Origin of the sequence: Acinetobacter sp. YH12241 (assembly GCF_013417535.1) — a bacterium.
Taxonomy (GTDB): Bacteria; Pseudomonadota; Gammaproteobacteria; order Pseudomonadales; family Moraxellaceae; genus Acinetobacter.
Genome location: NZ_VPDQ01000007.1, coordinates 1 through 57,671 on the forward strand (window position 1 = coordinate 1; position 57,671 = coordinate 57,671).

At 43.3% G+C, this 57,671-nt stretch carries 52 protein-coding genes, 2 rRNA genes and 1 pseudogene (1 of these 55 running past the window's edge); 47 read left to right on the top strand and 8 right to left on the bottom strand.

The features are described from left to right. From FTV18_RS05770 to FTV18_RS05815, 10 genes are all read left to right on the top strand, one after another. A 23S ribosomal RNA gene (locus FTV18_RS05770) occupies positions 1 to 96 on the top strand; the annotation flags it as partial. A 202-nt stretch (positions 97 to 298) separates the two neighbouring features. Then, positions 299 to 413: ribosomal RNA gene (rrf, locus tag FTV18_RS05775) — 5S ribosomal RNA — on the top strand. A 269-nt stretch (positions 414 to 682) separates the two neighbouring features. Further along, positions 683 to 2,128, top strand: coding sequence for an RNA polymerase factor sigma-54 (locus tag FTV18_RS05780; protein WP_125279334.1), 1,446 nt, complete (start codon positions 683 to 685; stop codon positions 2,126 to 2,128). 185 nt (positions 2,129 to 2,313) lie between these two features. Next, the gene (hpf, locus tag FTV18_RS05785) at positions 2,314 to 2,646 is read left to right on the top strand and encodes a ribosome hibernation-promoting factor, HPF/YfiA family (RefSeq protein ID WP_004783414.1); all 333 of its coding nucleotides are present in this window, start codon (positions 2,314 to 2,316) and stop codon (positions 2,644 to 2,646) included. Positions 2,647 to 2,781: 135 nt separating this feature from the next. Next, on the top strand, positions 2,782 to 3,033 hold the full coding sequence (gene ibaG / locus FTV18_RS05790) for a BolA family iron metabolism protein IbaG (protein WP_004783413.1): 252 nt from the start codon (positions 2,782 to 2,784) through the stop codon (positions 3,031 to 3,033). A 7-nt stretch (positions 3,034 to 3,040) separates the two neighbouring features. Next, a complete protein-coding gene (gene murA, locus FTV18_RS05795) occupies positions 3,041 to 4,297 on the top strand; it encodes a UDP-N-acetylglucosamine 1-carboxyvinyltransferase (protein ID WP_159124271.1) in 1,257 nt (418 codons plus the stop codon). Beyond that, entirely contained in the window at positions 4,297 to 4,998 is a 702-nt protein-coding gene (hisG, locus tag FTV18_RS05800) for an ATP phosphoribosyltransferase (RefSeq protein ID WP_005234128.1), read from the top strand. Before murA ends, hisG begins: the two co-directional genes overlap by 1 nt. Positions 4,999 to 5,185: 187 nt before the next feature. Next, positions 5,186 to 6,487 carry a histidinol dehydrogenase gene (hisD, locus tag FTV18_RS05805; RefSeq protein WP_166139574.1) on the top strand — a complete coding sequence of 434 codons (1,302 nt, stop codon included), beginning with the start codon at positions 5,186 to 5,188 and terminating at the stop codon, positions 6,485 to 6,487. Positions 6,488 to 6,605: 118 nt separating this feature from the next. Then, positions 6,606 to 7,697, top strand: coding sequence for a histidinol-phosphate transaminase (hisC, locus tag FTV18_RS05810; protein WP_180017120.1), 1,092 nt, complete (start codon positions 6,606 to 6,608; stop codon positions 7,695 to 7,697). A gap of 185 nt (positions 7,698 to 7,882) precedes the next feature. Continuing rightward, a protein-coding gene (locus FTV18_RS05815) for an IS3 family transposase (RefSeq protein ID WP_180017118.1) occupies positions 7,883 to 9,105 on the top strand; the annotation gives its coding sequence in 2 pieces (ribosomal slippage) (positions 7,883 to 8,219 and positions 8,219 to 9,105; 1,224 coding nt in all). Positions 9,106 to 9,137: 32 nt separating this feature from the next. Here the strand turns inward: FTV18_RS05815 and FTV18_RS05820 are convergent. Then, the gene (locus tag FTV18_RS05820; protein ID WP_180017116.1) at positions 9,138 to 10,475 is read right to left on the bottom strand and encodes an anthranilate synthase component I family protein; all 1,338 of its coding nucleotides are present in this window, start codon (positions 10,473 to 10,475) and stop codon (positions 9,138 to 9,140) included. A gap of 261 nt (positions 10,476 to 10,736) precedes the next feature. Between FTV18_RS05820 and FTV18_RS05825 the strand changes: the two genes are divergently transcribed. From FTV18_RS05825 to FTV18_RS05850, 6 genes are all read left to right on the top strand, one after another. Continuing rightward, complete coding sequence (locus tag FTV18_RS05825; RefSeq protein WP_180012441.1) at positions 10,737 to 11,867, top strand: DUF6160 family protein; 1,131 nt, start codon at positions 10,737 to 10,739, stop codon at positions 11,865 to 11,867. A gap of 190 nt (positions 11,868 to 12,057) precedes the next feature. Next, entirely contained in the window at positions 12,058 to 12,891 is an 834-nt protein-coding gene (locus FTV18_RS05830) for a C39 family peptidase (RefSeq protein ID WP_005234137.1), read from the top strand. A 38-nt stretch (positions 12,892 to 12,929) separates the two neighbouring features. Further along, positions 12,930 to 14,183 (top strand): hypothetical protein, encoded by a 1,254-nt coding sequence (locus FTV18_RS05835; RefSeq protein ID WP_180017114.1) that lies wholly within the window; start codon positions 12,930 to 12,932, stop codon positions 14,181 to 14,183. A gap of 12 nt (positions 14,184 to 14,195) precedes the next feature. After that, positions 14,196 to 15,860 carry an OmpP1/FadL family transporter gene (locus FTV18_RS05840; protein WP_180017112.1) on the top strand — a complete coding sequence of 555 codons (1,665 nt, stop codon included), beginning with the start codon at positions 14,196 to 14,198 and terminating at the stop codon, positions 15,858 to 15,860. A 7-nt stretch (positions 15,861 to 15,867) separates the two neighbouring features. After that, on the top strand, positions 15,868 to 17,097 hold the full coding sequence (gene filE, locus FTV18_RS05845; RefSeq protein ID WP_180017110.1) for a putative pilus assembly protein FilE: 1,230 nt from the start codon (positions 15,868 to 15,870) through the stop codon (positions 17,095 to 17,097). A 21-nt stretch (positions 17,098 to 17,118) separates the two neighbouring features. Continuing rightward, positions 17,119 to 19,053 (top strand): hypothetical protein, encoded by a 1,935-nt coding sequence (locus FTV18_RS05850; protein ID WP_180017108.1) that lies wholly within the window; start codon positions 17,119 to 17,121, stop codon positions 19,051 to 19,053. 46 nt (positions 19,054 to 19,099) lie between these two features. Here the strand turns inward: FTV18_RS05850 and FTV18_RS05855 are convergent, their stop codons facing one another. Continuing rightward, positions 19,100 to 19,648, bottom strand: coding sequence for an NUDIX hydrolase (locus tag FTV18_RS05855; protein ID WP_166136775.1), 549 nt, complete (start codon positions 19,646 to 19,648; stop codon positions 19,100 to 19,102). Positions 19,649 to 19,771: 123 nt separating this feature from the next. Here FTV18_RS05855 and FTV18_RS05860 point away from each other — a divergent pair, with 123 nt between their 5' ends. The 13 genes and pseudogenes from FTV18_RS05860 (at position 19,772) to FTV18_RS05920 (ending at position 31,293) form a co-directional block, all read left to right on the top strand. Continuing rightward, positions 19,772 to 20,386: a CoA pyrophosphatase gene (locus tag FTV18_RS05860; protein ID WP_034705731.1), complete on the top strand. Its 615-nt coding sequence runs from the start codon at positions 19,772 to 19,774 to the stop codon at positions 20,384 to 20,386. A 14-nt stretch (positions 20,387 to 20,400) separates the two neighbouring features. Beyond that, the gene (locus tag FTV18_RS05865; RefSeq protein WP_180017106.1) at positions 20,401 to 20,931 is read left to right on the top strand and encodes a gamma carbonic anhydrase family protein; all 531 of its coding nucleotides are present in this window, start codon (positions 20,401 to 20,403) and stop codon (positions 20,929 to 20,931) included. A gap of 140 nt (positions 20,932 to 21,071) precedes the next feature. Continuing rightward, a complete protein-coding gene (tsaB, locus tag FTV18_RS05870) occupies positions 21,072 to 21,737 on the top strand; it encodes a tRNA (adenosine(37)-N6)-threonylcarbamoyltransferase complex dimerization subunit type 1 TsaB (RefSeq protein ID WP_180017104.1) in 666 nt (221 codons plus the stop codon). Between the two features lie 16 nt (positions 21,738 to 21,753). Further along, positions 21,754 to 22,578, top strand: a complete 825-nt coding sequence (locus FTV18_RS05875) for an undecaprenyl-diphosphate phosphatase (protein ID WP_034705726.1) — start codon at positions 21,754 to 21,756, stop codon at positions 22,576 to 22,578. Continuing rightward, positions 22,572 to 23,390: a class I SAM-dependent methyltransferase gene (locus FTV18_RS05880; RefSeq protein WP_180017102.1), complete on the top strand. Its 819-nt coding sequence runs from the start codon at positions 22,572 to 22,574 to the stop codon at positions 23,388 to 23,390. The genes FTV18_RS05875 and FTV18_RS05880 overlap by 7 nt, the downstream gene beginning before the upstream one ends. 124 nt (positions 23,391 to 23,514) lie before the next feature. Continuing rightward, positions 23,515 to 24,915: a C13 family peptidase gene (locus FTV18_RS05885; RefSeq protein ID WP_166136755.1), complete on the top strand. Its 1,401-nt coding sequence runs from the start codon at positions 23,515 to 23,517 to the stop codon at positions 24,913 to 24,915. 39 nt (positions 24,916 to 24,954) lie between these two features. Further along, positions 24,955 to 25,791 carry an S-formylglutathione hydrolase gene (fghA, locus tag FTV18_RS05890; protein WP_159124257.1) on the top strand — a complete coding sequence of 279 codons (837 nt, stop codon included), beginning with the start codon at positions 24,955 to 24,957 and terminating at the stop codon, positions 25,789 to 25,791. A 160-nt stretch (positions 25,792 to 25,951) separates the two neighbouring features. Beyond that, positions 25,952 to 26,999 (top strand): annotated as a pseudogene (locus tag FTV18_RS05895) (YjgN family protein). An 11-nt stretch (positions 27,000 to 27,010) separates the two neighbouring features. Then, a complete protein-coding gene (locus FTV18_RS05900) occupies positions 27,011 to 28,150 on the top strand; it encodes a M48 family metallopeptidase (RefSeq protein ID WP_180017100.1) in 1,140 nt (379 codons plus the stop codon). A gap of 251 nt (positions 28,151 to 28,401) precedes the next feature. Beyond that, positions 28,402 to 29,088 (top strand): ribulose-phosphate 3-epimerase, encoded by a 687-nt coding sequence (gene rpe / locus FTV18_RS05905; protein WP_034170624.1) that lies wholly within the window; start codon positions 28,402 to 28,404, stop codon positions 29,086 to 29,088. A 627-nt stretch (positions 29,089 to 29,715) separates the two neighbouring features. Continuing rightward, positions 29,716 to 30,033 carry a quaternary ammonium compound efflux SMR transporter SugE gene (sugE, locus tag FTV18_RS05910; protein WP_180017098.1) on the top strand — a complete coding sequence of 106 codons (318 nt, stop codon included), beginning with the start codon at positions 29,716 to 29,718 and terminating at the stop codon, positions 30,031 to 30,033. Between the two features lie 69 nt (positions 30,034 to 30,102). Then, positions 30,103 to 30,585 carry a methylated-DNA--[protein]-cysteine S-methyltransferase gene (locus tag FTV18_RS05915; protein WP_180017096.1) on the top strand — a complete coding sequence of 161 codons (483 nt, stop codon included), beginning with the start codon at positions 30,103 to 30,105 and terminating at the stop codon, positions 30,583 to 30,585. Between the two features lie 33 nt (positions 30,586 to 30,618). Continuing rightward, positions 30,619 to 31,293, top strand: coding sequence for a nuclease-related domain-containing protein (locus FTV18_RS05920; RefSeq protein ID WP_180003071.1), 675 nt, complete (start codon positions 30,619 to 30,621; stop codon positions 31,291 to 31,293). Between the two features lie 19 nt (positions 31,294 to 31,312). Here FTV18_RS05920 and FTV18_RS05925 read toward each other — a convergent pair whose 3' ends face one another. From FTV18_RS05925 to paaZ, 3 genes are all read right to left on the bottom strand, one after another. After that, entirely contained in the window at positions 31,313 to 32,248 is a 936-nt protein-coding gene (locus tag FTV18_RS05925; RefSeq protein WP_180017094.1) for a tRNA-dihydrouridine synthase, read from the bottom strand. Between the two features lie 198 nt (positions 32,249 to 32,446). Then, on the bottom strand, positions 32,447 to 33,886 hold the full coding sequence (locus tag FTV18_RS05930) for an MFS transporter (protein WP_180017092.1): 1,440 nt from the start codon (positions 33,884 to 33,886) through the stop codon (positions 32,447 to 32,449). Positions 33,887 to 34,092: 206 nt separating this feature from the next. Continuing rightward, a complete protein-coding gene (gene paaZ / locus FTV18_RS05935) occupies positions 34,093 to 36,204 on the bottom strand; it encodes a phenylacetic acid degradation bifunctional protein PaaZ (RefSeq protein ID WP_180017090.1) in 2,112 nt (703 codons plus the stop codon). A 262-nt stretch (positions 36,205 to 36,466) separates the two neighbouring features. Here paaZ and paaA point away from each other — a divergent pair, with 262 nt between their 5' ends. The 11 genes from paaA to FTV18_RS05990 all read left to right on the top strand — a co-directional run bounded on the left by paaA (position 36,467) and on the right by FTV18_RS05990 (position 46,577). After that, positions 36,467 to 37,411 (top strand): 1,2-phenylacetyl-CoA epoxidase subunit PaaA, encoded by a 945-nt coding sequence (gene paaA / locus FTV18_RS05940; protein WP_180017088.1) that lies wholly within the window; start codon positions 36,467 to 36,469, stop codon positions 37,409 to 37,411. Between the two features lie 28 nt (positions 37,412 to 37,439). Continuing rightward, positions 37,440 to 37,727: a 1,2-phenylacetyl-CoA epoxidase subunit PaaB gene (gene paaB, locus FTV18_RS05945; protein WP_004783374.1), complete on the top strand. Its 288-nt coding sequence runs from the start codon at positions 37,440 to 37,442 to the stop codon at positions 37,725 to 37,727. A 16-nt stretch (positions 37,728 to 37,743) separates the two neighbouring features. Beyond that, positions 37,744 to 38,499, top strand: coding sequence for a 1,2-phenylacetyl-CoA epoxidase subunit PaaC (paaC, locus tag FTV18_RS05950; protein ID WP_180017086.1), 756 nt, complete (start codon positions 37,744 to 37,746; stop codon positions 38,497 to 38,499). Positions 38,500 to 38,527: 28 nt separating this feature from the next. Next, on the top strand, positions 38,528 to 39,028 hold the full coding sequence (gene paaD / locus FTV18_RS05955) for a 1,2-phenylacetyl-CoA epoxidase subunit PaaD (RefSeq protein WP_180003062.1): 501 nt from the start codon (positions 38,528 to 38,530) through the stop codon (positions 39,026 to 39,028). A gap of 65 nt (positions 39,029 to 39,093) precedes the next feature. Next, positions 39,094 to 40,152, top strand: coding sequence for a 1,2-phenylacetyl-CoA epoxidase subunit PaaE (gene paaE / locus FTV18_RS05960; RefSeq protein ID WP_180017084.1), 1,059 nt, complete (start codon positions 39,094 to 39,096; stop codon positions 40,150 to 40,152). A 64-nt stretch (positions 40,153 to 40,216) separates the two neighbouring features. Next, positions 40,217 to 41,008, top strand: a complete 792-nt coding sequence (paaG, locus tag FTV18_RS05965; RefSeq protein ID WP_034701548.1) for a 2-(1,2-epoxy-1,2-dihydrophenyl)acetyl-CoA isomerase PaaG — start codon at positions 40,217 to 40,219, stop codon at positions 41,006 to 41,008. 442 nt (positions 41,009 to 41,450) lie between these two features. Continuing rightward, on the top strand, positions 41,451 to 42,662 hold the full coding sequence (gene pcaF, locus FTV18_RS05970) for a 3-oxoadipyl-CoA thiolase (RefSeq protein ID WP_180017082.1): 1,212 nt from the start codon (positions 41,451 to 41,453) through the stop codon (positions 42,660 to 42,662). A gap of 58 nt (positions 42,663 to 42,720) precedes the next feature. After that, complete coding sequence (paaK, locus tag FTV18_RS05975) at positions 42,721 to 44,013, top strand: phenylacetate--CoA ligase PaaK (protein WP_180017080.1); 1,293 nt, start codon at positions 42,721 to 42,723, stop codon at positions 44,011 to 44,013. Positions 44,014 to 44,073: 60 nt separating this feature from the next. After that, positions 44,074 to 45,015, top strand: a complete 942-nt coding sequence (paaX, locus tag FTV18_RS05980) for a phenylacetic acid degradation operon negative regulatory protein PaaX (protein ID WP_180017078.1) — start codon at positions 44,074 to 44,076, stop codon at positions 45,013 to 45,015. A 42-nt stretch (positions 45,016 to 45,057) separates the two neighbouring features. Beyond that, complete coding sequence (locus FTV18_RS05985; RefSeq protein WP_180017076.1) at positions 45,058 to 45,657, top strand: gamma carbonic anhydrase family protein; 600 nt, start codon at positions 45,058 to 45,060, stop codon at positions 45,655 to 45,657. A 140-nt stretch (positions 45,658 to 45,797) separates the two neighbouring features. Further along, positions 45,798 to 46,577, top strand: coding sequence for a class I SAM-dependent methyltransferase (locus FTV18_RS05990; protein ID WP_180017074.1), 780 nt, complete (start codon positions 45,798 to 45,800; stop codon positions 46,575 to 46,577). 51 nt (positions 46,578 to 46,628) lie between these two features. Here FTV18_RS05990 and FTV18_RS05995 read toward each other — a convergent pair whose 3' ends face one another. Further along, positions 46,629 to 47,438, bottom strand: a complete 810-nt coding sequence (locus FTV18_RS05995; RefSeq protein ID WP_004783358.1) for an inner membrane protein YpjD — start codon at positions 47,436 to 47,438, stop codon at positions 46,629 to 46,631. A 138-nt stretch (positions 47,439 to 47,576) separates the two neighbouring features. Here FTV18_RS05995 and ffh point away from each other — a divergent pair, with 138 nt between their 5' ends. The 3 genes from ffh (at position 47,577) to FTV18_RS06010 (ending at position 50,457) form a co-directional block, all read left to right on the top strand. Next, positions 47,577 to 48,983, top strand: a complete 1,407-nt coding sequence (gene ffh, locus FTV18_RS06000) for a signal recognition particle protein (RefSeq protein WP_004783356.1) — start codon at positions 47,577 to 47,579, stop codon at positions 48,981 to 48,983. Positions 48,984 to 49,142: 159 nt separating this feature from the next. Next, entirely contained in the window at positions 49,143 to 49,718 is a 576-nt protein-coding gene (locus tag FTV18_RS06005) for an alpha/beta hydrolase (protein WP_159123528.1), read from the top strand. 133 nt (positions 49,719 to 49,851) lie between these two features. Further along, positions 49,852 to 50,457 carry an alpha/beta hydrolase gene (locus FTV18_RS06010; protein ID WP_180017072.1) on the top strand — a complete coding sequence of 202 codons (606 nt, stop codon included), beginning with the start codon at positions 49,852 to 49,854 and terminating at the stop codon, positions 50,455 to 50,457. Here the strand turns inward: FTV18_RS06010 and FTV18_RS06015 are convergent. Further along, complete coding sequence (locus tag FTV18_RS06015; RefSeq protein ID WP_180017069.1) at positions 50,411 to 51,151, bottom strand: type III pantothenate kinase; 741 nt, start codon at positions 51,149 to 51,151, stop codon at positions 50,411 to 50,413. The two genes, FTV18_RS06010 and FTV18_RS06015, sit on opposite strands and share 47 nt — an antisense overlap. Positions 51,152 to 51,165: 14 nt before the next feature. Further along, a complete protein-coding gene (locus tag FTV18_RS06020; protein WP_180017067.1) occupies positions 51,166 to 51,921 on the bottom strand; it encodes a biotin--[acetyl-CoA-carboxylase] ligase in 756 nt (251 codons plus the stop codon). Positions 51,922 to 51,948: 27 nt separating this feature from the next. On the opposite strand from FTV18_RS06020, the gene FTV18_RS06025 reads away from it, so the two are divergent. From FTV18_RS06025 to FTV18_RS06040, 4 genes are all read left to right on the top strand, one after another. Further along, positions 51,949 to 52,752 carry a sulfite exporter TauE/SafE family protein gene (locus FTV18_RS06025; RefSeq protein WP_004783347.1) on the top strand — a complete coding sequence of 268 codons (804 nt, stop codon included), beginning with the start codon at positions 51,949 to 51,951 and terminating at the stop codon, positions 52,750 to 52,752. A gap of 194 nt (positions 52,753 to 52,946) precedes the next feature. Continuing rightward, a complete protein-coding gene (locus FTV18_RS06030) occupies positions 52,947 to 53,642 on the top strand; it encodes a GntR family transcriptional regulator (RefSeq protein ID WP_004783346.1) in 696 nt (231 codons plus the stop codon). A gap of 11 nt (positions 53,643 to 53,653) precedes the next feature. Next, complete coding sequence (gene smc, locus FTV18_RS06035; RefSeq protein WP_180017124.1) at positions 53,654 to 57,106, top strand: chromosome segregation protein SMC; 3,453 nt, start codon at positions 53,654 to 53,656, stop codon at positions 57,104 to 57,106. Position 57,107: 1 nt separating this feature from the next. Further along, on the top strand, positions 57,108 to 57,671 hold the 5' portion of the coding sequence (locus FTV18_RS06040) for a cell division protein ZipA C-terminal FtsZ-binding domain-containing protein (RefSeq protein ID WP_180017065.1). 432 nt of this gene lie beyond the right edge of the window; 564 of the gene's 996 nt are visible here — the first part of the coding sequence; the start codon lies at positions 57,108 to 57,110; the stop codon falls past the right edge of the window.

Sequence of the window (57,671 nt, forward strand, 5' to 3'; positions counted from 1 at the left end):
AAGAGCCGTTGAAGACTACGACGTTGATAGGTTGGATGTGGAAGTGCAGTGATGTATGAAGCTGACCAATACTAATTGCTCGTGAGGCTTGACTATACAACACCCAAGCAGTTGTATATAAAGCATCAATTGATTTCATATTGATCTAACGATCAGACGAAGCCTTGATTTAGTTAAGCTAATCGAACAAACTACAGCAACTCAGATACATCTGTTAATGCATTCTATTTGAAGAAAGCTAGGCAAACGAAGCGCAAGCAACGTAAATAAGACCATAGCGAGTAAGCATACCAGTTGTGCTGGCGACCATAGCAAGAGTGAACCACCTGATCCCTTCCCGAACTCAGAAGTGAAACCTCTTAGCGCTGATGGTAGTGTGGGGTCTCCCATGTGAGAGTAAGTCATCGCCAGCTCATTATTCCTAAAAGCCCTCTGCTCACGCAGGGGGCTTTTTTTTATGCCTGGAATTTAAGAAAATTAAGCCAAATTATATTAATTTACAAATCAGTTGAATACTGTTTAATAAAAATAAGTGATTAATAATGCTTAAAAAATTATATAAAAATGACGTTACAGTTCATGAAATCATTATGGTTTTGTGTGTTTTTTTATCAAACTATGTTATAAAAGTTAAAGCGGCATGAAAATTGCTTATAAAACGAGATTTTTATTAGGGGGTCATATGAAATTATCAGTGGGATTACGAATTGCCAACTCGCTGTCATTAACTCCACAGTTACAACAAGCAATCCGCTTATTACAATTATCCAGTCTGGAACTAGAGCAAGAAATCCAGCTACAACTTGATAGTAATCCTTTGTTAGAAAAAGTTGAAGAGCAAATCAGTGTTGAAAGTCTTTCTACTGTTGATGCGAGTCAAAAGGATTTAACCAATGAGCTCAATGCAGACCATCTTCCGGACGATCTCCCTGTAGATACCGACTGGGATGATGTCTATACTCATCAACCGACAAGTCTAGGTGCAGCAGAGTTTGAAGAGCGCGAAGACAATCGTCAAAGCCAGCAAAGCTTACAAGAATATATGCTCGAGCAGATTAATCTGCTACACTTTTCTCGCATTGATCAGCTGATTGCCTACTGCATTATTGATTCTCTAGATGAAAAGGGTTTTCTGGATGCAGAAATTTCTGAAATTACTGCATCAGTACAGCATCTTTTATCTTCCATGGATTATGAGGAAGAAATCGAAGAGGATGAAGTACTCGTTGTTCTCAAGCATATTCAGCGTCTTGATCCGATTGGGGTGGGTTCCAGAAACCTAGCTGAGTGTTTATTGATTCAGTTGGATAGCCTGCCAGTTAATACCCCTTGTCGTAATGATGCGGTTAAATTGCTGCAACATTATGAGCTGCTGATTACCAATGAATTACCAAAACTCATTAAGCAAACTGGCTTAAATCAGGAACAATTGCGCTGTGCAGTTGATTTGCTGAAAACTCTTAAGCCATATCCTGGACTAGAGTTTGAAAGTAAGGAATCTGATTATCAGATCCCGGATGTCGTGGTAATGAAAAAGAATGACTGCTGGCAGGTGACGTTAAACCCTGATGTGATGCCTAAGTTGAGACTAAATTCTTTTTATACCAATATGATTCGTCGTGCTGATCAGAGCGAAGATAATCAATATTTGCGTAATCAGATGCTGGAAGCGAAAAACTTTATTAAAAGCATCGATGAACGTCATAAAACTTTATTGAAAGTAGCCACCTGTATTGTTGAACATCAGAAAAGTTTTTTAGAAATTGGCCCTGAAGGTATGAAGCCTCTGGTTTTACGTGATATTGCTGAAGAAGTGGAACTACATGAATCAACTGTATCTCGTGTAACGACTAACAAATATATGCTGACCCCACGTGGATTATTCGAACTGAAATACTTCTTCTCGAGTCATGTGGGAACGACTTCGGGTGGTGAGGCTTCATCTACTGCAATCCGTGCCAAAATTAAGAAAATGATTGCTGAAGAAAATGCACGTAAGCCTTTATCTGACAATGCAATTGCCAATCTTTTGAAAGAAGAGGGGATTGATGTGGCACGACGTACGGTCGCGAAATATCGTGAATCGTTACATATTCCTTCCTCTTCTGAGCGAAAAGTCTTGATCTAGTTTTTGAAATTTGATTATTCTAGAGATTCATTATGACATCGTAATGAATCTTTTTTTCTTTTGAGGAATGGTAAAAATGATCTGAATAAATGCTTTAAATCACGATTTTGCTTGAGCAAGTTATTGTATTCTTTTCATTTTTAACTGTGACTCTTCTGATCCTAACGAAGGTGAGGGATAGAACTATGCAAATAACAATTCGTGGACATCATTTATCAATTACGCCAGCGATTGAAGAAACTATAAAAACGAAATTTTCACAGATGACCAAACATCTGGATCAGGTGAACAGCATGCAGGTTAAGCTTTCCAAAGATCATCAGATTGATAAGCGCTCAAAAAGAGGCAGTAGTAACCATATCGCAGAAGCGATTGTCCGTTTACCGGGTATTGAGTTTTTTGCCCATGCTAATGCTGATGACATGTATACCTCAATTAAAATTTTGACGGAAAAATTAAAAAAACAGATTGACCGATATCGCGAAATGCAGCTGAATCATCAAAGTTTAGCCATTTAAGCGACCAAATGGGGAAAAAGAGGTTTTTAAAAGCCTCTTTTTTTATATATATAATGTATGTGACTAATGAATTATTTTTTACATTTATAGTAAAATGACTCGTTTTACACCCTTAGTCCTATAAGAGGTCTTGTGATGAATAATGAACAGCTCGCTGAAATTTTAAAAGCCGCTTTTCCTGAGGCGGATGTTGCTGTGAGTGGTCAGGGCGGAAAATTCGATCTCCGTATTGTGGATGATCAGTTTGAAGGTAAACGTCCGGTTGCACGTCAACAAGCTGTTTATGCTCCTCTCAATTCCCATATTGCCAGTGGTGCAGTGCATGCTGTGACCATTCGTGCATTGACCAAAGAAGAATGGCGTAAAGCAAGCTTATTTGGAGCTTAATCAATTAATGGATAAATTCTTAATTCAGGGCGGTATTAAGCTCGACGGTGAAGTGCGTATTTCTGGTGCAAAAAATGCAGCGCTTCCATTATTAGCAGCAATGATTCTTGCTGATACGCCAATCACACTTAAAAATGTTCCAAATCTAAAAGATGTAAATACCTTGGTAAAGCTGATCGCAGGTCTTGGGATCACGATTAGTTATGAAGGCGATACAGTTATTGCAGATACCTCTACTTTGGATAACCAGTTTGCACCTTATGAACTCGTAAAAACCATGCGTGCTTCTATTTTGGTGCTTGGTCCTCTATTGGCGCGCTACGGTAGTGCAAAAGTATCCCTGCCAGGTGGATGTGCGATTGGTTCTCGTCCAGTCGATCAGCATTTGAAAGCACTAGAAGCTTTAGGTGCCGAGATTGAGGTTGAGGCCGGCTATGTCCATGCTAAAGTCGATGGTCGTCTGAAAGGCGGTGAAGTTGTCTTTGATATGGTGACTGTGGGTGGTACTGAAAATATTCTGATGGCTGCAGTATTGGCGGATGGTGTGACCACGATTCGTAATGCGGCGCGCGAACCTGAAATTACTGATCTTGCTCAAATGCTGATTAAGATGGGTGCGAAAATTGAAGGTCTAGATACCGATACCCTAGTGGTTACCGGTGTAGAAAGCCTGCATGGCTGTGAATATGCAGTAGTGGCCGACCGTATTGAAACTGGTTCTTATCTGGCTGCTGCAGCTATTACAGGTGGTCGTGTTAAAACCACACATACAGATCCAGCTTTAATGGAAGCTGTACTGGATAAGTTTGAAGAAATGGGTGCAGAAGTCACTCGTGGTGATGACTGGATTGAACTGGATATGATGGGCAAACGTCCGAAAGCGGTGAGCTTCCGTACCTTGCCACATCCAGATTTCCCAACAGATATGCAAGCCCAATTGATGGCAGTCAATGCTATTGGTCGTGGATTTGCCACAATTTCTGAAACGATTTTTGAAAACCGTTTTATGCATGTTCCTGAATTGGCCCGTATGGGAGCCAATATTCAGGTCGAAGGTAATGATGCTGTCGTAACGGGTGTAGAAAAACTTTCTGCAGCACCTGTGATGGCAACAGATTTACGTGCTTCATTCTCTTTAGTTCTTGCAGCACTTGCAGCCGAAGGAGAAACATTGATTGACCGTATTTATCATATTGACCGCGGTTATGAAGATGTCGAAGCAAAGTTACAAGGTTTAGGTGCCCAAATTAAGCGAGTAAGTTAATGAGTGATATGAGAAACGATGATCCAAACTTTGACGTAATGGGCAATTTTGATCATGGTTTAACGTTAGCATTAAGCAAGGGCCGTATCTTAAAAGAAACTTTACCTCTGCTTGAAACAGCAGGGATTAACCTGCTGGAAGATCCGGATAAATCACGTAAGCTGATTTTTCCAACCACGCATAAACAGGTACGTATCCTGATTTTACGTGCCTCTGATGTGCCGACTTATGTTGAGAATGGTGCGGCAGATATCGGTGTAGCAGGTAAAGATGTGTTGATGGAACATGGCGCGCAAAATGTCTATGAACCATTAGATCTTAAAATTGCCAACTGCAAATTGATGACAGCAGGTAAAGTCGGCATGGAGCGTCCGAAAGGCCGTTTAAAAATTGCGACTAAATACGTGAATCTGACCCGTCAATACTACGCGAGCCTCGGTGAACAGGTTGATGTGATCAAGCTTTATGGTTCAATGGAACTTGCACCATTGGTGGGTTTAGGTGATTACATTGTTGACGTGGTCGATACAGGCAATACACTGCGTGCCAATGGTCTTGAGCCACTTGAAGAAATCTGCAAAGTCTCTTCACGTCTGATTGTGAACAAAGCCAGCTTTAAACGTAAGCAAGCATTGCTGAATCCAATTCTTGCCCAGCTTGAGCAAGCAGTGGAAGCACGCGAACAGGCGAAAAAAGCTTAAATTTAAGCTTGATCAAAGACCGCCCACTTTGGGCGGTTTTTTATTGCTGATTATAAATATAAGAAGCTCAATGCTTTCATCAATTTTATCAAAAGCTATTTCCAATAAAACTCATAGCACAAGTCTGTTCTAGCTACCGACAAAGTCTTTGAAAACAGGTAAACTAAAGCCTTCGAATTCAAACCTTATGGGTAAATTGATGCGACGTTTATCGACACAAGATCAAAACTTCAAGCAAGCGTTTGCTGACTTGTTGGCTTTTGAAACCGTGAATGATCCTGAACTTTTAAAAACTGTAGACCAAATTATTGCTGACGTACGTCAGCATGGTGATGCTCATGTTCTTAAATTGACTCAGCAGTTCGATCGACATCCAGCGCATCAATTTTCAGATTTAGAACTGACTCAAGAGCAACTTAAAGCAGCTTTCGAAGGCTTAACGACTGAAGTGCGTGAAGCCTTAGAATTGGCTGCAAACCGTATTCGCGAATTCCATCAGGCACAAAAACAGGATGGTTGGACGTATGTCGATGCTCTAGGTAATACCTTGGGTCAGAAAGTGACGCCATTGGATCGCGTAGGGATCTATGTTCCAGGGGGCTTGGCTTCATATCCATCTTCGGTGTTAATGAATGCTGTTCCTGCACATGTGGCAGGTGTAGGTGAAATTGTTATGGTGGTGCCTGCTCCAAATGGTGAACTGAATCCATTGGTCTTGGCTGCTGCCTATCTGGCTGGCGTACACCGTGTATTTACCATTGGTGGCGCACAAGCGGTTGCTGCATTGGCCTATGGTACAGAAACCATTCCACGTGTCGATAAAATCACTGGTCCAGGTAACCGTTTTGTGGCTGCGGCAAAACGTGCAGTATTTGGTCAGGTCGGTATCGACATGATTGCTGGTCCTTCAGAAATTCTGGTCTATGCAGAAGGGCAGAACAATGCCAAATGGTTAGCGATGGATTTGTTATCTCAAGCTGAGCATGACACTGTTGCTCAAGCTGTATTTATTACGCCTGATGAACAGCTTCTCAATGAAGTAGAACAAGCAATTGAAGAGCATTTGCTAGCTCTACCAAAAGCAGAAATTGCCCGCACTTCAATTGCCAATCGTGGTGCATTAGTGCTTGTGAAAGATCGTGCTGAAGGTATTGAGCTGATTAACCAAGTAGCACCTGAACATTTAATGCTGTGTTTGGATGAAGCTCAAGAAATGGCTGAAGAGATTCGCCATGCCGGTGCGATCTTCATGGGACGTTATACGCCTGAAGCGATTGGTGACTATTGTGCAGGTCCAAACCATGTATTACCGACATCGGGTACAGCACGTTTCTCATCACCACTGGGTGTGTATGATTTCCAGAAACGTTCAAGCCTGATTATGTGTTCTGAAGATGGTGTGAAAACCCTTGCGAAAACTGCAGATGTTCTGGCACAGCAGGAAAATCTGGATGCGCATGCCCGTTCAGCACGCTACCGTTATCAGTAATTAAATACTTATATTGAATAAAAGATATTTCTTTCCCTTCGGGAGAGGTTAGGTAAGGGGAATTATTTAACCTCTCCCTAACCTTCTCCGAAAAGGAGAGGGAATTTGAGAATAGAAAATGTCGAATATCACCATAGAGCAAATGCGTTTTTGGAGCCCTGAAGTCCGTGAGCTAGAGCCTTACGTTCCAGGCGAACAGCCCAAAATTCAAAACCTTTTAAAATTAAATACCAATGAAAATCCGTATCCACCATCACCGAAAGTCGTGGAAGCGGTGCAAAAAGTTTTAGCCAATGGCGCAGATGTTTTACGCCTTTATCCAGATCCCGATGCATCTGAATTGAAACATGCCATAGCTAAACAACAAAATGTGGCTGCTGAAAATGTCTTTGTCGGTAACGGTTCTGATGAAGTTCTAGCACATATCTTTAAAGCCTTTTTTATTCAGGAACAGCCACTGCTTTATCCAGATATTACCTATAGTTTCTATCCGGTTTATAGCCAGTTCTTTAGTGTCAAAACCAAAATCTTGCCACTGAATGAAAATTTTGAAATTGTGGTAGATGATTATAAACAGCCAAATGGCGGTATTATCATCACCAATCCAAATGCGCCAACCAGTATTGCGCTTAGTTTGTCTGCCATTGAAGAAATCCTGCAGGCGAATCCTGATTCAGTGGTCGTCATTGATGAAGCCTATGTAGATTTTGGTGCTGAATCAGCAGTGAGTTTGATTGATAAATACGAGAATCTAGTAGTCTGTCAAACGACTTCAAAATCCCGCTCTTTAGCAGGCTTACGTGTCGGTTTTGCGATTGCCCAACCACATCTGATTGCAGCGCTTGAAGCGGTAAAAAACAGCTTTAACTCTTATCCAATGGATCGTTTTGCCATTGCGGCTGCGGTCGCTTCATTCGAAGATCAGGAATACTTTGAAGCACAAAATGCCAAAGTAATTGCCAGTCGTGAAAAACTGGTTAATCAGTTGAATGAGCTTGGTTTCAAAGTCTTGCCATCAAGTGCGAACTTTATTTTTGCTTCACTACCATCAAAAGATGCAGGTGAGTTAGCAGCTGAATTACGGGAACGCGGCATTATCGTACGTTACTTTAATAAACCTCGTATCAATCAATTTTTACGTATTACCATTGGTACAGATGAGCAAAATCAGCGTTTAGTAGATACATTGAAGAATGATATTTTAGCTTAATTAAATCCACCCTAACCCTCCTTTGATAAAGGAGGGAACCTTTTTCTTTTTAAAGAGAGAGAATCCCCTCTTTTATAAAGAGGGGTTAGGGGAGATTTATAAAAAAGCGGCTCAACCGAGTCGCTTTTTTATTTATTTAGGTTGTCCCGTCCTGAAATAAGTTTACACCTTAAGAGACTTATTTTATGGAACATGCACAAGAACAACGAGTTAAACGCACACAACGTGATTATAGCTTCGCCTTTAAAATGATGGTTGTACATGAAGTAGAAAAAGGGCAAATTACTTATAAACAAGCTCAGGCAAAATATGGTATTCAAGGAAGATCAACTGTGCTGGTATGGTTACGCAAGCACGGACAACAGGACTGGACTTCGAATATGCCGACTTCTTCTAAACGCCAATTAACCCCCCAACAACGAATCCGCCAATTAGAAAAGCAGTTAGCCGCAGAAAAGCTTAAAACTGAATTTATTCAGGATGTGATTTATCACATTGATAAAGAATGTGGGACTGATCTTGGAAAAAAGTATACCGAGCACGTTTCAAAGATTGGCAAAGCCAAAGAAGACTAAGCGTTTCAAGTTATTGTCAGTGGTTGGGAATCACCCGACAAGCTTATTATCAAGCAGAAAAACGTGCTCAAATGACTGCACAAGCAACTGAACAAATACTTGAGTTGGTTATGGAATATCGTTGTCTCATGCCAAGTATCGGAACACGTAAGCTGTATTGGCTTATTAAAGGCAAATTGTTGCAGCGTGGTTTAAAGTGTGGACGGGATCAGTTATTTAAAATATTGAAAGAGCATAATTTATTGATTCACCCCAAGCGTCGCTATACAAAAACTACGGATAGCAAGCATTGGATGAAGAAGCATCCAAATTTATTAAAGGATTATTCAGCAGTGCAAGCCAACGAAGTCTTTGTTAGTGATATTACTTATGTTGAGAGTGCTGAAGGCGTACATTATTTATCCTTAGTGACAGATGCTTATACCCGTCAGATTAAAGGTTATAAGTTATCGAATGATATGCGTGCGGAGAATGTTGTGCAGGCTCTACATATGGCGATGCAGCATGTGACGGATCGAGCGACAAGGATGATTCATTATTCAGACAGAGGCTCTCAGTATTGCTCTGAACTATATCAATCGGCATTACGCCATTATGGGGTATGTCCTTCTATGACAGATGGAGGAGACTGTTACCAGAATGCATTAGCAGAGCGGATTAATGGAATATTAAAGCAGGAGTTTTTAATTACACGATGTCAAACCATGAAGGAGTTAGATCACTTAATTGCGGAATCTATTATGATTTATAATTGCTATAGACCACATTTAAGTTTAAATATGAACACCCCGAATCAGACGTATGAGCAAACTAAAACCGAGCTAATTGCTTAACTCGGTTTGAAGTGGAATACTGTCAATCTATTTCAGGACAAGACAGGTTTATACCAGGTATTGAGTAAACCCAGCATGGCCTCGACTTTATCAAAACACTCCTGATATTCCGCATCACAATCCGAAGAAATCGTAATTCCACCACCGGCCCAAAGCGAAACCTCATCCTGATATTTCTGAATGGAGCGAATCAGAATATTCCAGCTTCCTGTTCCATCGAAATTAAAATAACCTAATGAACCACAATACGCTCCACGTGGAGCACCTTCTAACTCTTCAATAATTTGCATGGCGCGAATCTTTGGTGCACCGGTAATTGATCCGCCTGGAAGTGCATACAGCAATACATTAAAAGGATGCACACCTTCTTTTAATGTCGCTTCGACTTCGCTGACCATATGATGTACTTGGTTAAATGACTCAATATTGAATAACTTAGGTGTCTTGACTGAACCTGTTTCTGCATAAACACTGAGGTCATTGCGTAGTAAATCTACAATCATGACATTTTCAGCCTGATCCTTCTTTGAGTCTTTTAAGCGTTGTTTGGATTGTTCATCAAGCACCGGATCGGCAAAACGTGGCATGGTACCTTTAATCGGTTTAGTGACAATTTTTCGATGTGCTTCAAAGTCAATAAACAGTTCAGGTGAACAGCTCAATAATTCAAAATCACCAATACGAAGATAGCCCGCATATGGCGCATTGGTTAATGTCCAGAAAGCATGTGCAGTTTCTAATAATGAACCTTCAGCCAGTGCTGTAAATTCCTGGGTCAAGTTAATCTGGTAACAATCACCGGCTAGAATATAATCCTGAATATCCTGGAATGTCTGTGCATAGCGAGATTTGTCCCAACGTGGGCTGCAAAGGGTTTTTAATTGAAACTTAGGCGCTATGGAGGCTTGATTTAATAGAGTTTGAAGATGATTGAAAATATCTGCTGCTTGCGGATCATGACTATAAAATACCCATTGATCAGCTTCGAACTTGATATAAGAATCAAATTGACCGATAAATAAGCCAGGTTGAGCTCGCTCCGGGTATTGGATGTGCTGTTGAGCAGCGTAATCATAGCCAATAAACCCAACATAACCCCCAGAAAATTCATTCGCTTGAATATCTGGAGTTTGCTCAAGCTCTAAGATGAGTTCAGCTATATCAGCCTGATATTGCTCGATATCTACTCTCTTAAATGACTGAATTTGTTCATCCTGCACCATAAAATATTTCTGTGCACAGCAGGCAATAAAAGGCTGCCCATTATTATTTAAATATATCAGGTGATCTAAGGGGCTTAATGCATGCAATAGATCTTTAAGCTGAAGAGATGCAAAACTTAAAGGACAATAGTAAGGAGCTTCGTTCATTCAGTAGCGCATATTCCGATATGAGCCGGTATTTTATATCAAGAATAGGAAAAAATATTTCTAAATCATCAAATACCGTTTGTCGGTAAGCTCAATATTGCGACCAACGACAGTTGATCAAAATATGACTCGACGTTAAGTTAAGTGGGCGAGCAAAATTACTCAAGGAAAGATGCTTTGCGTTGTCAGAAAATAAAAAACACAACGTCGGCACTGAGTGATTCACAACCAAAAAAAATAGTACTCTTGGGAGAGTAAACAATGAAAAAATTCACAAAATTGGCTTTAGCTGCTTCAGTTGCTTTTAGTGCAAACGCAATGGCGATGCAAGCAATGGATGATGCATCTCTAAGTGAAACAACTGGTCAAGACGGTCTTAGTATTGGTATTGGTATCTCTAAAATTGAAATTGAAAAGTTATTTATTCATGACAATGATGGTTTGGGTATAAGTGCATCAATTAACATGAATGGCTTAGTATTAGATGCAAATAATGCTATTGCTTATACAAGGGGTACATTACCAACGAATCAAGGTGGTGCTGTAGTTAATATCCCAACACAAACAGCTACATATGATTCTGTTCGTAAAGCTGTTAATTTAGGTGGTACAGGTGGAGCTGCTGCGATTACTATCTATGGTAATGGTATCGCTGGTGATGCAAACGAAAGTCATGGTATTGTGATTGGTGCAAACTATGATAATAATGGCGCTTATCTTTTAACATCACGTAACCTTGCAGATTTAACTATTGACTCTGATGCGGGGGCTGGCAATCCATTCATCAATATTGGTGCCCAAGTTTCAGGTTTAGATATTAAAATTGGTAAAATTGGTATTCAAGCCAGTGGAACTGATGATCCTACCGCACTGCGTCGTGGTGGTACAGGTGTAGTTAATGATATTTTAACTGGATTGTCTGTTAAAACTGGCCCAATGTCTGCCAATATCCAATTGGGTGCAGCACCACAAGGCGCAATGGTTAAATTGAATGCAAACATGATCGGTGGCTTAACCATCCAAAATCTTGGTATTTTGGATAACTCGACTAAGCAAGGTGACGGTGACGGTTCAGATGCTGCAAACCGTGCAGCAGGTGTGATCCATCTTGATACAATTAAAGTCACAGATGCAAACTCTGCTAATTTAACGCTGAACCAAGACATCAGTGTATTTGGGGCAACAGGCGCTGGCGATAACGAGAAAGGTTATGTACAAATCCTGAGCACAAGTGGTGCGCATGATATGAAAGTACAAGGTATTCGCTTAGGTAGTGCAGATGCAAAATCCATTGGTGATATAGAAGTTCAAGGCATGCAAACTTACTATACTCCAGCTGGACAGCAAGGTGTTTACCATCCAGGTGCAGTGATTACTATTCGCGGTCACTAAATTTCATTGTAAAAAAGCGCGTGTTTACACGCGCTTTTTTTTATGACTACCACATCTATCTAAAAAAATAAAAAAAGACTGTATTTTTTTGAAAAAGAAGGTATCTTTCTAGTTACAGGGAAGTAGAGTGAAGACTCTATAAAAAGAAAAATTAGGCACATCATGCCAATGATAAGAAAAGTAAAAGAATATGTTAGAGATTGCATTGGGCTCGGCATTGATGTATTACGCTGCCAAAGAAGCTCTGGATATTAAAAAACAGCCACCAGGCGCTGTTCACTATACTGAAGTTCTTGATTCAAGAAATGATTCTTTCGTACGTATGCACCGCGAACATGTGGAAGTCAAACCTGCACTGTTAGACCAGTTTCAGGGGATTGTGCGTCAGGCTTACGATTATAGTTGTGGTTCAGCAGCACTTACGACTTTATTAAATGGCTATGTGGGTACTCGGCTGGATGAGCAGCAAGTCATGAATGGCCTAATGAAATTTGGTGAAACGGATAAAATCATCGAACGTCGTAGCTTTTCCCTTCTTGATATGAAGCGTTTTGTTGCTGCCTTAGGCCTGGAAAGTGGTGGCTATCGCGGAGAATTTGAAGATCTGGTTAAACAGGGACAACCCGCCATTGTTCCTATTTCCTATGCAGGATTTAAACATTTTGTCGTGTACAAAGCTTATAAAAATGGACGGGTGTATGTTGCCGATCCAGCACTGGGTAATATCAGTTTTGATGAACAGCGATTTAAGGAAGTTTGGGAAAACAATACTTTATATTTAATTAATGTTCCTGAACAATATCGAAAAAACTTTTTGGCATTAAAAGATTCGGATATGCGTCATGTCGAAGATGCAACCATTAACCGTTATGCTTTAGTTGATATGCAGTATCCACAGTTCTATATGGATAAAATTGCCGATAAAGCATCGACTATTCGTATGGATCGTAACCGTAATGTAGATTCAGAAAAATTTGGGGAATATCAATATAATTTTCTCAGACTTTATTACAAGAATAAATAAAACGAAAAGATGGCTATAGAAAAATTAAAAATGGTGAAATGGATATGAACAGTAAATGGATGAACAAGACATTCTTGGCGCTCAGCATTCAGATGGTTATGGGAGTGGCATGGGCTGCGGATGAGCCTGAACTGGGTGAGTATGAAACGGTTGAGGAAGAAGTAGTCGAAACTGCTGCATCCATTGATATTCAGCCTGAACCAGCAGCAACTCAAGCTGTAGAAGAACCTGAACTTGGGGGGTATGAAACAGTTCAGGAGGAAGCTGTAGCAGAGCCTGAACTGGGAGGATATGAAACCGTTCAGGAAGAAGCTGTTGTTGAAACAGCTGCACCTGTTGAAGCTCCAGCCGCTCAAGCAGTAGATGCATCTCAAGCCTTACAGAAAAAAGAAGGAGATGCTACTCAGGAAGCAAGTCTAGAAGAAGTATTTACTTCAAATGAGCGTCAATACTCACTTATTAAACAAGGCGAAATTTCATCCTATTACGATATTGATTATACCTATTATCGAGATACACAACTCGATATGGAAATGGCACAGGGCCAGTTGTATCAGCTCCGTGTTCAGGAAAATGCAACACATAGCCTGACCAATACTTTCACTTTTCAGTACGGGGTGAAAGATAACCTGACCTTAACAGCTTCCTTACCTTTGGTGGCTAAAACAGATTTATTAAAAGATACCTCTACAGCAGGATTAGGGGATATTAGTCTAGGTGCACGTTGGGAGCCATTCCCTTTAAAAGCAGGTCGTTTACCACTTATTTTATTTGCTAATTTATCGACTAAAACAGGTGATAGTCCATATGAAATTAATGCAGCAAAAGATCTGGCTGCAGGTAAGGGATATTACTCAGCCGGTGTGGGGGCGAGTACACGTAAATATATTGACCCAGTGGTGCTGTTTGCCTCAGTTTCTGCAAATTATGGGTTTAAAGAATCGGGCTTAGATCAGCGTCGCGGTACACGCATTATTGAAGAGTTTGAACCAGGGATTAGTGGTGGTTTTGCTTTCGGTTTTGCTTATTCATTTAACTATGACGTTTCCATGACCATGTCTTATCAGCAAAGCTTTAATACTGGTGCAGAATTTAAGTATCACACGGGTGAAAGCTATTCAGCCGCTGATCAGACTAGCTCGACTTTTGCGATTTCTTTAGGAGTGCGTGTATCCCCAGAAACCATTGTAAATGGTACGGTCGGATTAGGGCTGACCGAAGATGCACCAGATGTTTCACTGGGACTTTCATTCCCACTTGATATTTTAGGTTTCGGTAAGAAATTCAGTTAATAGGGGTGTCGTATGAAAAACATTCGACTTAGCCCGTTATTAACAGGAATTATTCTTGCGGGCTGTTCAAGTTATACCTTTGCACAATTAGGGACCAACCTTTCTGTTGACCTGCGTGCATTGTCTATGGGGAACGCAGTTACTGCAGATCCGCCAGGAGTGAATGCAATTCACTTTAACCCGGCTGCATTGGCTAAAATTGAAGGCTTACAAACCGAACAGCAAATTATTGTTGCGAACTTTGATATTCAGCGTGAATTTACGGTTCCTGCTGGATATAACGTTTTTGGTTATTCAGATGATCCAATGGTCTGTAATGATGGACCTGAAGTGTCTTCTGATTTATGTACAGATTTTAAGGGCCCAGTGAAGGGTGATGTAGAGTATGTCAGTCTCTACGTACCAATTTTGAAAAAAATGGTGGATTTGGGTGAAGGCCTCCCGATGGCAGCACCTACCATGGGGGTCTCTTATAAACCACCAGGCTCTAAAGCAACTTATGCAACTGCCGTTTATGCACCGCTAGTTGCAGGTTTTGGTCATGAAGATGGTAATCCTGCCAATTTTATGGGACAACAGGTTGCTCTGGAGCGGATTACATATTTATCTCCATCAATTGGTTATGAAGTCAACGACCAGCTTTCGATTGGTGCTTCAATCGGGATGTCTTATCAAGCCATTGCCATGAAAACAGATTTACGTTTTCCCAATGAGCTGATTGGCATGTTGCGTATGATTGATGAAGTCGTATGTACACCATTTAAAGAAAATTCTGACATCATTACTGACATCTTGTTGCTCGGGATCTGTAATGCTGATGAAGGAATGAACCCATTTGGTAAATTTGGCCAAATGCAACTTTCATTAGAACAAAATTTAAGTCCAAGCTATAACCTGGGTGTTCTATGGGAGCCTACTGAAGATTTCAGTTTTGGTATGGTTTACCAGAGTGCTGCCAAAATGCGCTTAAAAGGTAAATATCATATCGATAATGCCAAAGCACCACAGGAAATGATTAAAGGTCTGATGACCTCCCCAACTGGCCAGATTTTAGCTGCAATTCTTGGTTTTCCAAATTATATCCCTTCAAGTGAATCGGGTCTGGTTTCCATGGATTTCGAATACCCAGCTCACTTTCAGGCGGGGATCAAATATAAGGTAATGCCAGATCTACAAGTCAATTTTGATATTGGCTGGACAGATTATGCTGCTTGGGACCAATTCAAGTTTGAGTTCGACCGTACCCTGTCTGCCTTGAAGATTGCCAAACTGTTATCTGCCAATGTAACGGATTCTTCACTTGCATTACCGCTTAGGTTTGAGTCGCCATGGAACTTCGGGATCGGAGTAGAGTATTCAGCAACTGACCGACTGAAACTTCGTGCTGGCTATGAACCACGTACCAGTGCCATTCCAAAAGATAAACGCAATACTATGGTACCGATTAATGATGCACAGCTATTTGGTTTAGGAGTGGGCTACCGTTTTGACGCAGATACGGATCTGGATCTATCTATTGGTTTCTTACGCAGTAAAGATAATATTCCAGCAAATACCAGTAGCCTAGCGAACCAGACCGGGGTAAATAACCTGTTACTGAATCCATATGCAGGCTTGAATGTCAAAACAGATACCAAGATCACAATTTTAGGTTTGAACTATCGCACGCGTTGGTAAGGAAGAAATGATCAGAACAGGGAACTTAGGGATAAAAATGGTACTGGCATTAAGTCTGGTACCATGGTCTTTTTATACAAATGCCAGAGAGTTTATTACGATCATTGGGCCCGATGGGCGACCATTAGTTGTGCCACGTCAAAATAATGAGCAGAAAGAAACAACAAAAAACCAAGCGGCCACTACTCCGAAAAAATTGACTACGCCCGTTACATCTACTGCACAGGATCTGAAAAAATCCGAGCCAAAGGCGGTGGAAAAAAGTGTGACAACAGGTGAGCAAAAAAATAATATGGTTGTACAACCAGTACAACCAGTACAACCAGTACAACCAGTACAACCAGTACAACCAGTACAACCAGTACAACCAGTACAACCAGTACAACCAGTACAACCAGTACAACCAGTACAACCAGTACAACCAGTACAACCAACTAAACACGTTGAGTCTAGATTACCGCAGCACTTACCACCAGTGACACAGCTTCAAACCCCTGAACCTGTCATTCAGGCAGTACCTGATCCTGTTCAAAAACAGGGTTTCAGTCAGGTTGAAGGGGTGGAATATGTGGATAGTGAATATCTGGAAAATAAAGAATTTAATCTGGAAGGTAAAAAACGTTTCTATAGTATGCCTGAAGGGATAGTTGATAAAAATATTGGGTCAACACGTGTACAGACGATTGAGCGTGAAAAAGGAGTTGGACAGTCGATTATAAAATCCTTGTTTCAACAACCTGTCGTAGATTCTGGTCCTATTGTACTGGCTCAAACCTACTATCGTATTTCTCAGCCTGAATCTGTAGAAAGCTTAGGTAAGCAGTGTTTTAAAGATAAAAAAGTTAAGAATGCGAAAGAGATTAGTGCAGGTAAATCCATTAATCTGTGGCCACGGGCACCGCTGAAATCAGATGAGTTTGATTATGAAATTGTGAAGCTAAAATCTGATATTAAAAATATTCAGATTCAGTCTTATGCTTCCCGTCAGAATAATCCTGCTTATTACTGGCCATTTGTTGTATTTCTGGATGAACGAGGCTGTGTTTTAGAAGGGGCGGGCGGTTTTAAAAATCAGGAAGCACAAGCCAATATTATTCAACATGAGAAGATACAGGGAATTATTCAGATTCCTGCGCAAAGCCAATATGTATTAATGACCCCACTCGCTTCAGCCATAGATGTTGAAGACAAGATGCTGACAAATTATGGACAACTAAAACTAGTCGCCATTCGATAAGGACGATTCGAGTAGAATAAGATGAAAAATAAAATATTATATCCATTTGCTTTCACTGCTTTATTTGCCGCCCTCAGCGGATGCGGAGGTGAAAGTGCGAATGTCATACCAGAACAAAATGATGAAGCCACCACGAACGGTTCATGCTCTGCTACTGCAACGAATTGTCTGGAATGGGGGCTTGAATATCCAATTGATGGTCTTAATTTTAATTGTAGTGGTGATAAAGAAAATACCTTTATTACTTTATTTGACCAAAATGATGGGGTGGCGTCAGGTACTTGTCAAAAAGCAGATAGTATTGAATTTTATCTGAAAAGTTTTAGTGATACCAAAATCAAATTGGGTACTGTGAAGCTTTCTGAATATATGAACCTCAGTACATCGAGTCAATTACCTCGACTAAGTGTACTTGATATTGCCAAGGGAATTACTGGTCGTAATATTGCCAGAATCGAACAGACAGATCCAACCGTACAGGTGGCGATGAAACTGGTCAAAATCTGGCAGACCTTGGCACTGGAAAAAGGTCGTATCTATAATCCGACGGATGTACAGCCCTTGTATATCACAGAGGATATGCGAAAGAATCTGGGCAAAATTAATAAAGATATCAGCCTGACAGATGCAAATTTAGCAGAAACCCTTAAACCTTTTATTGATATTAGCCAAATTAGTGATGATCAGGCCTTTGAAGTCGTAAAAAAATTGGCCAATATTGCCAGCGCAGCAGTATATCAACCGGAATTTTCTCTGTTCTCAACTTCAGGCATTATTAGCAGTAACTTGACTGGTTCTGATGGTCTGGCGGGTTGTAATAAATCTGTATGTGACATTAAAGATAAAACGACTAAATATTTATTTGGACATTTTATCCTGATTACAGACCGCCAGGGTTATACCTTCGGCAGTGGACTACAGTGGCGCGATACCCAATTAAAACTGGGCTCCAATAATCTGGGATCTTTGGGTGGCATTAATGCGGAATTGATCCGTAAGGTCAAACCACAGCAAATTACGGCAGTACCGCAAACCAGTTGGATTAGCCCTGCAACGAGAATGCTTTCATCAAATGCACCATATAAAATGAATGTGGCTAACAACAGCAATCCATTAGAAATTTACCAAGGTCGTTTGCTGAGCGATTATGTGATTGCCGGTAAAGAAGCATTTTATAAGATGGCCACAGGTAAGACTGAACTCAGCGATGCTGATCGTGCCAGTCTTGGCTTATGGCGTTTTAATGCCGATGATGACAACTATAGTGGCTCAATTGATCTTTATAAAATTTTCCCGATCAGCTATCTGGATCGTCAAGTCTTTAGAACAGCTGAAAATGTAGAGCCAGGTGAAGAATATATTTTCCCAATGTATGGCAACATGGAGTTTAAATTTAGCGAAAACTCAATTAGCCCTGTTACAGTGGGTGTTGTGATTGATAGTAATGGTGATGTGCGTACCAATATGCAGTCCGCGAGCAATCTTGCAACTGATAGTATTAATGGTTGCCAGGGAGATATCTTACCGGCTGGACTTAAAGACAATAATGGCGTTCAACAATATCGTCTCGGTACATTAGGCCGTGCATTTATAGATGAAAAAACAGTATCTATGCGACTGGTCTTCGCTGATCCTGTATTTGGTTCATTAAATGGTGCCCTGGTGGGTATGAACTCCACTATTCAGGCTTCAACCAATACAGATGATAAGATTGTGATTGGTGGGGCATTACTCAACTTATCTAATGTACTGAATGGAACCAGTCGTGTGGGCTTTACCAACTCAGCTGGAGAAAGTGTAGGCTGGGCAAATACTTATGCCAGCTTCCAGAAAGTCTATAACAACAATAATACTGATGAAACGACAGAAGAGACCAATCTGGCCAAGCTAAGTGGCGGAAGTGTTTCATTCAAATTAGCGGATTGTTATAGCATCAAAACTAAAAACAAATCATGAAATAAAAAAGCCCATCAAATGATGGGCTTTTTTATAAAAAGACATTTTAACCTGTGTGATCCAAACGAGTTCCCAAGGTCTCAAGATGCATCGGGAAGTTATTGGTTTTACGGTCTTCAAAATAATGACGGAGTGTATGTTCTACACTCGGGAAAGCCAGTTCACTCCAGGGAATTTCATCTTCATCAAATAAACGTGCTTCAATGGTTTCTTCACCTGCACCAAATTTTCCATCAATCAGTTGAGATTTAAACAGGACATAAATCTGGCCAATCCGCGGAATATTGTACATGCAGTACAGCTGTTCAATATCTACTTCAGCTTCGGCTTCTTCACGGGTTTCACGTGCTGCGCCCTGTTCCATGGTTTCAAACAGTTCCATATAACCGGCAGGGAGGGTCCACAGTCCATAACGTGGTTCAATCGCACGGCGGCAGAGCAGAACTTTATCTTCCCAGAGCACCAATGCACCGCAAATCACTTTTGGATTAATGTAATGAATATATCCGCATGTAGTACAAACCTTGCGAACCTTCTGATCGCCTAAAGGAATTTTCTCTGTTGTTTTATGTCCACAGTTCACACAGAAGTTCATATTCATCATCAATGATAACAGTAAGGTCAGGATAACTGAAAAATCAAAATTTGGCATCATTTCTATCCCGCCAAATCAAAAATCAGCTATGATGAAATTATAGTCGCATAGGGAGCTGAATGAATGGATGAGCTGGGATTAATACAACGCTTGCAGAAACATTTACGATTTTCCAAACGGATTCAAACTGCACAGGCTGCTGTATTAATTGCGATCACAGATGAAGCTGATCCCAAAGTTTTGCTGACACGTCGTTCAGCTTATATGAATAATCATGCAGGGGAAGTCTCTTTTCCAGGGGGTAAACGCGACCCGCAAGATACCAGTAATATTGTAGTGGCTTTGAGAGAGGCGTATGAGGAAACGGCGCTTAACCCATTTGATGTGCATCTGATCGGGGATCTCCCGATGCAAAAGGCACGTAACGGGATGCTGGTTAAGCCTGTGGTCGGTATAATTCCGCCTACCATTCAACTCATTCCTCAGCCGACGGAAATTGACCGGATTTTCTTTGCTTCCTTACAGCATTTGCTGGAAGCCCAGCCGATGCCTTATGAAGTACGGTTTGCCCAACAGTCTTTATATTTTCCAAGTATGCGGGTGGAAAATGAGATTGTCTGGGGACTGACCGCACGTATGCTAATTTCATTATTTCAGTACGGGCTCGACTATAAAAAAGACTGGCCATTTTTACTTAATTCACCTGCGTTTAAACGCTCAAAATTTTTTAACCGTTGAACAGGATTTCAGCCATGTTATATCAGTTTCAGGGACATACACCAAAAGCAACATATCAGCCATGGGATGGTTGGGTGGCACCTACAGCGACGGTCATTGGGCAGGTTGAATTAGGCAAGCAGGTGAGTGTCTGGTTTGGCGCCGTCGTTCGTGCAGATAACAGCAAAATTCGGTTAGGTGACTTCACTAATGTTCAGGAAAATGCAGTGCTACATACTGATGCCGGAATTGAAATGAACATCGGAAATTATGTGACCATTGGTCATCAGGCCATGCTGCATGGCTGTACCATTGGCGATAATAGCCTGATTGGAATTCAGGCAGTGATCTTGAATCATGCCGTGATTGGCAAGAATTGTATTATTGGTGCCAATGCTCTGATTCCAGAAGGGAAGGTGATTCCTGATAATTCGGTGGTAATGGGCTCACCAGGCAAAGTCGTGAAAACTTTAGATGAAGCCAGTATTCAGAAACTGAAAATGAGTGCCATGCACTATGCTGAGCATTTCCAGAAATTTCAAAATCTGGAAGAAGTACAGCTTTAGGCTGTTATCTGAATAATGTCCTCAGTTAAGCCTAGAATTTTCTAGGCATTTTTGTATCTGGCTTGGGAAAATCTCGCCTAGAAGATATGAGTGGAGTATTATATTCGACGTTTTTTATATTCTCTGAATTAAGGTTGTGCATGAAAGTGCTGGCATTGGAGACTGCCAATGAGCAGTGTTCCGTCTCTGTGATCGATGATACTCAAGAACTATTTTTTCAGCTTGATGCGCGCGCCAAGGCACAAACGCAAACCATTCTCCCAATGATTGAACAAGGCCTCAATGATCTGGGCTTGGCTGTGTCTGATTTGACAGCAATTGCCTTTAGTCGTGGCCCGGGATCGTTTAGTGGTGTTCGTATCAATGCGGCTGTGACCCAAGCTTTGGCTTGGTCAAATGATCTGCCTGTAATTCCGGTATCCACTTTACAAGCTTTGGCGCAAGCGGCATATCGTTTGCATGGTTTAACTACAGTAACTGCCGTACTGGATGCACGGATGAATGAAGTCTACGTGGCCAGTTATCAGTTAGATGCTCAAGGGGTTATGCAGGCTGTTGATGAAGAACAGCTTTTGAGTTATGAACAAAGTGCCGAGGCAGTCAAATTTACTGTGGTGGGTTCAGGTGCCAATCTAGTTCAAGAAACAGCATCTGAATATAAAAATGTCAGTGCAACAGCGCAGGATATTGCCATGATTGCGCGTGCAGCAGCAAAAACAGAAAATTGGGTCAGTGCAGAATTGGCACTTCCGGTATATTTACGTGATAACGCATGGAAAAAAATTCCAGAACAAGGCAAAGCATAATTAATCAGGATTAAGCATGGATCTTTTACTGCTGCTGAAAGCAGCAATTATGGGTATTGTTGAAGGTATTACTGAGTTTTTGCCTATTTCCAGTACTGGGCATCTGATTTTGGCTTCAGAATTAATGAATTTCTGGACTAAACAAAAAAGCGATGTTTTTGTCGTCGCAATTCAGATGGGGGCAATTGCCGCGGTTATTTATGAATATTGGGCACGGCTTTGGGGTGCAGCAACCGGGATCGTAAGTGGTGAACCGCAAGGACGCCGTTTAGGGATTGGCCTGATTCTGGCCTCTATTCCCATTGTGCTGATTGGTCTGACCCTAGGGCAAACTGTAAAAGAACTGCTATTCAATAATATTGCAATTGCCATTGGTTTGATTGTCGGTGGTCTGATCATTATCTGGATTGAAAAGAATCCACCTAAGGTACGTGCCCAGGAAGTTGAAGATCTAACCGTAAAAGATGCGATCTGGATTGGTCTGATTCAGGTCTTATCCCTAATACCGGGAACTTCACGTTCAGGTGCGACCATTATCGGGGCGATGTTCCTTGGCGTATCACGTAAGGCTGCAACTGAATTTTCATTCTTCTTGGGGATTCCGGTTATTATCGGTGCAGGCCTGCTCGATCTTTATCAAAGCTATGATGTTTACAGTACCACAGAAGACTGGACAGTTCTGGCAGTCGGTATCATCGTATCGTTCATCTCGGCGCTTTTATTAATCCGTGCCTTGGTAGCCTATGTGGCAAAACGTGATTTCATGGTTTTTGCCTGGTATCGCATTGCCTCAGGTTTACTGATTTTATTATTTGCCTTTACAGGTTGGAGATTATGGTAAGCACGATTCGCTTATATACCGAATCTGAGTATCAAGAGAAAGCACAGCACTTCGAGGCTGTGCTTTCTTCTCGTGATGTAGAGGTTAGTATTGAGGTTATTGAAAAGCTGAATGCACGTTTCTTGCGTTTACATCCCGAACTGGCCCTGTGTGTTGATGCTGACGGCCTATGGCTCTGTGCCAATGGCATGAAAATGCAACCAGATTGGCAAGCAGAAGTAGGGCGTTTAAAACGTGCCTCTTTAAAATCGGAAATGATTGCTCGTGCTTGTAACCTCGGAGAAAAGCCGACTCTTATCGATGCGACAGCTGGGCTAGGTCATGACAGTCTGTTGATGGCACATTTGGGTGCTCAGGTGACCTTGGTCGAACGACATCCTATTTTATTTACCCTGCTTGAAGACAGTCATCACCGAGCGAAAAAGGATACTTTTCTAAGTTCGGTGGTTAACCGGATTTATCTGGTTTTTTCAGATTCTGCAGACTATCTGAAATCACAGGCTGAGCAGAATGCGGTCGTCGATGTGGTTTATCTGGACCCGATGTTTCCACAACGTGACCAGAATCAGCAGGCACCGAAAAAGCAGGCACAGGTGAAAAAACAAATGCAGTTATTACATTTGCTTTTACCGGAAGATGGTGAAATGGATCTTGGAGATAATCTGCTGGAACTGGCACAAAAAATTGGCAAGCGGGTGGTGGTGAAACGTCCTCGTCTGGCCGTATTTTTAGCTGGAAAAGAGCCAAATCATCAATGGTCTGGTGATGCTTGCCGTTTTGATGCCTATTTTCAGCATGAACTGGTTACTTAATATGAGAATTGCTTCAAAATAGATCAAGGATTTGTTATATATTTAAAAATTGGCATTGATAAAACTTATATCAAGCATAAACTTATTGGGCACATTAGCGAGCCACTCATCTCCCTGAAATCATATGATCGACTTTAAACCCTCCATCAATTTTTGGCACGATTTTAAAAGCAACCAAATTGCCGGGATGTGGTTATTTCTGGGATCTCGGCGTTCGCTGCAACTGGTGCGTCCCTCTATTCTGCAACTGGTATTCTGGGGGATTTTGGGCGGCTGTGCTAACAGTCTCTTTAGCTGGCTCAGTTCTGGTCGTATGGGAGATTTCAACTCTCAAGGTCTCATCAGTTATGCGCTTTGGCCCTTTATTGCCTTGATTGTCGGGATCTTTTTGTCCCAACGGGTGAATAATCCTCGTCTGATGCTGGTACCCGCATTGCTCTGGCTGGTGCTGGATACGCATATCATGCTGTTCCAGAGCTTGATCCAGTATCTGGGTGATCTGGATTATCTACCCTATATTTTCTATGCCTATATTCCGACCCTGTTTGTCATGCTGTTTGTCTGGCAAAGTCTGGCTGTGGTCTGGGTGATTTCACGTGAATTAAAATGGCCGTGGTGGGAACGGGCACTGATTATGCTGGCCACCTTGTTTACCTTGGTGGTGTGGCAGATTTCGGTGAAAGATCAGCCCATCTGGAAAGTTGAAGAAATTCCACCAAGTTTTGCTGAAGATGCTTTTTATGCTCAGCCGATCTTGCTGAACAAGGCACTAGATGCAATTGAATATGGCGAATTTGCACAGTCGCATTGGTACTTTATGGGTGTGGCTGGCGCGAGTTATCAGGATGTGTTCTATTCAGAAATAGAGCGGATTAAAAAGCAGTTTGATACCCGGTTTGGGACTTTTGGCCGTTCGATTATGCTAGTCAATCATCCGGCAACACGGACTGAGATTCCACTTGCTTCCAAAACCAGCATGGAATTGGCCTTGCGCCGTATTGGCCAGCAGATGAACCGGGAAAGTGATGTGCTGTTCCTGTACATGACCTCGCATGGCTTGCCAAATGAATTTGAAATGGAAAATGCACCGCTAGATCTGGCATCAGTTGATCCAAAATGGTTGCGTGATACTCTGGATGCTTCAGGTGTGCGCTGGCGAGTGATTGTTATTTCTGCCTGTTTCTCAGGCAGTTTCGCTTCGGCTCTGCAGAATGATAATACTTTAATTATCACAGCCTCTGCTGCTGACCGTCAGTCTTTCGGTTGTTCGAACGAAGCTGACTATACCTATTTCGGCCGTGCTTTCTTTGATGAGGCCATGCGTGAAAATAACAGTCTGAAAGCCTCTTTTGAGCAGGCCAAGACTACAGTGGCTAAATGGGAAGCAGCTCAAGGATTTGAACCGTCAGAACCACAATGGGTGATTGGCAAAAATATGGAATTGATGTTGCCACAACTGGAACAGCGTCTTTTCCCTCCAGCGACGACCACTTCAGCATCTCCGTCTGTCGCTTTGACTCCATAAACCAATCTACAACTTTAGAAAATAGAAAAAGGAATGATGATGGAACTGGTACAGAATAATCGAAGCTTTGAGGGTGAACAGCGGATTTATAGCTTTGAGTCTAAAATATTAAAAAAACCAACCAGATTTGGAATCTTCCTGCCGCCACAAGCTCTGGAAGGCCAAAATTGTCCAGCTTTGTTCTATTTAGCTGGCCTGACCTGTACGGAAGAAACTTTTGCAATCAAGGCACATGCCCAGCGTCTGGCTGCCCAGCTTGGCCTGATTCTGATTACACCAGACACTTCACCGCGTGGAGACGATGTTGCCAAAGGGGATCACTGGGATATCGGGCAAGGTGCCGGATTCTATATTAATGCCACTCAAGCACCGTGGGCTGAACATTATCAGATGGAAAGCTTTATCGTCGATGAGTTGTATGAACTGGTGTGTGAAGAGTTCGTAGTTCAGGCAGATAAGATCGGGATTTTCGGTCATTCCATGGGTGGACATGGCGCTTTAACTTTGGCTTTTAAATATCCGGAAAAATTCTGTTCAGTTTCGGCATTTGCACCGATTTGTGCACCAAGCCAATGTCCATGGGGTGAAAAAGCATTCTCAAATTATCTGGGCGAAAACCGCAAAGAATGGTTGAAGCATGATGCAACTGCGCTGGTTCAGGAAAAAGGTGCACTGTTTAGCGATATCCTGATTGATCAGGGCTTTTCTGACCAGTTCTATAGCCAGCTGAATCCGGCTTTATTTCAGCAAGCTTGTGATGCCGTGAACCAGAAATTAACCTTACGTGAACATCAAGGTTATGATCATGGTTACTATTTTATTCAAAGCTTTGTAGATGACCATTTACAATTCCATGCCGTACAATTAAATCCATAAGCCAAGCAACAAAAGCGCAGCAAACTTAAAAGTACAATGAAACTCCAAAAATAGGTCATGTTTCTGGAGTTTTTTATATGAATATCAAATAAATATAATAAAAATGGCATATAAGTTGCTATTCAAAAATCAGGTAGAACCAGTTGCAGTTAAGAACACGATGCACAATAAGCCTGAACCAGAGATTGACCAACCATCACCTCCACTAGAAAAACACAGCTTCCGATTTCATGGCAGTGCCACGGAATATTTTGGAATCTGGATGGTGAATCTGATGTTAACCATCATTACGCTATACTTTGTATAGCCCTTGGGCAAAGGCACGCCGTATCCGCTATTTCTACGGTAATACCCAATTGTTAAAACATCGCTTTGACTTCATCGCCATGCCAAGCCGAATTCTGCTAGGTCGTCTATTGGCATTGGAGTTGTATGTGGTGACAGTGATCTTGACCAATTACTCCATTCTTATCACCAGTTCATTATTTCTGATTGCTGCGATCTCTCTACCTTGGTTAATTCGGATGACCCTGAAATTTAAGGCCCGGAATAGTAAATATGGCAATGTCCGGTTTCATTTTAGTGGAAGCAATCGGGAAGCCTATAGGGTTTTATGGCTCGCGATATTGGTCAATATTTTCACCCTGTTTCTTTTCAGCCCAGTGGTGATCTGGCTATACAAACGTTACTGCTTTAATCATTTATCGATCGGACAACTTCAGTTTAGGCTGGGGATTCAGTGGTCTAAATTTATGTCGGCAGTTTATATCCCCTTATGTCTGTGTCTGCTAATTGGTATCGCATGGAGCGCAGCAATCGTTTACTGGGTCGATTTGATCGGTACAAACCTGTTTACCTTGGGTGTTGTATTGAGCTATCTGTTTTGTCTGGCCTTGGTCTGGCCGATGATCTCTGCACGCTTATATATGTATACCTGGAATCATGTAGAGCTTGGTCAAAGCTATTTTAAAACCCGGGTAACGACATGGCGCTATAGCTGGATTGTACTCAGTAACTGGATAGTGCGTGCACTCAGTTTGGGACTCATGATCCCTTGGGCGAGCATCCGTTTATATGAATATCAACTGGCTAACCTAGAACTCTATCTAGCAGAGGACGAAACTAATCTAAAAAATATCTTGCAGCGTGATCCAAATGCTATAGCCAATGAAGTACTGGATATCTTTGATTTCGATGCATCGTTATAGAGGCAAGTAGGATGAAGCGACCTGTTGAAGTCAGATTTTATGATGGGGTTTTGGCCGAAGCCCAGCGTGCATGGATTGTCCCTGATCAGCAACGCGGGATTGCCTTGAAACTCAGTGAAGAAACACCCAAGCAAGTGAGCGAGGCTGACTTTTATTTTACTTATCCCGATATGGCGTATATTGGCGGGGTCGGGGGACGTAAACCGATTATCGAACTGCCTGAAGATCGTCGGATTGAATTTTTGACCAAAGCACCGCATTGGCTGAAGATTAAATCCAAAGAAATCTATCATGCCATATGGAAATTTGAACGTTCTCCACTCCTGATTTTCTTCTCGATGATTATCGTGATATGTGCGGTAATTTTTATTCTTAAATGGGGAATTCCATATACGGCCCAGCAGCTCGCTCAATTACTTCCGGAACAGACCTTGATCGAGGTAGGAAATCAAACTGAGCAGAAATTAATTGAGCAAACTGAGCCATCCAAGCTCTCCGCAGAGCATCAAGCACATCTAAAAAAATTGTATGAACAAAAAATCGCGGTAGGACAACCTGCAAAGATTATTTTCCGTCAAGGCGGAGAAATCATGGGACTTAATGCCGCTGCGCTTCCGAACAATACCATTATTGTCACCGATGAACTGGTCAAGCTCAGTGGCGCAGATGAAGAAGTCCTTGCAGTACTGGCGCATGAACAAGGTCATCTGGTACAAAAACATAGCATGCAAAAAGTGATTTCCAACCTGGGTGCAGCAGGATTATTTGCCTTGGTAACAGGAGATTTAAGTGATGTGGTGGCGGCATCTATAGCGGTACTCGCCGATGCGGGATATTCACAGGCGCTTGAACTTGCTGCGGATGATTATGCCATGCAACATTTGCATCAACAGCAGATCTCCAGTATTCATCTGTCGAACTTTTTGCAGCGGGTTGAAAACGCTAGAATCCTGGCAGAGCAGAGTAAAACGATAAAAATGAAAAACTTTACCCTGAATATTGATGGAAAAGAACGGCAAATTACCGAGTCTGAACTGAAATGGTTGCGTTTGATTGGAAAACTCAAAAAATATCTGGAATCGCATCCCGAGCTGGACAAAAGAATTGAACGGATTCACGCATTTGAAGAAAAAATGAGCCAACCTGTTTAGCCCTGATATTGAGTATAAAAATTCATATCTCTATATCCTGAGGATCGAGGCGTGTTTAGCCTCGATTTTTTATTGATGGATATGCGAGTTTTCCTGTCTTAATCAATCATTTTCATCCAGGCCAAGTGATATTAAGCATAAATACTGTCCAGCGTTACATAGCATTGTATTCACACAACATCCAAGTCACAGTAGCAGGACTGGATTTGGTATAATGAGAAAAATCCAATTTCAGTTAGCCAGGTCCTTTCATGTCCAAGCCTTATTTAATTGCACCTTCTATTTTGTCTGCCGACTTTGCCCGTTTAGGTGAAGAAGTTGAAAATGTACTTCAGGCCGGTGCAGACGTTGTGCATTTCGATGTCATGGATAATCACTATGTACCCAATTTAACCTTTGGTGCAGGGGTATGTAAGGCATTGAAAAAATATGGTATTCAGGCACCTATTGATGTGCATCTCATGGTGAAACCTGTAGATCGCATGATTGGTGACTTTCTGGAAGCAGGCGCAGATATTATTACGTTTCATCCGGAAGCATCTGATCATATTGACCGTTCTTTACAATTGATCAAATCGGGTGGTGCTAAAGCCGGTCTGGTATTTAATCCAGCAACACCATTGCATTATCTGGATTATGTACTGGATAAGGTTGATCAGGTATTGCTAATGAGTGTGAACCCTGGCTTTGGCGGACAGAAATTCATTCCAATGACTTTGGATAAATTACGTCAGGCGCGCAAGATTATTGATGCTTCAGGTCGTGATATCCGTTTAGAAGTAGATGGCGGTGTGGGACCAGCAAATATTCGTGAAATTGCAGAAGCTGGTGCAGATATGTTTGTGGCCGGTTCAGCGATTTTTGGCAAGCCGGATTATAAAGCTGTGATTGATGAAATGCGTAGTGAGCTGGCTAAAGTTGGTCAAATTCAACTTTAATCTCTAAAATGTTTAAGGTGCATAAATCTGTGGATAACTTTATGGATAAGTGTGTAGATATCTATGTTGATAACCATATGGATATGTTGCATATTTTGTAATCGTTTGTAGCCTAATTGATTGCATCTTAGACAAAATTTGTATAAAAAGAACTCAATTTGGGTTCTTTTTAGATATGTCAGCCCTTGATTTTAGTGATCGTTTATTCATCAAAGGTTAATAATCAAGCCAAACAAAAAGTGATCAATAGGTCTTAGTTTTGTGTTTCATTGTGTAAGATCTCCACGCTATTTTTAAATTTAATTCATGTGCATAACTTAATAATATGGACTTATTCCTTGTTTGTTTTTCTTACTCAAGTCTCTGTAATGCCATAACACGATGTCCCGTGTTGGCGTTCCTTAAGATAGGCTGAAATCTTCAGGTTGTCCTGAGCATTTGAGTAAGACATGGTTAAGTTAATTCTCATTCAGTCAAATTTTGTAAACGGCAGTTTGGTTTTGTCATCTGTTTTATAAGATGTTTATTTTTTTAGGGGGAACGACCTCCCTTGTTGATTAAATTTATAAAATTCAACAAGAAAAATCGTCAGGACGGCCTGACTCTGTTAATTAGGAGGAAGGCAATATGGCCTGGATTATACTTGTATTCGCTGGACTATTTGAGATTGTCTGGGCCTATTCCATGAAGCTCTCAGAGGGTTTTAGCAGACTCACACCGAGTATTTTTACGATTGTTTTTATGGTGCTCAGTTTTGTATTGCTGGCCTATGCCATGCGTACTTTGCCTCTAGGAACTGCCTATACCATCTGGACGGGCATTGGTGCAGTCGGCTCATTTCTGGTCGGTGTTATAGTTTTAGGTGAACCTGCTTCTGCTATGCGTATGCTGGCTGCGATGCTGATTATCTCCGGACTTGTTTTGATGAAATTATCCTCCTCCTAAGAGCTGTTGAGCAGTTCTGATTTCGAGTAAAATAAAAACTGGCAAGCTTGATTCTGTAGGAGTAGGGCCATGCAGCTCAGTTATATTTATATGGACTCGCCTGTAGGGCAGTTGCAGCTGGTCGCCAATGAAACGGCGCTGGTAGCTGTACTCTGGGATTGTGAAAAACCGAATCGGGTCAGATTGGCAACTCTGGTTGAAGATCCACAGCATCCTGTGTTGATAGAAGCTCGGCGTCAGCTTCAGGAATATTTTGCCGGTCAACGCAGTGTTTTTGAGTTGCCTTTAGACTTTGCTGGTACTGATTTTCAGAAAAAAGTCTGGCAGGCTTTGCTGAATATTCCTTATGGACAGACCCGAAGTTACCGGGAAATCGCTGAACAGGTCGGTAATGTTAAAGCAGTGCGCGCCGTGGGCGCTGCCAATGGTAAAAATCCGATCTCGATTATTGCACCTTGTCATCGGGTGATTGGCAGTAGCGGTAAGCTGGTAGGCTTTGCAGGCGGTCTGGATAAAAAAGAAATTCTGTTAAATATTGAGCGAACCCATTAAGATCAAAATCATAAAATTAATGAAAATTAAAATATGGATCAGTTCGCAACACAAATCTTAGGCCAACTCTGGTCGAGTTTATGGTGGGTTCTTCTACTTTTTATTGGTTTGATCGTTTTTAAGTTATTTAAACCATTTTTAAAAGGAAAGCTGGGAGAATTCGCTGTTGCCACGCATGTCAAACTTTATCTGAAAGATCTTGAGTATCGGTTATTAAACGATTTGACTCTTCCTGATGGAGAAGGGAGCACAACACAAATTGATCATCTCTTATTAAGTCCTTATGGCCTGTTTGTGATTGAAACCAAAAACTATAAAGGCTGGATCTTTGGTGGCGAGCGACAAAAGACCTGGACGCAAAAACTTTATAAAAATAGCTATAAATTTCAAAATCCGATTCATCAGAATTATAAGCACATCAAAGTTCTGGAGCAGGTGCTGGCTGATATTATTGAGCCAGACCAGCTGCATTCTGTGATTGTATTTATGCCAGATGCGGTATTCAAAACCCCAATGCCGAATTATGTATTTCGGGGCGCAGGTTGGACAGATTATGTAAAAAGCTTTAATCAGCGAGTTATTTCTGATACCAAGATTAAACGTATCCAGATTCGCTTGGAGAAGGAAGTACTAGAAAAATCCTGGAAAACCAACCGTGAACATGTTGCAAATTTAAACAGGCGAGAATCCGAACAAAAAAGCCTTTGAATCATTCAAAGGCTTTTTCTTAATTTTTCGAGGCTTTTAGCTTTTCAGTAATTTCAACCAGCTGTTTAATCCGTTTGACCTCATCCCAAAGTGTTTTGGCCTCAGGATAATGCTTGGACATCATCCCCAGCCATTGTTTGTAACGGCCGACCATATTCATTTCCTTTTTATAGGAACCATTCAGGAAACGGATTTGCAGTTCAAGCAGCTCATTCCAGGTGATAAGCGGCTCATCAGAATTCTGGCGAATACATTGGGTCAGATCAGGTGTAGTGACCGCACCACGGCCAATCATCAAGTCTTCACAGCCTGATTCTAGCTGACATTGCTTGGCATCGGCATTGGTCCAGATTTCACCATTGGCAATCACATTGATCTTTAAGGCTTCACGGATCGGTTGCAGTTGGTCCCAGAAGGCTGGCGGAGTATAGCCATCGGCCTTGGTCCGCGCGTGGACGGTGACCCAGGCCGCTCCAGCATCTTCAATGGCATGGGCATTTTCCATCATGAAGTTGCGATCCATATAACCCAGACGCATTTTCGCCGAAACCGGGATATGTGTGGGCACTGCATCACGAACAGCTTTGACCAGTTCATAAACGACTTCAGGTTCATCTAGCAGCACTGAACCACCACGGTGACGGTTTACGGTTTTGGCTGGACAGCCAAAATTCATATCAATCGCAGGAGCACCCATGGCAGCGACTTTCACTGCATTGGCTGCCAGCATTTCCGGGTTATTTCCCAGAAACTGTACATGCACCGGCGTACCGGCAGCAGTTTTGCCGTCATTTAACAGTTCAGGGCAGTAGGTGTGATAGATATGATCTGGCAGCACCGAATCCGTGACACGAATAAACTCGGTTACACACCAGTCGAAGCTCCCGACGGATGTCAGTACATCGCGCATAATCGGGTCAGTTAAGCCTTCCATGGGTGCAAGAACAAGTTTCAATGGTCAACACCTGTTAATTCGAAAAACGGTGTTATACGGCTTTTTGGTGGGAATGTCCAGGCAGTTTAATTTTCATATGAATTGCAGAAAAAGATTGAGTGTGAATGAGTATCTATTGATCTTTTGCTATCGAAATAAAAAAACCTTAAATCGACTGATTTAAGGTTTGGATTTAAATCTTAAAAATCTAATATTGTCTTAATCGATTAGTTTTTCGACTTTCATACTTTCACGATAATACTGACAGCCTTTATACAGCAGGAATACACCGATTACACCAGCTACAGCATTGACGATAGAAATCGAATTACCCACCATTAAGGTATTTTCATAATATCGGTCTGTAATCAGCGCCACAGCAGTTGTACCCACACCGAGTGCAATCAGGTTAGAAATCAACAGGAATTTGGCTGATACTTGGGAGCGCAACTGGTTCGGTGTCAGCATCTGGGTAGCAGCGGCTGATGCTGGAATCGGGAAGGTGGAGAAGAACATCGCCACAAAGATCAGTGCGAATGAAAGCTGCATATTGTCGACTTGGGTAAACAGCACGCTTGGAATGATCAGGGCAGCACAGCCAATTGCACCGGCACGGATTGCTGCATCGCTATAGCCACGTTTAGAAAAGAAGTCGATGAGCCAGCCACAGAATAGGGCGCCTGAAGTATTTGCGACAAGAATAATACTTCCAAGGATATATCCGGTCTGGCTTGCATCCAGGCCAAAGTGACGCATGTAGTAGGCCGGTGCCCAGCCGAGCAGGGAATACAGCATCATAGTATAGAAAGAGAAGCCAATAAAATGACAGAAGAAAGTCTTTTTATGGGTTTTAATAAAACCGATGGAATTCTTAAAAGATGCTTTAACGGCGACACCATTCGCATCCATTTTGAGGCCTTTACGCTCGGGTTCCCGTACGGTCAAAATCATGAGCAGCGCCAGCAATACACCCGGTAAACCGACAATCATAAAGGTCAGTTGCCAAGTCTTGATCTCACCAATTACCGGTAAAGTAACGAAACTAACATCCTTGAGCAGACCGATGACATAACCGCCGATCAGGAAAGCCAGTCCTGAACCGATAAAAGCACCAATGGCATAAACACCCAGCGCACGGCCTAGTTTATGTTTAGGAAACAGATCCGCCACGATTGAGTAAAAAGCAGGAGATAGGGCTGCTTCACCTGCACCGACACTAAGGCGAGCCAGGAACATCTGGATAAAGTTTTTACTGAGGCCACAGGCTGCAGTGGCCAGACTCCAGAAAGCGATCCCAACCGAAATAATTTTCACACGTGATTTCTTGTCGGCCAGTGCGGCGATCGGTACGCCCATAAAGGCATAAAACAGCGAAAAGGCCAGCCCCTGCAATAGGCTGAACTGGGTATCACTGAGCATCAAGTCGGCCTTAATCGGCTCAATCATCAGGGATAAAATCTGGCGGTCTACAAAAGACAGAATATAGGCCACCATACAGATGATCACCACATACCATTGATAGCTGCTACGTTCCGGAGCTGCTGGTGGAATTTCTGTAGCTACCTGTTCAGGGATAGGCGTAGTAATTTTTAGATGAGAATCGAGTGGTTGGACGTCATTGTCAACCTTGTCTATGACCAATGTTTTTTCATTCATCATGCAACATCCTGTGCAAGTTATAGTGATTGGTTTATTTGATACAAATTTAATTATTTTTATTTTTTAAATGTATCAATTAATCTAATCTAGGAGTAATTTGCACAGCCGTCAATATGTCTGGATTAAAAAGATACAATTATTTTTAAATCAATAAAAAAGGGAATCAAATAGATTCCCTTCTTACTTTAAGTGTCTGAAAATATTTGTTAAGCAGCTTTTTCTACGAGAGTCAGGATGTCATAGGTCGCGACCAGTTCATTGCGCTGGTTTTTCACCTTGATGTCCCAGACCACGACACCATGCGGTCTCTGCTCATCACGCAGCGGTTTTGGGGTTTTCTGCTTGCAGGTCAGTTCTACCTGAATGGTATCACCAATTTTCACCGGTTCTACGAAGCGCAGGTTGTCCATGCCATAGTTGGCAATAACTGGACCTGGAGCAGCATCAACAAACAGGCCAGCAGCGGCAGAAACAATGAAGTAACCATGTGCGACGCGTTCACCGAACAGGGATTCCGCAGCCGCAATCTTATCCATATGTGCATAGAAGTAATCTCCACTTAAACCACCAAAGTTGACAATATCAGCTTCAGTAATGGTACGGCGTGCAGTCAGCAGGCGTTCACCGATCCGCAGTTCATCAAAGGATTTCTTGAATGGATGCACGCGGTCTTCAAATACCTCCGCACCCGCGGTCCAGCTATGACCGACCTGAGTCAGCACATTTGGTGAGCCTTGAATAGCAGTACGCTGCATATAGTGTTTCACTGCACGCAGACCACCGAGTTCCTCACCACCGCCAGCACGCCCCGGACCACCATGCACTAACAATGGCAGTGGTGAACCATGACCGGTACTTTCCTTAGCGCTTTCACGATCCAGAATATGCACACGACCATGCCAAGGCGCGATCTTGCTGAGTAGCTGTTCAATATTTTCATCCTGGTTACGCACGATTGAAGCGACCAGACTGCCTTCACCACGAGCTACTAATGTTGCCAGTTGTGGTAGGTCACTATAGGGCATCAATGTAACCACTGGGCCAAAGGCTTCGATATTATGAATCTGTTGGGCCTGTACCGGATCTTTACATAACAATACTGTTGGTGGATAGAAAGCAGATTTTTCCGGATGTGCGACCTGGATGGCAAAGTCCTGGCGCAGGTGGCTACCTATGATGATTTCAGCTTCCTGTGCCAGCTGTTCTACCTTGGCAGCAACATCATGCTTCTGTTTAACGCTGGCCAGAGCACCCATGGTTACGCCGTCCTGTGCAGGATCACCGATGACTACTTTCTGTAGTTTTTCAGTCAGGCGTTGCTGTACGGTATCGAGCAATGCTGCTGGCACAAAGGCACGACGAATTGCAGTACATTTTTGTCCGGCCTTGGTTGTCATTTCACGGAAGACTTCACGCACAAACAGGTCAATGGTTTCATCGTTGGCTTGCTGGGTCAGGATGGCGCTGTTCACCGAATCGGCTTCCATGCTGAATGGAATGGAGTGGGCATTCAGGTGTGGATGCGCACGCAGTTTCTGGCCGGTAGCAGCCGAACCTGTGAAGGTTACCGTATCCTGTGCATTCAGGTGATCAAACAGGTCATAAGTCTGTCCGCAGATCAGCTGAAGGGTGCCTTCTGGCAGTAAATTGCTGGCTAAAATGTCTTTAACGACTGTATGTGTCAGTTCTGCACCTTCTGTTGCTGGCTTGACAATACAAGGTACGCCGGCTAGTAGAGTAGGTGCAATTTTTTCCAGCATGCCCCAGATCGGGAAGTTAAAGGCATTAATATGCACTGCTACACCGGCTTTCGGGCTCAGAATATGTTTGGCACCAAAGCTGCCCTGTTTGGATAATGGAATCCAGGCATCTTCAACCAGTGCCGTTTCATCGCTGAGTTCACGGCGAACCAGACTTGAATAGGCAAACAGGGTGCCAATCCCACCTTCAATATCAATCCAGGCATCTTTGCGGGTACAGCCGGTTGCGGCTGCCAGGCGGTAATAATCTTCCTTACGTTCCAGTAAATATTGTGCCACCTGTTTCAGAGCATTAGCACGCTGGTGGAAAGTCCAGTGGGCAATGGCTGCACCCTTCTGTTTGGCATATTGCACCACATTATGCATGTCGATACCGTGACTGCTGACCTGATAAATCGCTTCACCGCTAATAGCGTGATAAACCGTACGCAAGTCATTTTGTGCGCTATGTTCACCACCTAAAACCAGTGAACTCAATACTTTAACTTTAGCTGAGTAATTCGCCTGTGTGTCGTCCTGAAGATCCGTACTCTGGGTAGTGCTGTCCAGTTCCAACATTGTATAACTCCATTTATGATACGTTATTGAGTTTATTTTTACTTTTGATGTTTCATAAATTGCAATCAAAAAGCTTAAATGTCAATCATAATCCGCAAACAAAAAAGTAATTTTGATGTAATTAAAAAATTAAAAACAATAAATACAATAACTTAATAAAAAATGCTTTTGAAAAATATATGATACTTAAAAAATAGTATTGATTTTATATTTGTATCGTTTTAATTTGAGTGTATCAGCACTTGGGATAAGTGAGACAAACATGAATAAGCAACAACAAACATTCGATCAGAAGATAGAGCAGGACATTTCGATTGAAGCGAAGGACTGGATGCCGGATGCCTATAGAAAGACCCTGATTCGCCAGATTGGTCAGCACGGACATTCAGAAGTGATTGGCATGCTGCCAGAAGGTAACTGGATTACCCGCGCACCGACTTTGAAACGTAAAGCGGTATTGCTGGCTAAAGTACAAGATGAAGCCGGGCATGGCCTGTACCTGTACAGTGCAGCAGAAACGCTTGGTGCAGACCGTGATGACATGATGGAAAAGCTGATTGCTGGCCGCATGAAATACTCATCCATTTTTAACTATCCAACTTTGACCTGGGCAGATGTAGCGGCGATTGGCTGGCTGGTGGATGGGGCGGCAATCGTCAACCAGGTGGCGCTGTGTCGTACTTCTTATGGTCCTTATGCACGTGCCATGGTGCGTATCTGTAAAGAAGAAAGTTTCCATCAGCGTCAAGGTTTTGAAGCCATGATGCAACTGGCAGAAGGTACACCAGAACAGAAACAGATGGCACAGGATGCAGTGAACCGTTTCTGGTGGCCGGCACTGATGATGTTTGGTCCAAGTGATAACAATTCTCCAAACAGTGCACAAAGCATGCAGTGGAAAATCAAATTATTCAGTAATGATGCATTGCGTCAGAAATTTGTCGACAACACCGTGCCGCAAGTATTGCAGCTTGGCCTGACTGTGCCGGACCCAGACCTGAAGTTTAATGAAGAAACAGGCCACTATGAATTTGGTCAGGTGAACTGGGATGAGTTCTTCGATGTGCTGGCAGGTAAAGGTCCATGTAACCATGAACGTATCGAAGCACGCCGCAAGGCTTGGGAAGAGGGCAAATGGGTACGTGAATCAGCAGCAGTTTATGCCAGCAAGCAACAGCAGCAGTCAGATCAACGAAAAATCGCCTAAGGCAACGGAATAGCACAAGGATATGCAAATGAACAAGAATAACTGGTCTTTATACGAAGTATTTATTCGCAGCAAACAGGGTCTGAGCCACCGTCATGTCGGCAGCCTGCGTGCTCCTGATGATGAAATTGCCCTGCAAAATGCCCGTGACGTCTATACCCGCCGCAATGAAGGTGTAAGTATCTGGGTCGTGAAATCTGAACTGATTACCTCATCTCAACCAGATGAAAAATCGGAGTTTTTTGATCCTTCATTGAACAAGGTCTACCGTCATCCGACCTTCTATCACATTCCAGATGGCATCGAACACATGTAAGGTGGAGGAAAGAGCAATGACGAATCAGGTATTGGCACAATTTTTACTGCATGTTGGCGACAGCCAACTCATCCTTTCACACCGTCTGGCAGAGTGGTGCGGTCACGCACCGGAGCTAGAGCTGGATATTGCATTGGCAAATATTGGTTTGGACCTGTTAGGTCAGGCACGTACCGCGCTGAGTCTTGCCGGTGAAATTGAAGGACTGGGCCGTGATGAAGACAAACTGGCCTATTTCCGTACCGAGCGTGAATACCGCAACCTATTGCTGTGCGAACAGCCAAATAATGACTTTGGTCAAACCATTGTGCGTCAATGGTTGATGGATCATTACCATGCTTTGCTGTTTGCAGCCCTGAGCAATAGCAGGAATGAAGACATTTCTTCATTCGCCATCAAGTCGCTGAAAGAGGTGAAATACCATTTGCGTTTTTCAACCTCATGGATGGAACGTCTGAGCTTAGGTACTGCAGAAGCACATGAAAAGATCCAGAATGGTCTGAACCAGCTATGGCGCTTTACTGAAGAGCTGTTCAGCCTGACTGCAGATGAACGTCAGCTGGTTGATGCTCACCTGATTCCGGATGTGGAACTGCTGAAACCGAAATGGTTGGAAAGCATATCTGCTGAGTTGCAACGTTTTGAACTGAGCTTGCCAGAAAGTGGTGCTTACCGTAGTGGCGCCAAGCAGGGACTACATACCGAACATCTGGGTTATGTACTGGCGGAACTGCAATATATGCAGCGCAGCTATCCAGGCATGAACTGGTAAATCCAGCACATCACAGGGAGTGAGTGGCATGAACTTGATTAGACATGTAGAAGATCAATGCTGGGAGGTCCTGGCACAGGTTTCCGATCCGGAAATTCCAGTCCTGTCAGTCCTTGACCTGGGCATGATTCGTGGAGTGGAGATCAACCCACAGGATGAAATCGTGGTTCGATTGACCCCCACTTATAGTGGCTGTCCGGCAACCGATCTGCTCAAGGCGGAAATCACCCAGGCATTTGCAGCACATGAGCTGACGCCGGTCAAAGTCGTGGTCGATCTGTCAGAAGCATGGACCACTGACTGGATGAGTGAGGAAGGTAAACATAAATTGCAGCAATACGGTATTGCTCCACCTAAAGGTGAATCGAATAGCTGCGGCACTCATGTTGCACTCAGTGATGGTATCCAGTGTCCACATTGCCATAGCCATCACACCCGATTACTCAGTGAATTCAGTTCAACCGCTTGCAAGGCGCTGTACAAATGTCAGGAATGCCTGGAGCCGTTTGACTATTTTAAATGTATTTAAGGGCTTAAGCGCACAAGCCATAACAATAAAGCGTGAGATCGCCACAGCTTAAGAAGGATTTTGAAATGAGCCAGTTTATTCCGTTAACCATTAAATCTATTCAGCCTCAGACTGAACAGGCAATTTGCATTGCTTTTGAACTGAGTCCAGAACATGCCGAAAATTTTCAGTATCAGCCGGGCCAACACCTGACCATCCGTCATATGACAGGACAGGAAGAATTGCGCCGTTGCTATTCGATCTGTAGCGATAGTGATGAAGACATGAGTATTGCGATCAAGAAAATTGATCAGGGCCAGTTCTCGACCTGGGCCAATGAAAATCTGAAAGTCGGCGATGTACTGGAAGTGATGCCACCACAAGGTGTGTTTTTCCAGAAAGCGGCCAAGACTGGTGGTAAACATTATCTGGGTTTTGCTGCAGGTAGTGGCATTACACCAATTTTGTCTATTGTCAAAGCAGTGTTGAACCGTCAACAAGATGCCATTTTTACTTTGGTTTATGGTAACCGTTCCTGGAAACAGACTATGTTCTCTGAACAGATTATGGATCTGAAAGACCGTTTTAAAGAGCGTTTGCAACTGATCAATATTTTCTCGCGTGAACTGAATGACAGCGAGATTTTCAATGGTCGTATTGATGCAGAAAAACTGCAGCAGCTGTTCCAGGCGGGCCTGATTCCAGCAGAAACTGATCACTGCTTTGCTTGTGGTCCTGAAGAAATGATGAATGCGGTAGAAACCGTATTGCCAACCCTTGGGATCGAACGCAGCAAAATTCACACCGAACGCTTTAATACCGGTACTGCACCAAAAGCCTCTACACAGCAGATCGAAAGCCGTACCGAGGAAAAGGTCAACATCATTCTGGATGGTCGTGAGCTGATCATTGAAGTGTCCAAACAGGATGACAGCATTCTGGATGCGGCTTTACGTGCTGGTGCAGATCTGCCATATGCCTGCAAGGGCGGGGTATGCGCAACCTGTAAATGTAAGGTGCTGCAAGGTGAAGTGGAAATGGCAATCAACTATAGCCTGGAAGAAGAAGAAATCCAGAAAGGTTATGTGCTGAGCTGTCAGGCGCGTCCAACTACTCAAAATGTTCGTCTCAGTTTCGACGAGTAAAGATTTTAAATTAAGCATCATGCAGATAAATGCATGAACGAAATAGAAACTTAAAAGGTGTGTAATGGATTACCAAACAATTAATGTTGAAGAAAAAAATGCAGTGGGCTACCTGACTTTTAACCGTCCAAAACAGCTCAACAGTTTTAATGAAACCATGCATCAGGAAGTATCTTCTGTCGTAAAACGCTGGGCGCAAGATTCAGCAATTCGCGCTGTAGTGATTTCTGCAGAAGGTCGTGGTTTCTGTGCTGGTCAGGACCTGAACGATCGTGTGGTTGATCCAAATGCTGATGCGCCAGATCTGGGGCTATCGATTGAAAAATACTATAACCCGCTGATTAAACTGATTACTGAAATGCCAAAACCGGTGATCTGTGCCGTAAATGGTGTAGCAGCGGGTGCAGGTGCCAATATTGCTCTGGCTTGTGACATCGTGGTAGCAGCGAAATCTGCTTCATTTATTCAGGCCTTCTGCCGTCTCGGTCTGGTGCCAGATTCAGGGGGTACCTGGTTCCTACCACGCCTGGTTGGCCGTGCCCAAGCGATGGGTCTGGCGATGCTGGGTGACAAAATCTCGGCTGAACGTGCACTGCAACTCGGCATGATCTGGCAGGTAGTTGAAGATGATCAGTTAAAAGCAGAAGCTGAAAAAATGGCTGAACATCTGGCGACTCAGCCGACTTATGGTCTATCCCTGATCAAGAAAGCGATTCATGCCGCTGCAGACAATAATCTGGATGAGCAACTGATTCTGGAGCGGGATCTGCAACGTCTGGCAGGCCGTTCTAATGATTATCGTGAGGGCGTTCAGGCCTTTATGCAAAAACGCACACCACAATATAAGGGCTGCTAAATCTGCCGGAGATGGATTTGACTCGGCTCAAAGTTGTTGGATTTTTTCCTTTCAGTTATCGCTTAGCAACTTGGTCGAGTTGAATTATTACTGACAGGTATGAATATGATACCTATTTGGTCTGATGGTTAGCTAGGTCCTATGTTATATGTAGTAGTACCCTGATAGTAAATGAAATCTGAAAATATAGATTTATGCACTATTTTTCTACTCAAGATGTTGATTTTTGAATTATTTTTTATTTTATTTATTCAAAAAAATGATTTGGATGAGTAAGTGGAATTTAATATGTCAGGAATTTACAAATATTAAAAAATATGTATCGTATTTTTGGTGAAGAGTGATACAACCTGGTATATATTGAACTAAGCAGACAGCGCTAGGACAGGCGCAACAAGTATCGCCAACAGACTGAGGTATGGCGAGCTAAGGAACAAGAACGATGGAACATGTTTATATTTTTGACGGTATTCGTACCCCAATTGGTCGTTACGCAGGTGGTTTGAGCAGTATTCGTACTGATGACCTTGCTGCTTTGCCGATCCAGTATTTAAAACAGCAGCATCCCAACCTGCCATGGGCAGAAGTTGATGAAGTGATTTTAGGCTGTGCCAATCAGGCCGGTGAAGATAATCGTAATGTCGCGCGTATGGCAGCACTTTTAGCGGGCCTGCCGGAAAGTGTACCCGCGATTACTGTAAATCGTCTCTGTGCTTCCGGTCTGGATGCTGTCGGTCTGGCAGCACGTGCAATTAAATCGGGTGAAGCGCAATTTGTAGTCGCCGGTGGGGTAGAATCCATGAGCCGTGCGCCATTTGTACAATCCAAGCCCATCACAGCATTTAGCCGTACTCCGGAAATTTATGACACCACCATTGGCTGGCGTTTTATCAATCCAAAATTCAAGGCAGGTTTCGGCGTAGATAGCATGCCGGAAACGGCAGAAAATGTGGCTGAAAAATATCAGATTAATCGTGAAGATCAGGATCTGTTTGCTTATCACAGTCAGCAAAAAACTGCACAGGCACAGCAGAATGGCATTTTTCAGGCAGAAATCCTGCCCGTAGAAATCAAAGGTGCTAAAGGTTCTACTCAGGTGATTACTGAAGATGAGCATCCACGTGCCGATACTACTTTAGAAAAGTTATCTTCTTTAAAAGCACCATTTCGAAAGGAAGGTGGTTCGGTAACTGCGGGTAATGCGTCTGGTGTCAATGACGGTGCAGCCTGTGTGCTACTGGGTAATAAATATTTCGCAGAACAATATGGACTGAAACCGCTAGTACGGGTGGTAGGAATTGCCAGTGCAGGTGTAGAGCCACGCTATATGGGGATTGGACCAGTACCAGCGATACAGAAAGTATTAAAACAGACAAACTTAAGTCTGGAACAGATGGATGTGATCGAACTGAATGAAGCCTTTGCCGCACAGGCACTTGCAGTGCTACGTGAGCTAGGCCTTCAGGATGATGATCCACGAGTCAATCCAAACGGGGGTGCTATTGCCCTTGGCCATCCACTCGGAATGAGCGGTACACGACTGGTGATTACCGCCATGAAAGAATTACAACGCAAGCAAGGAAAATATGCCCTTTGTACCATGTGTGTCGGTGTTGGACAGGGTGTCGCACTGATTCTGGAAAATGTGGCTTAAGGACTGAATCAAAAGAGAAATCATCAGCAGTCAGGATGACTGCAGCAGGAGCAAGAATATGAATAACAATGCAATGGAACAGATTGAAACCGCTTCAGTAGATGAATTACGTAGCCTGCAATTGGAACGTATGAAAAAAATGCTGCAGCATGCCTATCAGAACAGTACGGTTTACAAGAAAAAGTTTGATGAAGCCGGTGTGCATCCGGATGATCTGAAATCACTGGAAGACCTGGCAAAATTCCCCTTTACCACCAAGCAGGATCTGCGCGAAAACTATCCATTTGGCATGTTTGCTGTGCCTCAGGAGCAGATTGTCCGTGTACATGCTTCTTCAGGAACCACAGGTCAGCCTACTGTAGTCGGTTATACCCAGAATGACATTAATACTTGGTCAGATGTGGTGGCACGCTCGTTACGTGCAGCCGGACTCAGCAGTAAAGATACGATTCAGGTATCTTATGGATACGGGCTATTTACTGGCGGGTTGGGTGCACATTATGGGGTAGAACGTCTGGGTGCCACCGTAATTCCAATGTCAGGTGGCCAGACCGACAAACAGGCACAATTGATTCATGATTTCAAGCCAACAGCTTTAATGGTCACACCATCTTATTGTCTGAACATTATTGAATGTCTGGAGAAAAAATTCGGGACTGCCAAGGATTGTTCCATCAAGACCGGGATCTTTGGCGCAGAGCCATGGACCAATGAAATGCGCCGTGAAATTGAAGAACGTCTGGGTATTGATGCGCTAGATATTTATGGCCTTTCTGAAGTGATGGGGCCGGGTGTGGCGATGGAATGTCTGGAATCCAAAGATGGTCCTACCATTTGGGAAGATCACTTCTATCCTGAAATTATCCATCCAGAAACTGGTGAAGTATTACCTGACGGTGAGCTGGGTGAACTGGTATTTACCACCATCACCAAAGAAGGTATGCCGGTGATTCGTTACCGTACCCGTGATCTGACACGCTTATTGCCAGGTACAGCACGTACCATGCGTCGTATGGATAAGATTGTCGGTCGCAGTGATGACATGATGATTATTCGTGGTGTGAATGTGTTCCCATCACAAATTGAAGAGCAAATCCTGCATATTCCGCAGCTTATTCCAAATTATCAGATTCAGATTTGTAAACAGGGTCACCTGGATACATTGCATATTCGTACCGAAATGCGTAAAGATAATGCTATAAATATGACACACCAATTGGCAAATCAGCTGAAAGTACAAATCAAGACCATGGTCGGGATTAGTGTCAGTGTGGAAGTTTTACCGGAAGGTAGCTTGCCACGTTCTGAAGGTAAGGCTCAGCGGGTGTTTGATATCCGAAAGTCCGCTTAAATACGTCTGGATGACAGGCTCAGGTCTGTCATCCGGCTTTAACAAGGTAAATTGAACGTAATGAATCCGAAATTAAAACAAGTAATTGATGATTTCATTCAGAATGAGACCCTCAGTGGAACCTCATTGGTAATGACGATTTTTGGTGACAGTATTTATCACCGCGGGGGAGTCATTAGTCTTGCCAGCCTGATTCAGCTGATGGATGTATTCGGCTTCAATGAGCGTTCTGTGCGTACCGCCGTATTCCGTCTGGTACAAAATGGCTGGCTGAGTTCAGAAAAGATTGGCCGCACCAGTTATTACCGGATTACCGAAAGCAGCCGTCAGCGTTTTATTACCGCAGACCAAAAGATTTACAGCTTCCAGCATAATGAATGGGATCAGAAATGGGATCTGGTTCTGCTCAGTTCAGTTGAATTGGAAAATAAACAGATACTAAAAAAAGAACTGGAATGGTTAGGCTTTGCCAATATCGCGACCAATGTCATGGCCTATCCGGGTTGTGATCAGCAGAAACTGCAAAACCTTTTACTGAATAACAAGATGACTGATCAGGTGGTAGTATTCCGTGCTGAAACTTTACAGCTTTGGCAGGAATCTTATCCGACCATTAAACGCATGGTTGAAACCAATTGGCCAATCCCGGAATTGCATCAGCGTTATGAAAAATTTATTAGTGATTTCCGTGAATTTTTCTATCTGGTGGAAAATGAAGAGGAACTGGATCCAGTACAAGCCTTTCAGATCCGTATCCTGCTGATCCACCAGTATCGCCGTATTTTATTGAAAGACCCGAATCTGCCATTTGAACTATTGCCAACAGACTGGTTGTCACTGATTGCACGTAACTTAAGTACCAATCTATATCAGGCGGTATTTGCAGCAGGAGATGAGTTTTTCCTGGAGACTGCCCGGACCGCGGAAGGCCTTATGCCACCGGCACATCCACAATTTTATAAACGTTTTAGTGGCTTAAAGCAGCCGGAATTGACCTTTTAATATTTAAAAAAATTATGAATGTAATAGCTCAAGGAGGAGTCTATGCCATGTTATGCGATTGATGGGGTGATTCCTGTCGTCAGCCCTGAAGCTTATATCCATCCTACGGCTGTGCTGATCGGTGATGTGATCATTGAAGCCGGAGTTTATATTGGTCCGTTCGCTTCGCTGCGTGCCGATTTTGGCCGGATTCATATCCAGAAAAATGCCAATGTCCAAGACTCCTGTACCATCCATGGATTTCCGGACAGTGTGACCTTGGTTGAAGAATATGGCCATGTCGGTCATGGTGCCATTCTGCATGGCTGCGTGGTACGAAAAAATGCCCTGATCGGTATGAATAGTGTGATTCTGGATGAGGCCGAAATCGGGGAGAATGTCATTGTTGGGGCCAACAGTACAGTCAAGGCTAAATTCAAAGTACCAGCAAATAATCTGGTACTTGGCAGTCCGGCAAAAGTCATCCGTCCTTTAGAAGAAAAAGAAATTGTCTGGAAAAGCCATGGCACCGAGCAATATATCCAGCTCACTGCACGTTGTTTGAATACCTTGCAGGAAGTAGAAGCTTTAACTGAAGATTCCGCAGAGCGACGTGATTATCAGAACTTTAAAGCCGATTATCAGATCAAGCAAAATAGTTAAACTCGCTGATTTTTAAAAATTTTAGATAATTAAAATACGCTAATTTTTTAGTTTTAAAATTATTGGAAATGAAACCAAATTACTATTGTCGCCTTTCCGGATCAAGCTAAGCTGTTAGAAAGCAGGTCAGGAAAGTGCAGATGAAAAGTCGGGAATTTAAAGACCATTTCTCCCAGCAGTCTCAAGATTATGCCTTGTTTCGCCCGCATTATCCGGACACTTTGGGGAAGATACTGGCAAAGCTATCACCGAGTACCAAATTGGCTCTAGACGTCGGCTGTGGCTCAGGACAGTTTTCAGAGGTTTTGGCGCATTATTTTGATCAGATCATTGCCATTGATGCGAGTAGCGAACAAATCGCACAGGCCAAACCTCATCCGAAAATTCAATATCATCAGGCCTTAGCCGAAGAAATCCCATGTGTTGACCAGAGTGTAGATCTGATTTCAGTCGCACAAGCTGCCCATTGGCTGGATCTGGACAAGTTCTATGCGGAAGTTCGCCGTATTGCAAAATCCAATGCCATTCTGGCTCTTATTAGTTATGGGGTATTCAGCATTGATGAAGAACATCTGAATCATTATTTCAGACATTTTTATGAAGTGACGATCGCACCCTATTGGGCACCTGAACGTCGCCATGTCGATGAAGGATACAAAAATCTGCCATTTCCATTTCAGGAAATTTCTGTACAGCCGCCGGTATTACAAGTCGAGTGGAACTTTTACCAACTGATAGGCTATATGAGTACCTGGTCAGCCGTAAAAGCAGCCACCCAGGCACTCGGACATAATCCGCTGAATGTACTGGCAGATGCCTTATTGCCAGAATGGGAAGATCCAGAATTGCCCCGGGTGGTGAGTTGGCCGCTATCGCTACGAGTGGGAAGGATAAATCCAGATCAAGAAAAGGATAATTAAATAAAAAGCTCAGTCTTAACTGGGCTTTTATAATATTGAAGATCAATCAGCTTATTTGTTTAACAGCATTTCCAGCACAAATTTGGAGCCGATAAAACCGAGCGCCAGCAGGCCAAACCCAAGCAGGGTAAAACGAACTGCTTTCTGACCACGCCAGCCAAATTTCCAGTGTCCAATCAATAATGCACCATAAACCAGCCAAGACACAATGCTAAAGGCGGTCTTATGGGCCAGATGTTGGGCGAAGAAATTATCAATGGTAAAGAATCCGAAACCCAATGCCAGTGTCAGTAAAATGAAACCAGTCATCAGCATATCGAACAATAAAGATTCCATATCCTGATAGGAGGGCAACAGATTCACCCAAACCCGACGTTTCTGTTTTTTCTTCAGTTCACGGTCCTGAAAACGTAAAATCACGGCCTGAATCGTCGCCATCAATAACACAGCGTAAGCGGACAAGGACAAGATAATATGAATATCAAGACCTAGGGAATTCTGTGCAATGACTTTCGCTGGCTGGGTAAAACTGAAACCGAGAATCAGGCCGGTCGCAGCGACGGGAATACCAATCAGGTTTAGCGCAATAATCGGCCGATAGGTACTGTAAATGATACTTAGCAGTAGCATTAGCCCTGAAGTAAAGGAAAGTAAGGCGAATACATCATAATTCATCCCCATCGGGGTATACATGTCACCTGATAAAACCAAAGCATGCAGTACCAGTCCGACTAAAGCTGTTAAGCCGACAAACCATTGATTTGGAGTACGTTTAGTCATTAAATGAATGAACAGATACCAAAAAGAGGAGGTATAAGCGATTAATGCTAAGATCGTGTAAACCAAGGGTAGGCTAAGCATGTCAAACCTTTTTAAGGGTGATGAATATTCATTTATATAAATTCAGTGCGAACTACAGTATCCTATAGCATTCTATGCATAAATTTTCTATTTTAAGAAACAATTTTTTGCTACTGGCTATTTTAAGCGGATTTTGCAATGTTTGATACCTTAACAGAACGACTCACGCAGAGTTTAAGAAATGTTACTGGCTCAGGGCAGCTAACCGAAGACAATATTAAAGATACGTTACGTGAAGTACGTATGGCACTTCTTGAAGCCGACGTTGCGTTACCTGTAACTCGTGAATTTATCGCGAAAGTTAAGGAAGAAGCATTAGGCCAGGAAGTGATGACTCAGTTATCACCAGGGCAAGCCTTCGTCAAAATCGTCTATGACGAATTGACCAAAATGATGGGCGAGGCTAATGAAAGCCTTGACCTTGCAGCAAAACCACCGGTGGTGGTACTGCTTGCCGGTTTGCAGGGTGCGGGTAAAACCACGACTGCAGCCAAACTTGCGCGCTTCCTGCAAGAGCGTCAAAAGAAAAAAGTAGCTATGGTGTCTGCCGACGTTTATCGTCCGGCTGCGATCAAGCAGTTACAGACAGTGGCTGGTGAAGTTGGCGCGATTTTCCTTGAATCGAGTGCTACTGAAAAACCAATCAGCATCGTTAATCGTGCAATTGAACAGGCAAAAATCCAGTTTGCCGATGTGTTGATTGTCGATACCGCAGGTCGTCTGCATATCGATGACGATATGATGGAAGAGATTAAAGAGCTGCATGCAGCGATTAATCCGACTGAAACCCTATTCGTGGTTGATGCCATGACCGGTCAGGATGCGGCAAATACGGCCAAAGCATTTAACGATGCGCTTCCTTTGACGGGTGTGATCCTGACCAAAACCGATGGTGATGCGCGTGGTGGTGCAGCACTGTCTGTTCGTGCGATTACTGGTAAGCCAATCAAGTTCCTCGGTATGGGCGAAAAACTGGATGCGCTTGAGCCATTCCATCCGGAACGTGTGGCACAGCGTATTCTGGGCATGGGTGACGTGCTTTCTTTGGTCGAAGAAGTTGAACGCAAAATCGACAAAGAAAAAGCCGAGAAAATGGCGAAGAAATTGCAGAAAGGCGGTAGCTTCAACTTTGAAGATATGCTGATGCAATTCGAGCAGATGAACAAGATGGGCGGCATGATGGGCTTCCTGGACAAACTTCCAGGCATGAGCAATTCTGGTATTCAAGATGCGATTGCGCAGGCGAATCCTGAAAAGCAAGTGAAGAAAATGGAAGCGATTATCCAGTCGATGACCATCAAGGAACGTCGTAACCCTGACCTGATGAATCCAAGCCGTAAAAAGCGTATTGCAGCAGGTTGCGGTATGGAAGTCTCAGAAGTCAACAAGCTGATTAAACAGCATGCGCAGATGGCGAAGATGATGAAGAAATTTGCCAATCCGTCGGGTATGGCAAAAATGATGAAATCACTGAGCGGTCTGCAAAAACAGTTTGGTGGCGGCGGTGGCATGGGTCCACTGTTCGGCGGGAACGACAAAAAATAACTGTTTTAAATAAAAAAGGCGCATATAGCGCCTTTTTTATTGTCTGTATTTTCTTTTATATCCAGTTTAAACAAAACAACATTTGCTTACCCAAATTTCCAGAAAAATCAGGCAGACTCGAAAACATTCGAAATAAAATAATATAGAAGGATGTATCTAATGACTCAAGTGATTGTGGTGCATGGCTATACCGCAAGTCCTGAAGAAAACTGGTTTCCATGGATTCAGGAAAAAGCCCAGCAGGAACATGTCAGCTTGAAAGTACTCAGACTTGACCCGTCAACTACGCCAAAACTGGAGGTCTGGGAACAGCAAATGCGTGAACAGATTGACGGGATTGACGAAAACAGTATTTTTATTGCGCATAGTCTGGGTTGTCTGGCTGCATTACATTATTTAAGTCGCGAATTAAAAAATCAGAGAATCAAACAACTGGTTTTGGTGGCCGGTTTCAATGGCCGACTGGGACGTCTGGAAGAAGTTAATCCGTTCATTGACGCGGCTGAAGTAGATTTTGATTTACTGAAACGTCAGATTGATGAACGTGTAGTGATTTATTCGGAAGGTGATGATCGGGTTCAGCCTGACTTTAGTCTGGAGCAAGCGGAAAGTCTGGATGCAATTGTAGTCTGTGCCGAGCATCAAGGACATTTTATTAATTCGCAAGGCTGTACTGAACTGCCGGAAGTCTGGCGAGTGATTCAGCCTTATCTGATTCAATCTTCCACTGAATAGGGAGGATGATGAACAGATTGGTTCAATGATGACAGGATGAAATTAAATAAGGAATATTGAATTTCATCCGCTAATAATTAAAAACTTAACTTTTGTCGGAGCATTTTGCTCTCAATATAATAAATACAATGCTATGAAAAATATAACGAAGAAAGTCTATATCGTACCTGATTATCAGGCGACCTCAAATGACCACTGGTATCCATGGTTGAGCCGGCAGATCAAAGACGCGGGATTCGAGGCCAAACGGATCATGCTGGCTAATCCCTTTCAACCTGATCTGGAAGAATGGCAGCACAACCTGAAACTGCAGATTCCGCACCTAGATGAGCATAGTTTTATTGTTGCGCATGGCCTGGGTGGCTTGAGTGCTCTAAAGTTTCTTGAAGAACACTATAACCGTACACAATTGAAAATTGGCGGGCTCATGTTAGTCGCAGCTTTTGATACACCACTGGTGGCCTGGTCGGAACTAAACAAAATGGTGCAGGCAGTAAAGTTAGATCTGAACAATTTATCACATGGCACCAAACGTTTTGTAATGCTGCTTTCTAGCAATGATCCTTATGTGCCTGCACCGATTTCGTTGCGTTTGGGCCATAGCCTGAATGCACAGATTTTTGAAATCAAAAATGCAGGGCATTTTAACAAGCTGGATGGCTATGCAGATTTTTCAAAGTTACTTGAGCTGCTTAAACTGTGTCTGGCAAATGATCTGCAAAATGCTGCAGGCCTTTAAGCAATAAATCGGGTTCAATAATAGGCTGAAACCGTTCGAGATGCTGGGCAAAGAGCGCAGCATCTCCACCAGTTAGGATCAGCTGTGCCGGAAAATCTTGCAGTACTTTTTCAATGGTGCTGAGCAGACCGAATAAAATGCCATGATGTACGGCATCAATGGTATTGCGGCCAGGACTGAGTTCCTCGAAAGCTGCATCCGGGATTTTAATACCTTTGGTATTCTGGATCAGGGAGTCGCGTTGTAAATACAGATTCGGCAGGATATAACCGCCGAGATGTTTTTGACCTTGGGCTAGATCAATGGTCAGGGCAGTCCCGCAGCTGATGACACAGTAATTTTGGTCGGCTGACTTGGCAACGGCCAGCACCTGCAACCAGCGGTCAATCCCAAGCTGGGAAGGATCATCATAGCCACAGATCAAACCGGCATAGCGTGCCTGTACCTTGGCAAAAACCACAGGAATGTTCAGGCAGGTCAGAATCGATAGAATACGAACATTATTCGCTTTGTCCAGTACTGAAGAAATTCCGACCTGATGCAAGCCCAAACTCTTAAAATGCTGAATCAGACCAAGAAGTAAGTCAGCAGGGGATTGCAAATGCATTTCCGCGGCATGTTCAATGATCTGGTTCTGCTCCGTAATCCAGTACTTGAGCCGTGTATTGCCGATATCCAACCATAGTTTTTTCATTGAATGATGCCTGTTCAGCCACCGTTTTTAAGACGGAGTTGCCCCTGATAAAATGTCTGCGTACCTGTATTCGTTTCGATAATGACCGCACCATCGTCTTGAATGCCGAGGAAAGTTCCGGAATATTGGCCCTGAATATCAGTAAATTCAACTGTTTGCTGGAAAAATGCAGCATATTGGTTAAACCGTGCCGGCAGATTCTGACTGCCATAATTAAACCATTCCCCCGCTTGCTGAATAGCCAGATATAACTCGGCAATCAGATCTACACGTGAAGCATGCTGTAGTCCCAATTCAGTCAGAGAAGTCACCTGCTGGTCTGGAATGCTTTCCGTGAGTGGGCTGACATTGATCCCGACACCGACTACGACCTGTTGAGTCGAAATCGGTTCAATCAGAATACCACCCCATTTCCCCTGCAGGCTGTACAGGTCATTGGGCCATTTCACCTGCAAGTCCAGTCCTTTTAGACTTGGCATTTGCAGGATATTTAATGCAATTTCCAGCGCCAGACGACCATCGATTGCTTTTTGTGTATGCAGCAATGTGCTTAAATAGATGTTCCCCTCAGGAGAAATCCACTGACGTTGACGCTGTCCACGTCCTTGGGTTTGCACGCGGCTACACACTAGTACCTGTTGTACCCCTTTGGTTGCCAGTTCCCGGACATCGTCATTGGTCGATGTGGTGATCGGCTTGATCAGCAACACTTCAGGGAGTTGGCCTGCTTGACTTAAACGTTGCTGCAGTTCGCGAGTTTCTACATCCATTTGAATCTAAACGTGGTAAATGTCGTTATGGAGTTAATCATATATTTATTGATTGGTGCAATTGCAGGATTTGCCGCAGGCCTGTTTGGCGTGGGTGGTGGTCTGATTATCGTGCCAATTCTGTACATTGTTTTTACCCAGCTCCAGTACGATCCAAGCGTGATTATGCATATGGCAGTCGGAACTTCTCTGGCCACAATTATTGTAACCTCAATCAGTTCGGTGATGGCACATCATCAGAGAGGGGCAGTGTTATGGGATGTAGTGCGTAATCTGGCACCCGGCCTGGTCATTGGCTCATTCTTGGGAGCTGGAATTGCAGATTATTTATCGGGCCAAGGCCTGCAATTGCTGATTGGCTTCTTTGCAGTCTGGATTGCATTCAGAATGTTTAGAGGCGCGCATTATCAGGTTGATCCGAATCAGAAATTGCCTTCAGCCGCATTACAGTTGGCAGCGGGTGGTGGCATTGGCGTGGCATCGGCCATATTCGGGATTGGTGGCGGCAGTTTGACTGTGCCTTTCCTGAATCGTTGTGGTGTCGTCATCCAGAAAGCAGTAGCCACTTCTGCTGCCTGCGGTTTGCCGATCGCAGTGGCTGGTGCCTTAGGTTTCATCTGGTTTGGTCAGAAAGCTGAAGTCGAAGTACCAAATACGATTGGTTATATTCATATTTATGCGTTTATTGGTATTAGTGTGATGAGTTTTATCACTGCAAAATTTGGTGCAAAAGTGGCGCATTTATTATCACCAGTTCTATTAAAAAAATGTTTTGCGGCCTTATTGACTACAGTTGGTCTGTATTTTATCTATCAAGGCTTTACTGCCTGAACTACTCATTTTTTATCAGCTAAATTTTTTGAGGAGAATAGGTCACTATTCTCCTTTTTCTTTGACTGGGTTGGCTGTATAGACACAAGATTGTCTGACAATGTCAAAGTATTTTCTGCAAAAAAGCCGTTTAATAACTGAAAAGTCATCCAGAATGACTGCACTTGCATCAATAAAAATAAGACAGGAACAGTATGCAACAACAAGAAGCACACAGTTTGTCTGAACAGATTGCCAAGCATATCAGTGAACAGATTATCCGGGGTGAACTGGTTGAAGGCGAACGCATCCAGGAACTCAGAATTGCATCGGAACTTGACGTCAGTCGGGGATCAGTCCGTGAAGCCTTGCTCTTGCTTGAACGTACCCAGCTGATTGAAATCTTCCCGCGTCGTGGCGCCATTGTTTCGGAAATGTCGGCCATGCAGGTTCGTGCCCTGTTTGACCTGACCTCTTTATTGCTGGGGCAGATGGTACATCGCATGGCAGAGACCTGGCGCAGTCATGAGGCAGAGCGCATTCAGCTACTATTAGAACAATTGGAAGCCGAAACCCGCCAAGGCCATATCGAAAAGTTTTATGATTTGATCTTTCAGGGAATGGCCCAGCAACAGGAGATGGTCGGTAATCTTTACCTGATGCGCTACTATCAGGAACTGCTGCCATCTTTACGCCGTAGCTATTTTCTGACCCTGAATATTTCAAGACGTGAGCTACAGGAATCTTTTGAATTATTTAAACTGGTGACGGAAGCGATTTTAATTCGTAAATCCCATCAGGCGACGTTATTTATGGAAGATTTTTGTCGACACTTGCGCAACCTTGTGTTGGAATCTCTGATACGGATGAAACAAATTGAACTCGCGTGGGCCAGACGCTCACGACGTTAAATCAGGACACTATGCGTTTAAGCAGTTTAAAACTTTCAGGCTTCAAATCTTTTGCTGACAGTACTACCTTACACTTCAAGGATAACCGGACTGCAGTGGTGGGACCCAATGGTTGTGGTAAATCAAATGTGATTGATGCCATACGCTGGGTGATGGGTGAGTCCAGTGCGCGCCAACTACGTGGTGGCAGCATGCAGGATGTGATTTTTACCGGAACAGCCAAGCGCAAACCGGTGGGCATCGCCAGTGTAGAACTGCGTTTTGATAATACTTATGGCAAGCTGGGCGGTGCGTATAATGCCTATAATGAGCTGGCAGTGCGTCGTCAGGTCAACCGTGATGGCAAGTCTGAATATTTCCTGAATGGCACTAAATGCCGACGTCGTGATATTACCGATATTTTCTTGGGAACCGGTCTGGGGCCGCGTTCTTATGCAATTATTGAACAGGGCATGATTAACCGTCTGGTAGATGCCAAGCCGGAAGAAATGCGGGTTTTTATTGAAGAAGCTGCAGGGGTTTCCCGTTATCAGGCACGTCGCCGCGAGACCATGCTGCATCTGGATCACACGACGCAGAACCTGTCGCGTCTGGAAGATATTGCCTCTGAACTCAAGTCTCAGCTTAAAACCTTGAAACGCCAGTCAGAAACTGCCATTCAATATAAGGAACTGGAAGGCCAGATCCGTACCATCAAGATTGAAATCCTGTCGTTCCAGTGTGAGCAGAGCCAGCGTCTGCAAGAAGAATATACTGTGCAGATGAATACGCTGGGCGAGAATTTTAAGCTGGTACGTTCTGAATTGACTACTGTTGAGCATGATCTGGGAGCGACCAGTGAACTGTTCCAGCGCTTGATTCAACAGTCCACACCGCTACAAACTGAATGGCAACAGGCTGAGAAAAAGCTCAGCGAACTGGAAATGACCCTGCAGCAAAAGCAGTCCTTATTGCAGCAGAACTCAAGCAGTCTGGTGAAGCTGGAAGAACAAAAAGCACAAACCAAAGAACGTTTACAGCTGATTGAATTGCAACTGGACACCCTGCATCAACAACTCGAAGATCAGACTGCACAATTGCAGAAGCAGGAAGGTCAAAGTCAGGAACAAAACCAGGGGCTGACTGATCTGAAATCCCAGCAAGGCACAATTGCTGCCCAGTTTGCTCAAATTAAAACCCAGGTTGAGCAACAGCAACAACGTAAACAGCAAATGCTGGCGCAAAGTGAACAGCTGGCTAAAAATATTGTCCGGATTGAACAGCAAAAAGAAACCTTGCAACAGCAGGCAGCACAAATTCAGCAGCAGGCGCAGCAAGATGAGCTGGAACAGTATCAGACTGATAGAGCTGAAACTGAACAGCAAATCACTGGCTTTGAGGCTCAACTCAAAACACTGAAAACTGAGCTTGAGCAGCTACAGGCAGAACAGGCAAGTCAGCAGCAAATGCTCATGCAGCTGAAATCAGAAATTCAGGTACTGCATTCAGAACGCAAAAACCTGAGCCAGTTACTGACTAAAGCCAATCCAAACGCCAAAGCGGATGCGGTGCAGTTAATGCAAGTGCTGAAGCTGAATCCACAGGCCAAAGCTTATGCCAGTTTGATTGAAAAGTTCCTGGCGAAATGGCTTTCTGCACAAGTATTAGAAGAAACTGAGCATTTTCTGGAAAATAGTGCACGCCAGCTCAAAGCTCAGACGACACAGGATAATATTCAGCTTGATGGACTCCCTTGTTTAGCAGACTGGATTGAAGCACCTCAATATTCGCTCTGGCAACAGGTGGCCGTAGCTGAGAACTTTAAACAGGCGCTTGGTTTACAAACGCAGTTGCATACAGGCCAGTCGATCTTAAGTCTGGATGGCTATCATGTCGGTCCCGACTGGATGATTGCACTGGATTATGATGAAGCCAGTCAGGCGGGACAAGGGGCACTGAGTCATCGTATCCGTCTGGATGAAATCGAGCAGCAACTGGCTCAGCTTGAACCGAAATTCGCAGATCTAGAGCAACAGCTTCCTGAACTCACTGCTCAAGTAAAAGCTTTGCAAAGCCAGATTCAAAGCATCAATGAGCAGCAGAAGCAGGCACAAAAGCAGTTACAACAGCTTGATCTGAACATTGCCAAAGTTCAGAGTGCGACGCAGGCCTTTGCGGTACAGAAACAGCAATTGCAGAACCAGTTACAGCAACTGGATGAGCAGCTGGAAGAAGATGCGATGCAGAAAGATGATCTGGAAATTGATCTGCATGCACTGAATCTGAAACTGGAACAGGCACTGCCCAATTACAAGACCTTGCAATTTCAGTTGGAAGAACTCAATGCCCAGCTGGAAGACTCACAGCTAGTCACTCAGCAGGCGCAGCAGGAATTAGAAGTACTGCGCCGTCAAACGGTACAAAGTCAGCAACAGGCTGAACTGCTGGAAAAAGATCAGCTGTTTTTGAAAGAACAATATCAACAGATTATTGCGCAGATTGAACAGGCCAAAAAGTTTGTCGATCCGGTACAGCTGGAATTGCCTGCTTTACAGAGCCAGTTCAATGAACAGGCACTGATCACGGAAAAACTGCAAAAAACCTGGGCAGACTGGCAGATCGAGCTGAATCAGATCCAGAGCAAGCAGCAGCACCTGACTGAGCAGCGCCATACTTTCCAGCAGCAGGATGAACAACTGCGTACTGAACTTGAAGCCAAACGTCTGGCTTGGCAAGCTGCCAGATCTGATTTACAGCATTATTCAGAACAACTGAAAGAGTTGAATAGTGAAGTAATTTCAGGGCTGAATATTGATGTAAAAGTACATCAGGCCAAACTAGAAAAAGCCCAGGCTCAATTTGATAAATTGGGTGCGGTGAATCTGGCAGCTTCTGAAGAGTATGAAGAAGTTTCGAAACGTTATGACGAACTCAGCCATCAGATTCAGGATCTGGAAAATACCGTTGAACAGCTGCAGGCAGCAATGAAAAGTATTGATCAGGAAACCCGTAAGCTGTTTATGAATACCTTCGATCAGGTCAATGCCGAGCTACAAAACCTGTTCCCGAAAGTATTTGAGGGCGGTGAAGCGAGTTTAAGTCTTGAAGATGGATGGCAATCGGGTGTAAAACTGATGGCTCGCCCACCGGGCAAGCGCAACAGTTCACTGGCATTACTTTCTGGTGGTGAAAAAGCTTTAACCGCATTAGCACTGGTCTTTGCAATTTTCCGCTTAAATCCGGCACCATTCTGTGTATTGGACGAAGTGGATGCACCGCTGGACGATGCCAATGTGGGACGTTTTTGTAATTTAGTCAAAGAGCTTTCTGAACAAGTGCAATTTATTTATATTACCCATAACAAACTTGCAATGATGATGGCGACTGATCTTTTAGGTGTAACCATGCCTGAACCGGGAACCTCAAAATTAGTGACAGTAAATTTGGAACAGGCAAAAGAATACGGCTTAGCTGCGGAGGTATAACATGGAAATCACCACAATTATCGGGATTGTTATTGCAATTGTGATTATGCTATTCGGCATAAGACTGATCTTGAAAAAACCTGCGGAGGCTGTACCGTCACTGGATGCGGATCTTCATATTGATCCTGACAGCCAGACTCCGGTTATTCCGAGGCATGTACGATCTCAACTGTCTAAAACAGAAAGTCCGGCAGCTACACGTGTTGAACCGAGCCTGAATGAAGAAGCAGTAGACAACATTGCACCTGTGGCAGAACAAAAAGAAGCAGCCAAAGTAGAGCCAACTTTGACTGAAACCGTCCAGCCCGAAACCAAAGCAGCAAGTCTGCTCGATACACAGGTGGTTGCAGAGGAAGCAGCCAAAACAGAAGAAAACACTACGTCAGCTGAACAAGAAAGCAAGCCTGAAACAGTAGAAGTAGCAGAAACAGCAAAAGAGCCTAAAGCCGCCGAATTTAGCCTGAATAGTAATATAGAAAAAGCTGAAATTTCTGACTTTAATGATGAAAGCAGTATTCTCGATGCACATCTCCATGAGCAAAAAATTGTGGATGAAGAATGTTCG

What these genes read in the sequence shown, in the direction of transcription:
- ffh (WP_004783356.1), top strand. Translation starts at nt 47,577, where the DNA reads ATGTTTGATACCTTAACAGAACGACTCACGCAGAGTTTAAGAAATGTT.
- paaK (WP_180017080.1), top strand. Translation starts at nt 42,721, where the DNA reads ATGAATAACAATGCAATGGAACAGATTGAAACCGCTTCAGTAGATGAA.
- paaB (WP_004783374.1), top strand. Translation starts at nt 37,440, where the DNA reads ATGAACAAGAATAACTGGTCTTTATACGAAGTATTTATTCGCAGCAAA.
- FTV18_RS05865 (WP_180017106.1), top strand. Translation starts at nt 20,401, where the DNA reads ATGTTATATCAGTTTCAGGGACATACACCAAAAGCAACATATCAGCCA.
- rpe (WP_034170624.1), top strand. Translation starts at nt 28,402, where the DNA reads ATGTCCAAGCCTTATTTAATTGCACCTTCTATTTTGTCTGCCGACTTT.
- FTV18_RS06020 (WP_180017067.1), bottom strand. Translation starts at nt 51,921, where the DNA reads ATGGATGTAGAAACTCGCGAACTGCAGCAACGTTTAAGTCAAGCAGGC.
- paaZ (WP_180017090.1), bottom strand. Translation starts at nt 36,204, where the DNA reads ATGTTGGAACTGGACAGCACTACCCAGAGTACGGATCTTCAGGACGAC.
- FTV18_RS05985 (WP_180017076.1), top strand. Translation starts at nt 45,058, where the DNA reads ATGCCATGTTATGCGATTGATGGGGTGATTCCTGTCGTCAGCCCTGAA.
- smc (WP_180017124.1), top strand. Translation starts at nt 53,654, where the DNA reads ATGCGTTTAAGCAGTTTAAAACTTTCAGGCTTCAAATCTTTTGCTGAC.
- FTV18_RS05920 (WP_180003071.1), top strand. Translation starts at nt 30,619, where the DNA reads ATGGATCAGTTCGCAACACAAATCTTAGGCCAACTCTGGTCGAGTTTA.
- FTV18_RS05900 (WP_180017100.1), top strand. Translation starts at nt 27,011, where the DNA reads ATGAAGCGACCTGTTGAAGTCAGATTTTATGATGGGGTTTTGGCCGAA.
- fghA (WP_159124257.1), top strand. Translation starts at nt 24,955, where the DNA reads ATGGAACTGGTACAGAATAATCGAAGCTTTGAGGGTGAACAGCGGATT.
- FTV18_RS05875 (WP_034705726.1), top strand. Translation starts at nt 21,754, where the DNA reads ATGGATCTTTTACTGCTGCTGAAAGCAGCAATTATGGGTATTGTTGAA.
- hpf (WP_004783414.1), top strand. Translation starts at nt 2,314, where the DNA reads ATGCAAATAACAATTCGTGGACATCATTTATCAATTACGCCAGCGATT.
- FTV18_RS05830 (WP_005234137.1), top strand. Translation starts at nt 12,058, where the DNA reads ATGTTAGAGATTGCATTGGGCTCGGCATTGATGTATTACGCTGCCAAA.
- FTV18_RS05860 (WP_034705731.1), top strand. Translation starts at nt 19,772, where the DNA reads ATGGATGAGCTGGGATTAATACAACGCTTGCAGAAACATTTACGATTT.
- hisG (WP_005234128.1), top strand. Translation starts at nt 4,297, where the DNA reads ATGAGTGATATGAGAAACGATGATCCAAACTTTGACGTAATGGGCAAT.
- paaC (WP_180017086.1), top strand. Translation starts at nt 37,744, where the DNA reads ATGACGAATCAGGTATTGGCACAATTTTTACTGCATGTTGGCGACAGC.
- paaG (WP_034701548.1), top strand. Translation starts at nt 40,217, where the DNA reads ATGGATTACCAAACAATTAATGTTGAAGAAAAAAATGCAGTGGGCTAC.
- sugE (WP_180017098.1), top strand. Translation starts at nt 29,716, where the DNA reads ATGGCCTGGATTATACTTGTATTCGCTGGACTATTTGAGATTGTCTGG.
- FTV18_RS05780 (WP_125279334.1), top strand. Translation starts at nt 683, where the DNA reads ATGAAATTATCAGTGGGATTACGAATTGCCAACTCGCTGTCATTAACT.
- FTV18_RS06010 (WP_180017072.1), top strand. Translation starts at nt 49,852, where the DNA reads ATGAAAAATATAACGAAGAAAGTCTATATCGTACCTGATTATCAGGCG.
- paaX (WP_180017078.1), top strand. Translation starts at nt 44,074, where the DNA reads ATGAATCCGAAATTAAAACAAGTAATTGATGATTTCATTCAGAATGAG.
- FTV18_RS05990 (WP_180017074.1), top strand. Translation starts at nt 45,798, where the DNA reads ATGAAAAGTCGGGAATTTAAAGACCATTTCTCCCAGCAGTCTCAAGAT.
- FTV18_RS05995 (WP_004783358.1), bottom strand. Translation starts at nt 47,438, where the DNA reads ATGCTTAGCCTACCCTTGGTTTACACGATCTTAGCATTAATCGCTTAT.
- filE (WP_180017110.1), top strand. Translation starts at nt 15,868, where the DNA reads ATGATCAGAACAGGGAACTTAGGGATAAAAATGGTACTGGCATTAAGT.
- FTV18_RS05825 (WP_180012441.1), top strand. Translation starts at nt 10,737, where the DNA reads ATGAAAAAATTCACAAAATTGGCTTTAGCTGCTTCAGTTGCTTTTAGT.
- hisD (WP_166139574.1), top strand. Translation starts at nt 5,186, where the DNA reads ATGGGTAAATTGATGCGACGTTTATCGACACAAGATCAAAACTTCAAG.
- FTV18_RS06005 (WP_159123528.1), top strand. Translation starts at nt 49,143, where the DNA reads ATGACTCAAGTGATTGTGGTGCATGGCTATACCGCAAGTCCTGAAGAA.
- FTV18_RS05835 (WP_180017114.1), top strand. Translation starts at nt 12,930, where the DNA reads ATGGATATGAACAGTAAATGGATGAACAAGACATTCTTGGCGCTCAGC.
- FTV18_RS05885 (WP_166136755.1), top strand. Translation starts at nt 23,515, where the DNA reads ATGATCGACTTTAAACCCTCCATCAATTTTTGGCACGATTTTAAAAGC.
- paaD (WP_180003062.1), top strand. Translation starts at nt 38,528, where the DNA reads ATGAACTTGATTAGACATGTAGAAGATCAATGCTGGGAGGTCCTGGCA.
- murA (WP_159124271.1), top strand. Translation starts at nt 3,041, where the DNA reads ATGGATAAATTCTTAATTCAGGGCGGTATTAAGCTCGACGGTGAAGTG.
- FTV18_RS05880 (WP_180017102.1), top strand. Translation starts at nt 22,572, where the DNA reads ATGGTAAGCACGATTCGCTTATATACCGAATCTGAGTATCAAGAGAAA.
- FTV18_RS06030 (WP_004783346.1), top strand. Translation starts at nt 52,947, where the DNA reads ATGCAACAACAAGAAGCACACAGTTTGTCTGAACAGATTGCCAAGCAT.
- FTV18_RS05915 (WP_180017096.1), top strand. Translation starts at nt 30,103, where the DNA reads ATGCAGCTCAGTTATATTTATATGGACTCGCCTGTAGGGCAGTTGCAG.
- FTV18_RS06025 (WP_004783347.1), top strand. Translation starts at nt 51,949, where the DNA reads ATGGAGTTAATCATATATTTATTGATTGGTGCAATTGCAGGATTTGCC.
- pcaF (WP_180017082.1), top strand. Translation starts at nt 41,451, where the DNA reads ATGGAACATGTTTATATTTTTGACGGTATTCGTACCCCAATTGGTCGT.
- ibaG (WP_004783413.1), top strand. Translation starts at nt 2,782, where the DNA reads ATGAATAATGAACAGCTCGCTGAAATTTTAAAAGCCGCTTTTCCTGAG.
- FTV18_RS05840 (WP_180017112.1), top strand. Translation starts at nt 14,196, where the DNA reads ATGAAAAACATTCGACTTAGCCCGTTATTAACAGGAATTATTCTTGCG.
- FTV18_RS06015 (WP_180017069.1), bottom strand. Translation starts at nt 51,151, where the DNA reads ATGAAAAAACTATGGTTGGATATCGGCAATACACGGCTCAAGTACTGG.
- FTV18_RS05850 (WP_180017108.1), top strand. Translation starts at nt 17,119, where the DNA reads ATGAAAAATAAAATATTATATCCATTTGCTTTCACTGCTTTATTTGCC.
- FTV18_RS05930 (WP_180017092.1), bottom strand. Translation starts at nt 33,886, where the DNA reads ATGATGAATGAAAAAACATTGGTCATAGACAAGGTTGACAATGACGTC.
- hisC (WP_180017120.1), top strand. Translation starts at nt 6,606, where the DNA reads ATGTCGAATATCACCATAGAGCAAATGCGTTTTTGGAGCCCTGAAGTC.
- FTV18_RS05820 (WP_180017116.1), bottom strand. Translation starts at nt 10,475, where the DNA reads ATGAACGAAGCTCCTTACTATTGTCCTTTAAGTTTTGCATCTCTTCAG.
- tsaB (WP_180017104.1), top strand. Translation starts at nt 21,072, where the DNA reads ATGAAAGTGCTGGCATTGGAGACTGCCAATGAGCAGTGTTCCGTCTCT.
- paaA (WP_180017088.1), top strand. Translation starts at nt 36,467, where the DNA reads ATGAATAAGCAACAACAAACATTCGATCAGAAGATAGAGCAGGACATT.
- paaE (WP_180017084.1), top strand. Translation starts at nt 39,094, where the DNA reads ATGAGCCAGTTTATTCCGTTAACCATTAAATCTATTCAGCCTCAGACT.
- FTV18_RS05855 (WP_166136775.1), bottom strand. Translation starts at nt 19,648, where the DNA reads ATGAACTTCTGTGTGAACTGTGGACATAAAACAACAGAGAAAATTCCT.